This is a genomic window from Caloramator quimbayensis (assembly GCF_900167605.1).
Lineage (GTDB): Bacteria > Bacillota > Clostridia > Clostridiales > Caloramatoraceae > Caloramator_B > Caloramator_B quimbayensis.
This window is the reverse complement of sequence record NZ_FUYH01000020.1, coordinates 1-46,299: the sequence shown is the minus strand read 5'-3', so window position 1 is coordinate 46,299 and position 46,299 is coordinate 1. Positions and strand designations below refer to the sequence as shown.

Annotated in this window: 42 protein-coding genes, 2 tRNA genes, 1 rRNA gene and 1 other annotated feature; of the genes, 42 read left to right on the top strand and 3 right to left on the bottom strand. The window is 33.2% G+C overall.

Features of this window, described 5'->3' with window-relative positions; all coding sequences use genetic code 11:
• Window positions 1-2: 2 nt before the first annotated feature.
• Window positions 3-119 (top strand): 5S ribosomal RNA (gene rrf, locus B5D15_RS11610).
• 9 nt (window positions 120-128) lie between these two features.
• Window positions 129-203, top strand: a tRNA-Asn gene (locus B5D15_RS11605).
• Window positions 204-249: 46 nt separating this feature from the next.
• Here the strand turns inward: B5D15_RS11605 and B5D15_RS11600 are convergent.
• Window positions 250-1,389: an iron-containing alcohol dehydrogenase gene (locus B5D15_RS11600; RefSeq protein WP_078697290.1), complete on the bottom strand. Its 1,140-nt coding sequence runs from the start codon at window positions 1,387-1,389 to the stop codon at window positions 250-252.
• 220 nt (window positions 1,390-1,609) lie between these two features.
• Here B5D15_RS11600 and B5D15_RS11595 point away from each other — a divergent pair, with 220 nt between their 5' ends.
• Window positions 1,610-3,016, top strand: coding sequence for an aspartate aminotransferase family protein (locus B5D15_RS11595; RefSeq protein ID WP_078697289.1), 1,407 nt, complete (start codon window positions 1,610-1,612; stop codon window positions 3,014-3,016).
• A gap of 39 nt (window positions 3,017-3,055) precedes the next feature.
• Here the strand turns inward: B5D15_RS11595 and B5D15_RS11590 are convergent, their stop codons facing one another.
• On the bottom strand, window positions 3,056-3,670 hold the full coding sequence (locus B5D15_RS11590; RefSeq protein ID WP_078697288.1) for a DNA-3-methyladenine glycosylase: 615 nt from the start codon (window positions 3,668-3,670) through the stop codon (window positions 3,056-3,058).
• Window positions 3,671-3,975: 305 nt separating this feature from the next.
• Between B5D15_RS11590 and B5D15_RS11585 the strand changes: the two genes are divergently transcribed.
• The 23 genes from B5D15_RS11585 (at window position 3,976) to disA (ending at window position 31,743) form a co-directional block, all read left to right on the top strand.
• Window positions 3,976-7,356: a TSCPD domain-containing protein gene (locus B5D15_RS11585; RefSeq protein ID WP_078697287.1), complete on the top strand. Its 3,381-nt coding sequence runs from the start codon at window positions 3,976-3,978 to the stop codon at window positions 7,354-7,356.
• Window positions 7,357-7,614: 258 nt separating this feature from the next.
• The gene (locus tag B5D15_RS11575; protein ID WP_078697285.1) at window positions 7,615-8,490 is read left to right on the top strand and encodes a zinc-ribbon domain-containing protein; all 876 of its coding nucleotides are present in this window, start codon (window positions 7,615-7,617) and stop codon (window positions 8,488-8,490) included.
• 15 nt (window positions 8,491-8,505) lie between these two features.
• Entirely contained in the window at window positions 8,506-9,942 is a 1,437-nt protein-coding gene (locus tag B5D15_RS11570) for a zinc ribbon domain-containing protein (protein WP_078697283.1), read from the top strand.
• Between the two features lie 201 nt (window positions 9,943-10,143).
• Window positions 10,144-11,049 (top strand): PstS family phosphate ABC transporter substrate-binding protein, encoded by a 906-nt coding sequence (locus B5D15_RS11565; RefSeq protein WP_078697282.1) that lies wholly within the window; start codon window positions 10,144-10,146, stop codon window positions 11,047-11,049.
• 47 nt (window positions 11,050-11,096) lie between these two features.
• The gene (pstC, locus tag B5D15_RS11560; protein WP_078697281.1) at window positions 11,097-12,002 is read left to right on the top strand and encodes a phosphate ABC transporter permease subunit PstC; all 906 of its coding nucleotides are present in this window, start codon (window positions 11,097-11,099) and stop codon (window positions 12,000-12,002) included.
• Window positions 12,002-12,901: a phosphate ABC transporter permease PstA gene (gene pstA, locus B5D15_RS11555; protein WP_078697279.1), complete on the top strand. Its 900-nt coding sequence runs from the start codon at window positions 12,002-12,004 to the stop codon at window positions 12,899-12,901. The genes pstC and pstA overlap by 1 nt, the downstream gene beginning before the upstream one ends.
• 11 nt (window positions 12,902-12,912) lie before the next feature.
• Entirely contained in the window at window positions 12,913-13,668 is a 756-nt protein-coding gene (gene pstB / locus B5D15_RS11550) for a phosphate ABC transporter ATP-binding protein PstB (RefSeq protein WP_078697278.1), read from the top strand.
• Window positions 13,669-13,681: 13 nt separating this feature from the next.
• Window positions 13,682-14,332 carry a phosphate signaling complex protein PhoU gene (gene phoU / locus B5D15_RS11545; protein WP_078697277.1) on the top strand — a complete coding sequence of 217 codons (651 nt, stop codon included), beginning with the start codon at window positions 13,682-13,684 and terminating at the stop codon, window positions 14,330-14,332.
• 79 nt (window positions 14,333-14,411) lie between these two features.
• Entirely contained in the window at window positions 14,412-16,484 is a 2,073-nt protein-coding gene (locus B5D15_RS11540) for a hypothetical protein (protein WP_078697276.1), read from the top strand.
• 178 nt (window positions 16,485-16,662) lie between these two features.
• The gene (fusA, locus tag B5D15_RS11535; protein WP_078697274.1) at window positions 16,663-18,750 is read left to right on the top strand and encodes an elongation factor G; all 2,088 of its coding nucleotides are present in this window, start codon (window positions 16,663-16,665) and stop codon (window positions 18,748-18,750) included.
• Between the two features lie 180 nt (window positions 18,751-18,930).
• Complete coding sequence (locus B5D15_RS11530; protein ID WP_078697273.1) at window positions 18,931-19,959, top strand: Rpn family recombination-promoting nuclease/putative transposase; 1,029 nt, start codon at window positions 18,931-18,933, stop codon at window positions 19,957-19,959.
• A gap of 424 nt (window positions 19,960-20,383) precedes the next feature.
• Window positions 20,384-20,620 (top strand): hypothetical protein, encoded by a 237-nt coding sequence (locus tag B5D15_RS11525; RefSeq protein WP_078697272.1) that lies wholly within the window; start codon window positions 20,384-20,386, stop codon window positions 20,618-20,620.
• A gap of 2 nt (window positions 20,621-20,622) precedes the next feature.
• Window positions 20,623-20,760: a hypothetical protein gene (locus tag B5D15_RS15485; protein ID WP_179122286.1), complete on the top strand. Its 138-nt coding sequence runs from the start codon at window positions 20,623-20,625 to the stop codon at window positions 20,758-20,760.
• 113 nt (window positions 20,761-20,873) lie between these two features.
• The gene (gene accB, locus B5D15_RS11520) at window positions 20,874-21,320 is read left to right on the top strand and encodes an acetyl-CoA carboxylase biotin carboxyl carrier protein (protein ID WP_078697271.1); all 447 of its coding nucleotides are present in this window, start codon (window positions 20,874-20,876) and stop codon (window positions 21,318-21,320) included.
• 2 nt (window positions 21,321-21,322) lie between these two features.
• A complete protein-coding gene (locus B5D15_RS11515) occupies window positions 21,323-22,675 on the top strand; it encodes an acetyl-CoA carboxylase biotin carboxylase subunit (RefSeq protein WP_078697270.1) in 1,353 nt (450 codons plus the stop codon).
• A gap of 2 nt (window positions 22,676-22,677) precedes the next feature.
• A complete protein-coding gene (accD, locus tag B5D15_RS11510) occupies window positions 22,678-23,565 on the top strand; it encodes an acetyl-CoA carboxylase, carboxyltransferase subunit beta (RefSeq protein WP_078697269.1) in 888 nt (295 codons plus the stop codon).
• Entirely contained in the window at window positions 23,558-24,499 is a 942-nt protein-coding gene (locus B5D15_RS11505; protein ID WP_078697268.1) for an acetyl-CoA carboxylase carboxyltransferase subunit alpha, read from the top strand. The genes accD and B5D15_RS11505 overlap by 8 nt, the downstream gene beginning before the upstream one ends.
• 201 nt (window positions 24,500-24,700) lie before the next feature.
• On the top strand, window positions 24,701-25,159 hold the full coding sequence (locus tag B5D15_RS11500) for a CtsR family transcriptional regulator (RefSeq protein ID WP_078697267.1): 459 nt from the start codon (window positions 24,701-24,703) through the stop codon (window positions 25,157-25,159).
• Window positions 25,160-25,172: 13 nt separating this feature from the next.
• Window positions 25,173-25,706, top strand: coding sequence for a UvrB/UvrC motif-containing protein (locus tag B5D15_RS11495; RefSeq protein ID WP_078697266.1), 534 nt, complete (start codon window positions 25,173-25,175; stop codon window positions 25,704-25,706).
• Window positions 25,707-25,710: 4 nt separating this feature from the next.
• Window positions 25,711-26,730 (top strand): protein arginine kinase, encoded by a 1,020-nt coding sequence (locus B5D15_RS11490; RefSeq protein WP_078697265.1) that lies wholly within the window; start codon window positions 25,711-25,713, stop codon window positions 26,728-26,730.
• 12 nt (window positions 26,731-26,742) lie between these two features.
• Window positions 26,743-29,172: an ATP-dependent Clp protease ATP-binding subunit gene (locus B5D15_RS11485; RefSeq protein WP_078697264.1), complete on the top strand. Its 2,430-nt coding sequence runs from the start codon at window positions 26,743-26,745 to the stop codon at window positions 29,170-29,172.
• A 148-nt stretch (window positions 29,173-29,320) separates the two neighbouring features.
• Complete coding sequence (gene radA, locus B5D15_RS11480; protein WP_479722851.1) at window positions 29,321-30,679, top strand: DNA repair protein RadA; 1,359 nt, start codon at window positions 29,321-29,323, stop codon at window positions 30,677-30,679.
• Window positions 30,680-30,681: 2 nt separating this feature from the next.
• The gene (gene disA / locus B5D15_RS11475; protein WP_078697263.1) at window positions 30,682-31,743 is read left to right on the top strand and encodes a DNA integrity scanning diadenylate cyclase DisA; all 1,062 of its coding nucleotides are present in this window, start codon (window positions 30,682-30,684) and stop codon (window positions 31,741-31,743) included.
• A gap of 81 nt (window positions 31,744-31,824) precedes the next feature.
• Here the strand turns inward: disA and B5D15_RS11470 are convergent, their stop codons facing one another.
• Window positions 31,825-32,220 (bottom strand): nucleoside triphosphate pyrophosphohydrolase family protein, encoded by a 396-nt coding sequence (locus B5D15_RS11470; protein WP_078697262.1) that lies wholly within the window; start codon window positions 32,218-32,220, stop codon window positions 31,825-31,827.
• Window positions 32,221-32,539: 319 nt separating this feature from the next.
• Here B5D15_RS11470 and B5D15_RS11465 point away from each other — a divergent pair, with 319 nt between their 5' ends.
• The 16 genes from B5D15_RS11465 to B5D15_RS11390 all read left to right on the top strand — a co-directional run.
• Window positions 32,540-33,019, top strand: coding sequence for a CarD family transcriptional regulator (locus B5D15_RS11465; RefSeq protein WP_078697261.1), 480 nt, complete (start codon window positions 32,540-32,542; stop codon window positions 33,017-33,019).
• Window positions 33,020-33,167: 148 nt separating this feature from the next.
• Window positions 33,168-34,307, top strand: a complete 1,140-nt coding sequence (locus B5D15_RS11460; RefSeq protein ID WP_078697260.1) for a PIN/TRAM domain-containing protein — start codon at window positions 33,168-33,170, stop codon at window positions 34,305-34,307.
• Window positions 34,308-34,381: 74 nt separating this feature from the next.
• A complete protein-coding gene (ispD, locus tag B5D15_RS11455; RefSeq protein ID WP_078697259.1) occupies window positions 34,382-35,110 on the top strand; it encodes a 2-C-methyl-D-erythritol 4-phosphate cytidylyltransferase in 729 nt (242 codons plus the stop codon).
• Window positions 35,088-35,570 (top strand): 2-C-methyl-D-erythritol 2,4-cyclodiphosphate synthase, encoded by a 483-nt coding sequence (gene ispF, locus B5D15_RS11450; protein ID WP_078697258.1) that lies wholly within the window; start codon window positions 35,088-35,090, stop codon window positions 35,568-35,570. Before ispD ends, ispF begins: the two co-directional genes overlap by 23 nt.
• A gap of 4 nt (window positions 35,571-35,574) precedes the next feature.
• A complete protein-coding gene (locus B5D15_RS11445; RefSeq protein WP_078697257.1) occupies window positions 35,575-36,294 on the top strand; it encodes an ABC transporter ATP-binding protein in 720 nt (239 codons plus the stop codon).
• Entirely contained in the window at window positions 36,294-37,478 is a 1,185-nt protein-coding gene (locus B5D15_RS11440; protein WP_242948745.1) for an ABC transporter permease, read from the top strand. The genes B5D15_RS11445 and B5D15_RS11440 overlap by 1 nt, the downstream gene beginning before the upstream one ends.
• 97 nt (window positions 37,479-37,575) lie before the next feature.
• A complete protein-coding gene (gene proS / locus B5D15_RS11435; protein ID WP_078697256.1) occupies window positions 37,576-39,243 on the top strand; it encodes a proline--tRNA ligase in 1,668 nt (555 codons plus the stop codon).
• Window positions 39,244-39,298: 55 nt separating this feature from the next.
• Window positions 39,299-40,753 carry a glutamate--tRNA ligase gene (gene gltX / locus B5D15_RS11430; RefSeq protein ID WP_078697255.1) on the top strand — a complete coding sequence of 485 codons (1,455 nt, stop codon included), beginning with the start codon at window positions 39,299-39,301 and terminating at the stop codon, window positions 40,751-40,753.
• Window positions 40,754-40,763: 10 nt separating this feature from the next.
• Window positions 40,764-40,969 (top strand) — a binding site (T-box leader).
• Between the two features lie 67 nt (window positions 40,970-41,036).
• Entirely contained in the window at window positions 41,037-42,434 is a 1,398-nt protein-coding gene (gene cysS / locus B5D15_RS11425; RefSeq protein WP_078697292.1) for a cysteine--tRNA ligase, read from the top strand.
• Window positions 42,435-42,448: 14 nt separating this feature from the next.
• Window positions 42,449-42,859, top strand: a complete 411-nt coding sequence (locus tag B5D15_RS11420) for a Mini-ribonuclease 3 (RefSeq protein ID WP_078697254.1) — start codon at window positions 42,449-42,451, stop codon at window positions 42,857-42,859.
• A gap of 58 nt (window positions 42,860-42,917) precedes the next feature.
• On the top strand, window positions 42,918-43,685 hold the full coding sequence (gene thyX, locus B5D15_RS11415; protein ID WP_078697253.1) for an FAD-dependent thymidylate synthase: 768 nt from the start codon (window positions 42,918-42,920) through the stop codon (window positions 43,683-43,685).
• Between the two features lie 26 nt (window positions 43,686-43,711).
• On the top strand, window positions 43,712-44,491 hold the full coding sequence (gene rlmB, locus B5D15_RS11410; RefSeq protein ID WP_078697252.1) for a 23S rRNA (guanosine(2251)-2'-O)-methyltransferase RlmB: 780 nt from the start codon (window positions 43,712-43,714) through the stop codon (window positions 44,489-44,491).
• Window position 44,492: 1 nt separating this feature from the next.
• Window positions 44,493-45,005 carry an NYN domain-containing protein gene (locus B5D15_RS11405; protein WP_242948744.1) on the top strand — a complete coding sequence of 171 codons (513 nt, stop codon included), beginning with the start codon at window positions 44,493-44,495 and terminating at the stop codon, window positions 45,003-45,005.
• A gap of 69 nt (window positions 45,006-45,074) precedes the next feature.
• Entirely contained in the window at window positions 45,075-45,719 is a 645-nt protein-coding gene (gene sigH / locus B5D15_RS11400; protein WP_078697251.1) for an RNA polymerase sporulation sigma factor SigH, read from the top strand.
• A 76-nt stretch (window positions 45,720-45,795) separates the two neighbouring features.
• Window positions 45,796-45,871: transfer RNA gene (locus B5D15_RS11395), tRNA-Thr, on the top strand.
• A gap of 101 nt (window positions 45,872-45,972) precedes the next feature.
• Window positions 45,973-46,299 (top strand): GTP-binding protein (locus B5D15_RS11390; RefSeq protein WP_179122285.1); only part of this gene is annotated, 327 nt, incomplete at its 3' end.

The window sequence follows — 46,299 nt, the reverse complement described above, 5'->3', positions numbered from 1 at the left end:
TATCTGGTGGTTAGGCATCTATGGTAACACCCGTTCCCATTCCGAACACGAAGGTTAAGCATAGGTGCGCCGATGATACTGAGCTGGAGACGGCTTGGAAAAGTAGGTGGCTGCCAGTTAATAAATGTTCCATGGTAGCTCAATGGTGGAGCATCCGGCTGTTAACCGGAGGGTTGGAGGTTCGAGTCCTCTCCATGGAGCCATTTTTATTTTTTGATATTTTAAGCCTAAGACAAAGTCTTAGGCTTTTTAAATAATTTCACCATAATAAATTGCATATAGTAGTTTCTCCATTTCTTCCTTTGACATTTCAACAGGATTCACTTTTGTAGAACCTTTTAAGGAATTTTCTAAAAGTTCATCATAATTATTTTTAAACTCATCTTCTAAAAGTCCTATTTTTTTAAAGGAGGATGGAATGTTTAACTTTTTATTTAAATCTATAACCGCCTCAATAAAATCTGTTACTCCTATAAGCTTAGATAAGCGGTCTAACCTAATGTTTACTTCTTTATCCCTCGAATTGTATTTTAATACATATGGTAGAGCAATTGCATTTAAAAGTCCATGTGAAAAATCAAACTTACCGCCAAATGCATGGGATATTCCGTGAGCCATACCAAGACCAACGTTGGAAAATGCACTTCCTGCCATTGCACTGTATATATGAACTTTTTCTCTGCTTTCTAAATCACCCTTTTCGTAAGATGAGGGGAGAAAAGCAAATAATCCTTTAATAGCCCCTTCTGCCAAGGCTTCTGAATAGGGATTTATGTTTTTATTAATATAGCACTCAACAGCATGGGTGAGTGCATCCATTCCAGTTTCAGCAACTAACCATTTGGGCATAGAAAGGGTTAAATTAGAATCGAGTATAGCAATATCAGGAATAAAAGCATCACATTTTAAACCAATTTTTAAATTCATTTCATCATATGTTATAACAGAAGCTCTTGTAACTTCTGCTGCTGTTCCTGAAGTTGAGGGAATTGCAATAAGTTTTATATTTTTTCTTCTTTTTGGCAAATTAAGCGTATTAGGGTTTTTAATATCTAACTTATCGTATTCATAAAAAACTGATAGAGATTTTGCAACATCTATAGAGGAACCACCTCCTATTCCTATTACAGCATCAGGCTTAAATTCTCTCATAATCTCTAAGCCTTTTAATACGCATCTAAAGGAGGGATTCTTTTTAACATCGCTGAATATGTAAAATTCAGCATTTTTTGTTTTTAATATATTAGATAGCTTATCTATTGCACCATTTTTAAACATGGAGCTGCCGCCAGTTACAATAAATGCTTTTTTAATATCAACGTTTTCTATATAGTTTAATGAATCTTTGCCAATGACTATACATTCCCCATGAAGTTTTAATTCTTTCATAGCTTTAAGCCTCCTTTAAAGTATTTTATTTAATTATAACATAAAGAGAAAATTATATAGATATGAGAAATAATTATTAGAAAAAAATAGAAAATATTATTACATATAATTGAAATTAATAGAATAAATTGGTATAATATATTTGCACAGGTTGTGCACAAAACACTGATCTATTTTGTAATATTTCAAAATAACAGGGGATTAAGATAGGAGGGTTATTATGGAAGTTAAAGAAAACATTAAAGAATTTGTGACAGTAGATGATGCGTTAAATTACAAAAGAAAAAATGTTATAGAAAACTACAAAGAGTATATAAGCTCAAGTGCTGTACAGCTTTTAGGACTTTTAGATTTTGACAAAAACTTTGTAAGAGCAGAGGGTACAAAAGTATATGATGAAGACGGAAAGGAATACATAGACCTGCTTGGAGGATATGGTGCACTTAATGTTGGACATAATAATAAGTATATACTTGAAGAAATAAATAAAGCTGTTGGCTTACCTAATATACTTCAAGCTTCTATCTATAATTTTGCAGGAGCCTTGGCAAAGGATTTAGCCCTGATTACTCCAGGAAAATTGCAAAGAACATTCTATAGCAACAGCGGCGCTGAAGCAGTAGAAGGAGCTCTAAAGCTTGCTAAGATTTCAAGCGGTAAAAATAAATTAGTTTACTGTAAAAATTCTTTTCATGGGAAATCAATGGGAGCATTATCTGTTACAGGAAGAGAAAAATATCAAAAGCCTTTTAAGCCTTTAGTTCCAGAATGCTATGAAGTACCCTATGGAGATGCAGATGCTCTTGAAGAAATGCTTAAATCACTAAAAGATGTTGCAGCCTTTATAGTTGAACCCGTTCAGGGGGAAGGAGGAATCAACGTCCCACCAAAGGGGTATCTAAAAAGAGTAAGAGAAATTTGTACAAAGTATGATGTTTATTTTATAGCTGATGAAATTCAAACAGGCTTTGGAAGGACAGGTTATATGTTTGCCTGTGAGGCAGAGGATGTTGTGCCTGATATAATGTGCTTTGCAAAATCCATCGGTGGAGGAATAATTCCTATTGGAGGATATATAACAACGGATGAAATATGGAAAAAAGCCTATGGAAAAATTGAAAAGGCGTTTTTGCATACATCAACCTTTGGAGGAAATACAATCGCCTGTGCTGCGGGTATCGCTTCAATAAAATATATATTAGAAAATGACTTGCCTAATAAGGCAAAGGGAAAAGGAGAATATTTCTTAAATAAGTTAATTGGATTAAAAGAAAAATATCCAGAAGTTATAAAAGACGTTAGAGGAATGGGACTTATGATTGGAGTTGAATTTGTAGAGCCTAAGGGAGTTTTAAATGCAATCACGGCAGGAAAGCTTAGTGAGCTTTCAAATGAATATTTTGCATCCCTTGTTGCAGGAAAACTTATGAATGAATATGGAATAATTACAGCATATACTCTTAATAATCCTAATGTCATAAGGCTTGAACCACCACTAATTATTTCATATGAAGAAATAGATAAGGTAATTTCAGCATTTGAAAGTATATTTGAGAAAAACAAAAGCTTTTTAGGTATAGGTTTAGGCAGCAGTAAGCAGATTTTAAAATCTATGTTTAAAAAATAAAAGCTCGGGAAACCCCTATGAATTTAAAACATAGGGGTTTTATTCATGAGGTTTTGAAACAAACTTATTTCCTTTTATATAAAATCTCCATAAAAAATCCTTAGCTTCCTCTGCATAATTTATATTTATTCTTTTGGATTCCTTTATTTCAAAATCAGTTATCCCTTCTGCTATATAAAAGCTTTCACTGCAAATATCTTTTTTATTGTATGATTTATCGATTTTAAAAGCGCTGCAGAGCTTTGATGGGCCATTGGTAAGGTTAATGATTTCACCTTTACTAAGTTCATTAAAATTTTTATTGTATCTGTTTACTGCCATTTCATCAAGACCTGATACAGGCTCTAATGCCCTTATCAAGACTGCACAGGGCTTTTCTACTTCTTCAGTTACTATATTTAAACAGAAATTCTTGCCGTATATCATATAAACGTAGGCATGACCAGGAGGACCATACATAGCATCATTTCTCTCAGTTCTTCTATAATTATAAGAATGGGAAGCCTTATCAAAGGGACCTATATAAGCTTCAGTTTCAACAATCATTCCTATAAGATTTTTATGATATGTTTTCTTAACAATGTATTTTCCAAGGAGTTCTCTTGCTACGATAAGGGTATCTCTTTCATAGAAGCTTCTACATAGCATATTCATTAATATTACCTCCATATATTAGGAATAATAAGCAAAACTGCAAAATAAGCTGGAATAACTGCTATAAAAATTATAATTTAAGATAATTAAAATGAAAAGAAAGATTTTCATTGCATTATAAATAAAAATATCTTTCTTTAAATATGTATGACATTTTTTACTTTATAAATAAGAAATATAAAGAAAGAAAGAGAAAATATTCAATAAACATAAATTATACTCTTTGAAGTATTAAACTTAAAATGATACAATATATTGTATAGTGTAAAATGATATATACAAAATATTGATAAGGAGAGGTATGGATGGAGCTAACAGAAAATTCTTTAAAGGTTCTTAATAAGAGATATTTAGCTAAGGATGAGAATGGAAATGTTACAGAGACTCCCGAGGATATGTTTAAAAGAGTAGCAAGTGCGGTTGCTTGTGCAGATAAGATTTATGATAAAGATGCAGATATTGATGCTACAGAAAAAAAGTTCTATGATTTAATGACTTCATTAAGATTTATTCCTAATTCTCCAACCTTAATGAATGCAGGGCGTCCTTTAGGGCAGCTTTCTGCCTGCTTTGTTCTTCCAATTGAGGATTCGATGGAAGGTATATTTGATTCGGTTAAAAACGCAGCACTTATACATAAATCAGGAGGGGGAACGGGTTTTAGCTTTTCAAGGCTAAGGTCTAAAGGCTCGACTGTTAAAACAACAGGAGGAGTTGCATCAGGGCCTGTTAGCTTTTTAAAGGTATTTAACTCTGCAACGGAGGCTGTAAAGCAGGGGGGAACAAGAAGAGGGGCAAATATGGCAATACTTCGTGTTGACCACCCAGATATTATGGAGTTTATAAAATGTAAAGAGGATAATAGCGAAATAACAAACTTTAATATTAGCATAGGAATTACTGAAAAATTTATGGAAGCTGTTTTTAAAGATGAGGATTATGAACTTATAGATCCTCATACTAAAGCTTCAGCAGGTAAACTAAATGCTAAGGAAGTTTTTGATATAATAGTAAAAATGGCTTGGAGGAATGGTGAGCCTGGAATAGTCTTTTTAGACAGAATGAATAAAGATAATCCAACTCCAGCTTTAGGAGAGATTGAAAGCACTAATCCCTGTTTTCATCCTGATACTTTAATATCAACAGAGGAAGGCCTTGTAAGGATTGAAGACCTTTATAAAAAGTATGGCAATAATATGTTCAATATTATAACCGATAATAGGGTTATAAAAGATAAAATAAGTGAAAATGTAAAAGAGTATTATGAAAATGGTTTAACTTTAAGACCTGCAAAGGTTTATAAAACTGGAATAAAAAAGACTATAGAAATAAGGCTTCATAATGGTCAAACTTTAAAAGTAACGCCAGAACATAAGATTATGACAACCGTGGGCTGGAAAGAGGCTGATAAGCTCTCTATAGGTGATGAAGTTCTTATACAATCTTCAAAGGGATTTTTTAAATATGATGATAAAATAGGAGAGGAACTTGGGTTATTTTTAGGATGGCTCTCAGGAGATGGATGGCTTACATCTGATGGAAAAGTGCTTGGAATGGTTTTTGCTGGATATGAAGAATATATACTTAGAAAGATGCAAAGCATAGCATTAAAATATGGTGCTGGTGAGGGAATAATAAATAAGCGTGAGAATGGAACATGGCAGATTTTATTTAAACGAAAGGAATTTGTAAATAATTTAAAAAGCTTAGGATTCGAAGCAAAAAAAGCCTATGCAAAGAGAGTACCAAAATCAATATTTACAGCTTCAAAAAATACAGTTGCAGCATACATAAATGGACTATTCAGTTCCGATGGAACGGTTAATTTTGTTGACGATAATCATAGAGATATAAGGCTTAGCTCTGCTTCAATAGAGCTTTTAAAGGATGTACAGTTACTACTTTTAAATTTAGGTATTTATTCAAATATATATAATAGGACAAAATCTCATCCATCAAATTTTGAATATATAACAAAAGATGGAGAAAAGAGAGTTTATGAAAGTAAGGGATATTATGAGCTTATAATTACGGGCAACAATATATGCTCCTTTAATGAGGAAATTGGAGATTTAATACAGAAAGAAAAAAATCAGAAACTAATTAGTATAAACAGACCCTCAAGAAAAAATACTTACTATACTACACAAGTAGAAGAGATTAAAGAAGCTGAAACTACTGAGGTTTATGATATAAATGAGCCTGTCACTAATTCTCTTGTAGCAAATGGGGTTGTTGTTCATAATTGCGGTGAGCAGCCTCTGCTGCCCTATGAAAGCTGCAACCTTGGTTCCATAAACCTTGTTAAAATGCTTAAATTAAAAGATGGTAAATATGAGGTTGATTATGAACTTCTTGAAAAAACTATTCATGATGCGGTTCATTTTCTTGATAATGTTATTGATGTAAATAAATATCCTCTTTCTGAAATAGAAAAAAGAACAAAGCTTACAAGAAAGATTGGGCTTGGGGTTATGGGATTTGCTGATATGCTTATAATGCTTAAAATCCCTTATAATTCTCAGGAGGCTGTTGATTTTGCAGATAAATTGATGGGTTTTATAGATGAAAAATCAAAGGAGGCAAGCAGCAGACTGGCAGAAAAAAGAGGTGCCTTCCCAGCCTTTTATGATAGCATATATAAGGATGAAAAGCCCATAAGAAATGCTACAACAACAACTATAGCACCAACAGGTACCATCAGTATAATAGCAGGGGTTTCATCTGGCATTGAGCCTTTATTTGCAGTTGCTTTTGTAAGAAATGTTATGGATAATGATAAACTAACTGAGGTTCACCCATATTTTGAAAAGATAATAAAAGATAGAGGCATTTACTCAAAGGAACTTATGCTTAAGGTTGCACAGCAGGGTACTCCATCTCATATTAAAGAAATACCTGAGGATGTTAAGAAAGTTTTTGTAACAGCCCATGATGTAAGCCCTATGTGGCATATAAGGATGCAGGCGGCCTTTCAAAAGCATACTGATAATGCAGTTTCAAAGACAGTAAACTTTAAAAATGAAGCAACAGTGGAAGATGTAAGGCAGGTTTATATACTATCATATAAACTTGGATGCAAAGGGGTTACCATATATAGAGATGGAAGCAGGGAAGGTCAGGTTTTAAATGTTGGTACCAAGGATTTGAATAAAAAGGATGTGGAAAAGGAAAAATCAGCTCCAAGACAAAGGCCCAAGATAACAAGAGGCATTACAGAGAAGGTTAGGGTAGGCTGCGGCAATCTTTATATAACTGTTAACTATGATGACAATGGTATATGTGAGGTATTTACTAACGTTGGCAAAGCAGGGGGATGTCCTTCTCAATCGGAAGCTACGGCAAGGCTAATTTCTATAGCCCTTCGAAGCGGCATGAGCCCATCGGAGATAATAGAGCAGCTAAAGGGGATAAGATGTCATTCTACTTTAAGACAGAGAGCAAATAACAGCGATATAAAGGTTTTATCCTGTCCTGATGCAATTGCAAGGGCAATAGAGAATCTTATGAACTTAAATCAAACGGAAAAAGAAATAGATTTGGATGAAATAACAGATTTAGCTGAACTTATACCACGAAAGGATACAAAAATAGAAAAGATAAGCTGCCCTGAGTGTGGAAGCAGCATTACCCATCAGGATGGGTGCGTAATATGCCCAAATTGCGGTTATTCAAAATGCGGTTAATATATTATCTTATTAAATGGTTAATCTTTATAATTATAGGTGAAGGTAAAGAGAAATATATTTCTCTTTACCTTTTTTATGTGCTCTCGGCATGGGAGAAAACTTGGCTGAATAAAATAATTATTAAGCTCCTACTTTATTTAATAGAATTAAGAAAAAAAGTAAAAAAAGAAGGATTTTAAAAAATTATGTCGAATATAGAGATTTGCTAATTATACCTTAAAGACATAATAATTATCATTAAACGGGGGTGTATTTATGTTAAAATGTAAAAACTGTGGATTCAATTTGGAAGAGGGGGATGTGTTTTGTCCAAACTGCGGTAGTAAACAGCAGGAGGAAAGTTTTAAAGATTATTCTTCAAACCAGACACCAAAATCTTATAATCAATTGGATTTCCAACAGATAATTAATGTTTCTACTCAAATGTTTTTAAAACCAATTGATGGTGCAAAAAAGTTTATTGAGGAAGGAAGTAAACAAACTGCTTTAATACTTGGGGTAGTTATTTGCTTAATTCAAGGTTTTCTTGGCATTTGGAAAACAAACCAAATAATTAATAATATAAGCAAAACAATTATTGATTTTGCTAAATCTGTTAATAGTTTTATGTCACTTTTTAATGGAGAGTATTTAAGAGATTTAAATGATTTAGTTGATCTTACACAGGTGATTGATAAAATAAAATCTTTAATACAATTGCCCTATGGTAAGATATTCTTACAAAACGCAATTATAATGTTTGTAATTATTTTGGTTGTATTCATTGGAATGTTAATATTTACTAATATCCTATCAAAGGAAAAAAGCGACGTCTTAGCGATATTTAAAATATCAGTTGTAAGTTTATTGCCTTTTGTGTATTTTGAAATTCTTTCTATAATTGCATCGTATATAACATTTTATTTGGGTATTATAATTCTTTTATTTGGAATTTTTGCTTCAATAATCAGTTTAAACAGGCTAATAAATATTTATTTAATCAGCAATGAAAATCATTCTGTATTTATAACTGCTTTTATTTCAATTATAGCTTTAATCGTATTTACTACTATAACTGCTAAATATATGAGAACTAATTTTATGTGGCTTATAAATCATATTAAAAATATTTCAAATATGATTGATTTTTAATCAGGAGGTTATAATATGAAGTTTTGTCCTAAGTGTGGCTCTAATATAAATGAAAATCAGAAATTCTGTTCAAAATGTGGATATAACCTAAACAGGGATTTAAGTAGTGAACAAAACAATGACCAATCAAATAATACAGTTATTAATAAAATCATAGACAACAATTCAAAGGGTAAGTCTATTAATTATAAAACAATGCCTAAAAACACGAAATACGGAATAATCGCTTCATTGGTGGTTGTTATTCTATTTTCAGTATTTTTTGTATTAGGGAAATCACAATCTAAACCCTCAAAGGTAGTTGAAAACTTTGAGCAAGCAGTAAAAACTGGAGATAATAAAAAATTAGTAAAACTTTTATATGTTAGCGATAAAAATTTAAAATTAGATGATAAAAGTGTAGAACCACTATCGAAATATCTTAAAGATAATCCTACTTATACAAGGGATTTGATTAAAAAATTAGCAAAACAAGCTTTTCTTTCAGGTACAAATAATGCATTGTATAGTATAGCTCAGGATAATTCTTCTGAGATATTTACTATTAAAAAAGTAGGGAATAAATTTCTTTTCTTTCCAAACTATAAAATAGTTGTAAATCCTGTTTATATAAATATCTATACGAAAGTAAAAGATGTTGTGTTTACTATGGATGGCAAGGAAATGGGTAAAAGCGATACTGATAATTTTGAAAAACAATATGGTCCATTTTTGCCTGGAATACACAAAATTACTGCCACATATAATGGTAAATATGCAAATTTAAATGAGAGCTATGATGTAAATACAATCGATTCAAATCAAATAGACGAAAAGGGAAGGATAAGAGTATATTTGCTTAATAATATTAAATATATTGATTTTGACAGCGATTTTCAGGATGCAGAAATATATGTGAATGATAAGGCTACTAAAGTTAAGGTTCAAGATGCAAAGATGTTTGGACCACTTAATGCAGGCACAAAGGTTTATGCTAAAGTTAATAAAAATGGTAAAGATTTAATAAGCGCTGAATATATAGTGGATGATTCTGAAAATACACAGGTATATCTTAGCTTTGAAGATGCTCTTTATAATTTAGAGAGGATGGAAGAACAAATAACAGATTTAATGGAAAGCTATACAGCAGCATTGTGCGGCGCTGTGAATTATAATGATTTTTCTTATCTTGAGTCCTTTTTATATCCAGGCAGCCAAATATATGAAATGCAAAAAGAATACGTATCTAATGCTTATAATAAGGGCATTAGAGAGTATATTAAGTCCCTTGACATTTTATCCTATAATATGAGTGAAGATAATAAAACAGGTACTGTGACTACTGAAGAAAGGTATGAAATATATAATGCTAACAATGAACAGAGCATAAAAGCTTTTAAATATACTTATACATTTAGATATAACGATTTAAATCAAAGATATCAAATAGAAAGTATAAAGCAAGCTGATTAAATAAAAAATCTGGCCTCTTTTAAAGGGCCAGATTTTTTATTGTGTATCTATAATAATAAGGAATTTTTTAAAACATTAAAGGCAAAATAATAAATAGAAATGTTAAGTTATAATTAACATTGACTTAACCAAAACGTGCAGGAACATAACATTTATTGAAAATATAATAAAGATGTAAAGATAAATGAAAGGAGAAAAAATATGAATAAAATCAAAGGATTAATTCTTGTGTTATTAGTATCTATGCTTACATTATCAGCTGTAGCTTGTAGCAAAAAGCCAGCAGCTCTTTCAGGAACAGTAAAAGCGGATGGTTCAAGTACAGTAGGGCCTATAACTCAGGCAGTTGCAGAGGAATTTAAAAAAGTTAATAAGGATGTTGAAATAGCTGTTGGAATATCAGGTACTGGCGGTGGATTTAAAAAGTTTGTAGTTGGAGAAACAGATATTAACGATGCCTCAAGACCAGTAAAAAAGGAAGAAATAGATAAAGCAAAAGCAAATAATATAGAGATGACGGAATTTGAAGTTGCAAAGGACGGAATTGCAGTAGTTGTAAATAAGGAAAACACATGGGTTTCAGATATAACAGTTGAGCAGCTTAAAAAGATTTGGTCAAAGGATTCAACAGTAAAGACTTGGAAGGATGTTGACCCATCATGGCCAGATATTCCAATAAAGCTCTATGGACCAGGAACAGATTCAGGAACCTTTGAATATTTTACAGAAGAAATTAACGGAAAGGCTAAAGAGATAAGACCAGACTTTACAGCAAGTGAAGATGACAACGTTTTAGTTCAGGGTATAGAAGGCGATAAGGGAGCTTTGGGATACTTTGGACTTGCATACTATGAAGAAAATAAAGATAACCTTAAGATATTAAAAGTTAATGGAGTAGAGCCAACTCTTGATACAGTAATGAATGGAACTTATAAACCACTTTCAAGACCACTTTATATATATGTAAACAATAAGTCATTAGAAAGACCTGAGGTTAAGGAATTTGTAAAGTTCTATCTAACAAAGGCAAAGGACCTTGTAAAGGAAGTTGGCTATATTCCTCTTGAAGATTCAAAATATCAGGAGCAATTAAGCAAGATAAAGTAGGCACCTTTAAGGTGCCTTGTGCACTTTAAACTATAAGGGGGATTATGATGAAGAAAATCCTGTTTGAAAGCAAATCGAAGATGCAGAGAAATGAAAGAGTTATAAATAAAATACTTATAATGCTTGGTGTTATATCCATATTAACAACAATAGGTATAATATTGTCCTTAGCTGAAGAAACTGTACAATTTTTTAAAAGCGTTTCTATCGTTGAATTTTTTACAAGCACAAAATGGACTCCTATGTTTGAACCTGCAAACTATGGTGTGCTTCCTCTTGTTATGGGAACATTTTTAATAGTTATTTTTTCTTCTATTATTTCGATACCTATTGGACTTGGAAGTGCTATTTATTTAAGCGAATATGCACCAAAGAAAGTGAGGAAAATATTAAAACCTGTACTTGAAATACTTGCAGGTATACCTTCAATTGTCTATGGATATTTCGCATTGACATCAATAACTCCTCTTATAAGGAGTATATTTCCTAATGCAAGTGTATTTAATGCATTAAGTGCAGGTATAGCTGTTGGCATAATGACTATACCAATGGTTTCATCACTAAGCGAGGATGCTATGATGGCTGTACCAGACTCATTAAGGCTTGGGGCCTATGCTTTAGGTTCTACTAAATTTGAAGTTGCAACAAAAATAGTGGTTCCTGCTGCTTTTTCAGGTATTGCTGCATCCTTTATATTATCAATATCGAGGGCTATTGGGGAAACTATGATAGTTGCTATGGCAGCTGGTTCAACGCCAAAATTAACATTAAATCCTCTTGAAAGCATACAGACTATGACAGGGTATATTGTTCAAATAAGCCTTGGAGATGTTCCAGCAGGCTCTATAGGATATAAAACTATATTTGCAGTAGGCACATTGCTGTTTTTTATAACTTTTATATTAAACATATTATCAAGAAATATAGTAAGAAAATACAGGAGGGCATATTGATGAGCGTGTTAAAGGAAGATTTAGTAAGGCTTATTGATAATCCTGAAAGCCTTAGAAGGAGAAAAATAAAAAATAAATTTTTTCATGTAGTACTCTTTCTTTGTACAATATTTGGAGTTGTTGTACTTGCCTTCCTTTTATATGATATATTGAAAAAAGGTTTGCCTTGGCTGTCAGTAGATTTTATAAAGAATTTTCCATCAAGATTTCCTAAAAAATCAGGAATTTATCCAGCGCTTTTAGGGAGCCTTATGCTTATACTTTTAACTACGGTTATAGCTTTCCCTATAGGCGTCGGGACTGCTATTTATCTTGAAGAATATGCAGGAAACAATAGATTTACCGAGTTTATAAAGCTTAATATCGCAAACCTTGCAGGAGTTCCTTCAATTATTTATGGTATGCTTGGGCTTGCGGTTTTTGTAAGGGCACTTGGAATGGGGAGAAGTATTTTAGCCGGTTCGTTTACAATGGCACTTCTTATTCTACCAATAATAATTATATCATCTCAGGAAGCTATAAGAAGTGTTCCAGGGATTTTAAAGCAGGCATCCTATGCCCTTGGAACAACTAAATGGCAGACAGTTACTGGGGTTATTCTTCCCTATGCAATACCAGGTATTTTAACCGGTACGATTCTATCTGTATCAAGAGCCCTTGGAGAAGCGGCACCTTTAATAGTGGTTGGAGCATTATCCTATGTATCCTTTGCTCCAAGTTCAGTAATGGATGCCTTTACAACGCTTCCAATACAAATATTCAACTGGGCCAGCATGCCAAAGAAAGAATTCCAAAATGTAGCTGCTGCTGGTATTATCGTGCTTCTTATAATTCTGTTAGCTGTAAATGCTGTTGCTATAATACTTAGAGACAAATATCAGATAAGAATGAAGGATTAGGGGGGAGTTTAATGGAGACAAAAATTAAAGTAGAAAACCTGAACTTTTATTATGGTAATAACAGAGCACTTTCTAACATAAATATGGATATATATAAAAATAAAATAACTGCGTTTATAGGGCCTTCAGGATGTGGTAAATCGACGTTTTTAAGGACTATAAACAGAATGAATGAGTTTATAGAAAATACGAGGGTTGAAGGTAAAATATTAATAGATGGTGAAGATATATATTCTAAAAAAGTTGACCCTGTTGAGCTTAGAAGAAGAGTTGGAATGGTATTTCAAAGGCCTAACCCGTTTCCTAAAACTATATATGAAAATATAGTATACGGTCTTAAGAAGAATGGAGTTAAAAATAAAGAGATATTGAATGAGGTTGTTGATACTACTTTAAAATCTGTTGCTCTTTATGAAGAGGTAAAAGATAAGATACACAAATCAGCATTAGAGCTCTCCGGTGGTCAGCAGCAAAGGCTTTGTATTGCAAGGACAATTGCTATGCAGCCTGATGTAATACTTTTTGATGAGCCAACATCGGCCCTTGACCCTATATCAACTATGAAGATTGAAGAACTTCTTCTTGAATTAAAAAATGATTATACTATAATTATAGTAACACACTCAATGCAGCAGGCGGCGAGGATATCAGATTATACAGCTTTTTTCCTAAACGGTGAGGTTATAGAATTTGATGAAACTAATAAGATATTTTCAAATCCAAGGGATAAAAGAACTGAAGATTATATAACGGGCAGATTTGGTTAAGGTGGTGTTTTTAATGAGGGAACATTTTTTTCAAAAAATTGATGATATAAAACATGACATTTTAAGAATGGGGAATATGGTAGAAAGGATTATAAATGATTCTGTAAACGCATTGAAAAATCAGGATGTTGAAGCCTCTAAGAGAATATATATAGATGATGATAAAATAGATACGATGGAACATGAGATTGAAAATAAATGTGTAAGCCTTCTTGCACTTCAGCAGCCTTTAGCAAAGGACCTTAGAGTAATAACAACTGCTCTAAGAATAATCATTGATCTTGAAAGAATGGGAGACCATGCAGTAAATATTGCTAAAACTACTATAGAAATAGGCAATGAACCATTTATAAAACCTCTTGTTGATATACCAAAAATGGCAGATATAACGCAGGAGATGGTAAAGTTAAGCCTTGATGCCTTCGTTAAGGAAGATATAAACCTTGCTAAAAAGGTTGCTGAAATGGATGAAGAGGTAGACAAACTTTATGAACTTGTAATAAAGGATTTGTTAAGCATTATTGCAAAGGACAGCAGCAGTATGAATCAGGCAGCAAAGCTTATGTTTGTTGGAAGGTTTTTGGAGAGAATAGCAGACCATACCACAAATATATGCGAAAGAATTATATATATGGTAACAGGTGAATATGAAGAAATAAATTAAAGCGGCAGTTGCCGCTTTTTTTGTGTCAAAAATTAATACTTTGAATAATATGAAATAGAATAATTTTAAGGGGGATATTATGTTTCCAGCAAACGATGCCTTATGGACAGTTTATATTAAAACTGCACTTATTAGAAATGTCACCCCCTGCTGGGTAGACATAGTGGGCGATAATTCAAATCCTGCCTGTTACTATTATTTAAACGATGCAGCTGTAAGTCCTAGGGAAATTGCCTTTAGGATGAGGTTAAACGGAAATCCACTTAGCAATAATCCTAATAAATATGAGCTTAAGGAGTTTATATGGGGAGTACAAATAGTTGATATGAACAACTCAGTTTTATTCTCTGTTTATGTTAATGCAACAACTGATAATTATGCCCTTGAGGTTTGGGATTCAACAAATACTAAAATATATAGTACACCAATTGTATTAAACAGCCCAGAGACTGCAAACGATAATGTAAGAGTAAGAAGTGCAGGAACTGTTTTCCCATGCGGAGGGCCTACAATTCCTGATGAGGATTTTTTCCTCGATTTTAGAGTGCCTGTAAGTGCCTTTACAGGGTTTGACTTTGATACTGATACCTATAAGCTTTGCTATTTTACTTCAACACAGGAAAACGTAATAAATAAAGATTATGAATGCGGGGGATTAATAAATAAACCTGAAGGGGCAGCTTTATGCGTTAGTAAGCACATTGAAAGCGGTCCATCGATTATTTGCGCATGCAGCACAGCTATATGGGTACTCCATGTTGTAATAGAAAACTGCGGTGATGTAGATTTAACTAATGTTGTACTAACTGATACTATAAATTCTGAAATTGCATCTAATGCAACTATAGTTTTAATGCCTAATGTTGGCCCGATATTAGTAGGGAATCAGATAACATGGAATATAGGAACTTTAGAAGCAGGAGAAAAGCAGACTCTCGGAATAGAGATAACAGGATACTTTGATACTCCTGGTCATAAGATTTTTGATGAAGGAGAGGTCGACTGCGACGAGCTTGATCCTATACCATTTAAAGATGTTGGAATAGATGTAATAAAATCTACAGATAAACTTATAGTTCAAAAAAGCATAATAGAAGGACCAGATAAGGTAAGCCTTTGTGATATTGAAACATGGAAACTAAGAATATATTTAAAAAATACATGCGAGGCTGATTTAGCAGCATTTTCGGTTTTTGATGAAATAAACTGCAACTTTTCTCTTGAAGATTCAATTGAGCTTACTCCAAGTAAAGGTATAGCCTTTGCTGATGGTAAAAAGATATATTGGGATATTGAACTTTTAAGATCTAATGAGGAGGCAACTCTCGAGATAACCTTAAAAGGATTTTTTACAAAGGAAGGGCTTAATATATTTAATAAAGGATATGTATATTCAGACTGCATAGGAGAATTTCCTTTTGAAGATGAGGGGATAGAAGTTTTTGCTAAAGAAATTACTGATATTATAGATATAGACGGAAAGATACAGGATTTAAAGACGGGGCAGCTTTTAGATGATGTTTTGGCAACAATATACGATAATAAATGCAATAAGATAAGGGTTGAAACTTTTGATAAAAGATATAATATAAACCTTAAAGCAGGAACTTATATTATAAAATTTTCAAAGGAAGGCTATGTAGATAAAATATTAATAGTTGTACTTCAGTCAGATATGGATATTTACTTTGACATTAAAATGCTTAAAAGAGCAGCTGTAGTATGCAATGCTGATGTTGCAAATAAAGACCTTTATCTTAGCATAATAAAAGAAAGAATTGACGCTGATGTTGTATTCAGCAAATCTACTTGTATAAATACTAAGGCTCAAATTGAAAATCTTTGTGATGTTATTGAAAATATAGAAACTAATACGGTATGCAGCTCTAAACTTTTAATAAATTTTACTGTTGAAAAGAATATAGTATATAAACTAAATAGCGAGAAGAATTTAAAATATGAAGATTATGATTTCAATGTTTGTATTCCGATTGATGGGAATATAGATGGATGCAGCTTCGTATATAATTACAAGTCGAATGGAAATTATTACTGCAAGGATGGTAATATAGTATATAATATAGCATATATTAAATTCAATGGATACTTTGTTTGTGACAGCGATGTTTTAGTAAATGGAGCTGATGAGTAGAAGATAAGTTTAACTTATCTTCTTTTTTTATAGAAATTATGAATAAAATACCACAATTAGTATAAAATAATAAATGTGTCTATTCAAAAAATTTTTAATATTCTAAGAGGAAAAATGAATTTTTTATAGAATACATAATTAAGCTTGCAATTCAATTTGCACTAAAGGGGGAATTCATATGAAAGAATACAAAGTTGAAAATGTCCGAAACATTGGAATTATAGGTCATGGTGGAACGGGCAAAACAAGTCTTGTAGAAGCAATTCTTTATAATTGCAAGGAAACAGACAGAATAGGAAAAGTGGAAGATGGTACTACAGTATGTGATTATGATGCGGAAGAGAAGAAAAGACAGATATCAATATCAACAGCAGTGGCTCCCTGTGAATGTAGCGGCACACGAATTAATTTTGTAGATACTCCAGGTTATTTTGATTTTGTTGGTGAAGTTATTGAAGGATTAAGAGCTGTAGATACTGCACTTATTAACGTATGCGCTGTTTCCGGAGTTCAGGTTGGAACTGAAAAAGCATGGGATTTTGTAAATAAATTCAAGCTTCCGAGGGTATTCTTTATAAATAAACTCGATAGAGAAAATGCTAATTATGAAAAAACTCTAAGTGCTTTAAAGGATAAATTTGGAATAGGAGTTGCTCCAATACATATTCCAATAGGAAAAGAAAATGATTTTAAAGGAATAGTAAATATTGTTGAAAGAAAAGCAAAACTATATGATGCAAAGTCTAAGACTATGGTAGATGGTCAGATACCAAGCGATATTTTATCTCTTGTTGATGAGTATAGAAATAATCTTATGGAAACCGTAGCCGAAAACGATGAGGCTCTTCTTGATAAGTATCTCAGCGAAGGAGAATTATCCGATGAAGAGATTATGAAGGGACTTAAACTTGGTATAGCATCAGGAGAGATAGCACCTGTATTTTGCGGTTCAGCAATTACAGGAGTTGGGGTAACTACTCTTTTAGATTCCATAGTAAAATATCTTCCATCTCCAGCAGATAAGGGAGAGTATGAAGGGATAAATCCAAAAACAAAGCAGAAGGAAGTTAGAAAAATAGATGTAAATGAGCCATTCTCAGCCTTTGTATTTAAAACTATAGCCGACCCCTTTGTTGGAAGACTGTCTTTATTCAGGGTTATATCAGGAAGCATAAATTCAGATTCTTCTATATACAATGCAACTCAGGACAAAACTGAGAAGGTTGGAACTCTTTATGTTTTAAAAGGTAAAAACCAGACTGCAGTTACAAAGCTCCAGGCTGGAGATATAGGAGCAGTTGCTAAACTTCAGTTTACAGTAACAGGAGATACATTAAGCGATTCTTCAAAACCTATAGTTTATCAGGGTTTTGAATTCCCGCAGCCATGTATTTCGATGTCTGTTAAGCCGAAATCAAAGGGTGATGAGGATAAGATATCCTCAGGTCTTCACAAGCTTCTTGAGGAAGATCCTACATTTAAGATTTCGAGAGATGTTGAAAATGCAGAAACTTTAATAGCAGGTCTTGGAGAACTTCATATTGAGGTTATCGCAAGCAAGCTGAAAAATAAATTTGGTGCAGATGTAACTCTTGACATACCTAAGGTTCCCTATAGAGAAACAATTAGAAAGACTGCTGATGTACAGGGCAAGTATAAGAAACAGTCTGGAGGCCACGGCCAGTATGGAGATGTAGTTATAAAGTTTGAACCTCAGTATGAAAAAGAGGATTTGATGTTTGTTGATGAAATCGTTGGAGGAGTAGTTCCAAGACAATACATCCCAGCTGTTGAAAAGGGACTTAGAGAAGCGATTAAAAAGGGTGTTCTTGCTGGATATCCAGTAATTAACCTTAAGGCAACCCTTCATTACGGTTCTTATCATCCTGTTGATTCATCAGAAATGGCATTTAAGACAGCAGCATCCCTTGCATATAAAAAGGGTATGAAGGATGCAGACCCAGTTATATTAGAGCCTATAATGCATATGGAAGTAATAGTTCCTGATGAATATATGGGTGATATAATAGGCGATATTAACAAAAGAAGAGGAAGAGTTCTTGGAATGGAACCACAGGATGGAATGCAGGTTGTTGTTGCAGAAGTTCCAATGGCAGAGGTTTTCAAGTATGCAACAGACCTTCGCTCGATGACACAGGCAAGAGGATCCTTTACAATGAAGTTTGAAAGATACGAGGAAGTTCCTGCAAATATAAGCCAAAAGATTATAGAAAGCGCTCACAAGGAAGAAGAAGAGGAAGAATAATATTAAAACAGTATGTATAGTAATATCTTATTTTAAAGAAAAAATTGGCATAATCGTTTATATACGGTTATGCCTTTTTTCATTCTTAAAAAATAGTTAAAAAGTAATTGTATGTAAGTTGAAAATAAAAATAAATTATAATACTATAAATATATATAAGCATAAAAGTAGGTGAATCAATTGAAGCTACAAAATCCCCATGATAAATTTTTTAAGGAAACATTTTCAAATATAGAAGTAGCTAAGGATTTTATTAGAAACTATATACCAGCGAATATAATAAAAATAATAGATTTAGATACATTAGAATTACAAAAGGACAGTTTTATTAATGAGCAGCTGCAGGAAGTGTTTTCAGATATGCTATTTAAGGTAAATATAAATAATAATGATGGGTATATTTATTTTCTATTTGAACATAAAAGTTATATTAGTAAACAAACAGCACTTCAGCTTATAAAATATATGGTAGAAATATGGGAAATGAGCATTAAAAGTGAAGGTATAGGAAAACTGCCAGTAATAATACCACTTGTAATATATCATGGCAAAGAAAAATGGAGAGCTAAAAAAAGTTTGGGAGATATCATAGAAGGATATAATGAGTTAGAAGAAGACATAAAAAGATATATTCCAAATTTCGAATATCTTTTATATGACATATCAAGATATAAGGATGAAGATATAAAGGGACATGTACAGCTTAGGATAATGTTATCAATATTCAGAGATATATTTATAAAAGATGTTAGGGAGATGCAAGATACAATTTTAAAAGCAGCAAATTATCTATCAGAACTTGAGGATAAACAAACAGGAATACAATATTTTGAAACATATATGAGATACATATTTAGTTCATATAACGAAATGACAAGAAGTGATTTTGAAAATATAGCAAAAAAGATAGAAAAAACTTTTATTGAGGGGAGTGAGCATATTATGACATTAGCTGATATATTTAGAAAAGAAGGATTAGAAGAAGGCTTAGAAAAAGGATTAGAAGAGGGCTTAGAAAAGGGTAGAAAAGAAGGAAAAAAAGAAGTACTCACAAAGTCAGTAATAAAACTTCTAACCAAGAAGTTTGGGATATTACCTAATGAAATAAAAAATAAAATTGAAAATGTGGATATAGCAATATTAGAGATAATAGTTGAAGACATACTTGAAATTCAAAGTATAGATGAGATAATGAAATATTTTAAATGATATATATTAGTTTTTAATGGAATTTTTAGAGAAATAAATATAAAATAAAGCATCCTTTCTTTAATAGTTTTGGCAAGAAACAATAGAAAGGATGCTTTTAAATAACAGCAGATTTTATGTTAATATTATTTTGAATAAAGTTTTTATAATAAAAATAAATTTCTTAAATTGCAATAATAAATAAAAATATAAAGATTTCATTGATTGCATAAAAAAGTAAAATAAAAGCTATGGATAAAAGGTGTTAAAAACCCTACTCTGATTTGGAAAGGATTTTAATTTAAGTCAGAGCAGGGTTTTTTATTCTTATTACACCTTAATGAGGATTTTTACCTTACCTTCAATATAATAACTTTAATATTTAACTTTAAAATGTAAAAACTAATATTAAGGATAAAAGGTATGAAGGTAAGGAGGATGTTGTATGTCTGATTATAGAATAAATTTCGGCAGCGCAATAGGTCCTGCTGATATGAATAAATTATATGGCATGCTAAGCATATTAGGAGGAAACGATGAACTAAATATTATATTAGAGTCTGCAGATGCACATCAGACAGAAAGCATATTAAAAATGCTTGATGAGCATGATTTTGATGCAGCTACTAAAGGTTCTTCTGATGGACTTCACTATAATATAATCGCAAGGAGGAAGATGTGACTATGAATAATAAAAAACATTATAGATTAAAGCATTTAAAGCACATAAAAGTTGAACATATGGACTTTACAAATAATAAGTTTAACGATGGTAAAGCAAAGGATGTAGATGTTGGAATAAACAATTTAGGTCTTAAATAAGTCAGGGGTTAAAATGCCTTCTGGCTTTTTATTATTGCTGAATAATATTGTTATATGATATAATAATTTATAATTAGAACCAGGTATTAATATTAGGTTGTATGGAGGAATTTATGGAGATAAAGGATATAAAGGAAATAATAAAAGCTATAGATATGAGCAGCATTTCAGAGTTTGAATTTCAAAAAGGAGATATGAGGATTTTAATAAAGAAAAATGATGAAATAAAAAATATTAAGTTTATAAAAGAACCAGAAGTAGAAAGTACTGTTGTAATTGAAGAGAAGGCACAGGCAAAGGAAGAAATAAAAGAAGAAGAGCTTTATTTTATTAAATCTCCTATAGTTGGAACTTTTTACTCATCGCCAAATCCAGATTCAAAACCCTATGTAGAAGTAGGAAGCAAAGTTAAAAAGGGTGATGTTCTTTGTATTGTAGAGGCAATGAAGCTTATGAATGAAATAACATGTGATGTTGATGGTGAAATCGTTAAAATCATGGCTGATAATGGAAGTTTCGTAGAATATGGTCAGCCTCTGTTTGGCATAAGGAAGGTGTGAGAATGTTTAAAAGAATACTTATTGCAAATAGAGGAGAAATAGCTGTAAGAATAATAAGGGCCTGTATGGAAATGGGCATAGAAACTGTTGCTGTTTATTCCGAAGCTGATAAGGATGCTATGCACGTTTATCTTGCTGACAGGGCGGTATGCATTGGTCCTGCGCAGTCACAAAAGAGCTATCTTAACATTCCTGCAATAATAACAGCTGCAAAATTAACCGGGGCTGAGGCGATACACCCCGGATTTGGATTTTTATCTGAAAACTCAAAGTTTGCTTCTCTTTGCAGCTTAGCTGATATTAAATTTATAGGTCCATCAAGCAGCGCTATTGAGCTTATGGGTGATAAGGCAACTGCAAGAGAAACTATGAAAAAAGCTAACGTTCCTGTAGTTCCTGGCTCTGAAGGTAAACTATATACAGCAGAGGAAGCAAAAAAGGTTGCTGATAAAATAGGTTATCCTGTTATGATAAAAGCCTCAAGCGGAGGCGGGGGCAGAGGGATGAGAGTTGTAAATGATGAAAGAGAATTTATTAAGCTTTTTAACCTCTGTCAGCAGGAATCAAAGACTGCTTTTAACGATGATGCTATGTATGTTGAAAAATATATAGTAAACCCAAGACATATTGAATTTCAAATACTATCGGATAGTTTTGGGAAAATATTATATCTTGGAGAGAGGGATTGCACTCTTCAAAGGAGAAATCAAAAGGTTTTAGAGGAAGCTCCCTCAATAATACTCGATGATACTCTCAGGGAAAAGATGGGGCAGGCTGCAGTTAAGGCGGCAAAAGCCTGCAATTACGAAAATGCAGGAACTGTTGAGTTTTTGCTTGATAGGGATAAAAATTTTTATTTTATGGAAATGAACACGAGGGTTCAGGTAGAGCATCCTGTTACAGAGATGGTAACAGGCATTGATATAATAAAAGAACAGATAAAAATAGCAGCAGGCGAGCCATTGCAATACGAGCAAAAAGATATAAAAATTACTGGCCATGCAATAGAATGCAGGATAAATGCAGAAAATCCCAATATGAATTTTAGACCAAGCCCTGGGAAGGTTACAACCTTTCATACTCCAGGAGGATTTGGAGTGAGAGTAGACAGCGCTATATATCAGGATTATTCTATACCTCCTTTTTACGATTCTATGATTGCAAAACTTATAGTTCATGGAAAGGATAGAAATGAGGCTATAGATAAGATGAAGGTTGCTTTATCGCAATTTGTTATCGATGGAGTTGATAACAACATAGACTTTTTACTGAGGCTTTTGTGCAGTGATGATGTTATAAATAATAACTATGATACATCCTATATAGAGAAATGGTTAAAGAAATCGGGTGAATGATTATGTGGAAGGACTTGTTTGTACAAAGAAAATACGCAACATTAAAGGTAACGCAAAAGAGTGACTTGGCAAAAGATGAGAATGTTAATGCTGAAAACATTGATGTAGATATGTTTACAAAATGTCCATCCTGCGGTGAGATTCTTATTAATATGGATCTTGAGAGCAATTTGAAGGTTTGTTTAAAATGCAATCATCATTTTAGAATTGGAGGCAATGAAAGAATCGATATTACTTTTGATAAAGGCAGTATAGACTATTTCGATACAAATATGAAAAGCTTAAACCCCCTTAAATTTCCAAATTATAGTGAAAAATTAAAATCCTTAAGCAAATCCTTAGGTATTAATGAAGCGGTGATAACAGGAAGGGCAAAGATAGAAGGATTAGATGTATGTTTTGGAGTTATGGAGCCTAATTTTATAATGGGCTCTATGGGAAGCGTTGTGGGAGAGAAACTTTCAAGGATGTTTGAAAGAGCAATAGATATGAAACTTCCTGTAGTTGTTTTTTGTGCTTCAGGAGGAGCAAGAATGCAGGAGGGAATGTTATCTTTATCTCAGATGGCAAAGGTTTCAGCAGCGGTAAAAAAACACAGCAATGCAGGGCTTTTATATATAAGCGTTATAACTGATCCTACAACGGGAGGAGTTACTGCAAGCTTTGCATCTTTAGGAGATATAATAATAGCAGAGCCTAAAGCCACCATTGGCTTTGCTGGAAGAAGGGTAATAGAGCAGACTATTAAGCAAAAACTGCCCTTAGAGTTTCAAACATCAGAATTTATGCTTGAGCATGGTTTTATAGATATGATAGTAGAGAGAAATAAAATGAAGGAAACCCTCCATAATATACTTAAAATTCATTTGGGGGTGAAGGGAAATGAATGATATCGAGATAAGGATAAAAGAGATAGATGAAAAGATAAAGAAGATAAAGGATTTTATGGAATCAAGCGGGATAGATTTATCTGGAGAGATTGAATCTTTAAATCTAAAGAAAAATGAGCTTATAAAATCCCTGAACCCTAAAAGTCCCTGGGAAATAGTTCAAATAGCAAGGCAAAAGAGCAGGCCTAATTATGAGGATTATATAGACGGAATTATAGATGGTTTTATAGAATTTCATGGGGACAGGAATTTCAGGGATGATGCTGCTATTGTTGGAGGCATAGGCTTTATAGGTAAATTTCCTGTTACATTTATAAGCCACGCTAAGGGGAAAAACATAGAAGAAAATGTTAAACGAAACTTTGGGAGTCCCCATCCTGAAGGCTATAGAAAGGCTCTAAGGCTTATGAAACAGGCTGAAAAGTTTAAAAGACCTGTTGTGTGTTTTATAGATACCTCAGGAGCCTATTGCGGTGTTGGGGCAGAAGAGAGAGGACAGGGAGAAGCTATTGCAAGGAATCTTCTTGAGATGTCGGACCTTAAAACTCCTATAATATCCGTTGTTATAGGAGAAGGAGGAAGCGGAGGAGCTCTTGCTCTCGGAGTTGCAGACAGGGTTTTTATGCTTGAAAATGCAATTTACTCTGTTATATCCCCTGAAGGGTGTGCCTCAATACTTTTAAAGGATGCAGGAAGAGCAAGCGAGGCCGCAAATTATCTTAAACTTACATCAAGAGATCTTTTAGAGCTTAAAGTAATAGATGGAATAATAAAGGAACCATCAGGCGGTGCGCATAATGATGCAGCACTTACTGCTAAAAACGTTAAAAAGGTTTTAATTGATACTCTTAATGAGCTTACTAAAATAAGCGTCTATGATTTAGTTGAAAAAAGGTATGAAAAAATAAGAAGCATAGGAGTTTTTCTTGAGTAGAGGGCAGATTCTGCCCTCTTTTATTTAAGAAAAATGATGAAATATTTATATAATTTAAGTATTTTTTATATAAATTTTGATAATTGGGTATAATAAACAAATAAAAGAATATTTTATTTATTATATATATTGAATCTATTAAACAGGGTATTATAATAAAATTAAAGGTCAAAGAAAGTCAAAGTCAAAAGAGGTGGTGTGATGGCAAGATTATCCGATATAATTGAAAATTTTATTAAAGAAATGCTTGAGAGTAATGACAAAAATTATCTTGAAATTCAAAGAAATGAGCTTGCTAATCTTTTTAACTGTGCCCCATCTCAAATCAATTATGTGCTTACAACGAGGTTTACTGTCAATAGAGGATATTATATTGAAAGTAAAAGGGGCGGTGGAGGATGCATAAAGATTACGAGAATAAATATAGACAAGAATGATTATATAAGGGAAGCAATATGGAACAATATAGGTGATGAGGTAACGCAGCAGGATGCAGAAGGTTATATCGACATTTTTGAAGAAAGAGGCTTTATAACCGAAAGGGAAGCAAAGCTTATGAAGACAGTTGTAAACGACAAAACTTTAAATCTTCCATCAGAGATAAAGGATTTAATAAGATCCCAGATATTAAAAAGTATGCTTATAACTATGATTGAATAATGGAGGTGTTAATATGCTTTGTCAAAAATGCAATCAAAAAGAGGCTAATGTTCATATTACAAAAATAATAAACGGGGTAAAAACAGAACTTCATCTTTGTGATGAATGCGCAAGGGAGAGCAATGAGGCTAACATTTCTATACCTGTAACCTTTGGAATTCCAATGTCTTTTCAGAATATACTTGAAGGCTTTATGGAGATGATGGGAGGAATACCACAGCAATTAGTTGAAGAGATTTCATGCCCAACATGCCATATGACCTTTGAAAATTTCAAGCAGACTGGAAGGTTTGGCTGCGGAAATTGCTATAGTGCTTTTAATGATAATATACTTCCACTGATGAAAAGAATACATGGAAACATTCAGCACACAGGAAAGGTTCCAAAACGTTCTGGAGGAATTTTAAAAGTTAAAAGAGATATTGAAAAACTTAAAAATGAACTTAAAATGGCAGTTGCTAATGAGGAATATGAAAAGGCAGCAAGGCTTAGGGATGAGATAAAACGTTTGGAAGAAAGGTTAAATAATAAGCAGGATAAGGAGTGATAGAATGAGCTTTTTTGCTAAATCAAATGATTCGGGAATAGTTTTAACAAGCAGAATAAGATTTGCAAGAAATATAGATGGTATGCCTTTTCCACAGGCTCTTTCAGATTCAGCTTCAAGGAAGGTAATTGATGATGTATATTCTGCACTTTTAAAGAGCAGCATTAATGAGGTCAAAAATTTAAAGCTGTTTAACCTGAAAGATATGGATAAGCTTAATATGATGGCCATGGCTGAAAGGCATGTTATAAGCAGAGATCTTATTGAGAATTTTCAAAGGGCAGCAGTTATTTTAGATGATGATGAAAAAATTTCTATTATGCTTAATGAGGAAGATCATATAAGGCTTCAGGTTATGTATAAAGGGCTTATGCTGAAAGAAGCTTTTGAAGATGCAAACAGGATAGATGATGCTATAGAAGAGAATATAACCTATGCCTTTGATGCAAAATTTGGATATTTAACGAGCTGCCCTACAAACGTGGGAACAGGAATGAGGGCATCAGTAATGCTGCATCTTCCAGCATTAACCTATACTAAGAATATAAATAATATATTAAATACAGTATCCCAGGTTGGAATGACTATAAGAGGGCTTTATGGAGAAGGAAGCAATGCCCTTGGCAATATATATCAGGTATCTAATCAGGTTACCCTCGGTCTTTCAGAAGAAGAGATTATCAACAGCCTTATTGCAGTTACAAAGAAGATTGTAGATCAGGAAGAAAAAGCACGAGAGTTAATGGCTCAAAAAAGAAGCATAGCATTAGAGGATGATGTATATAGAAGCCTTGGACTTTTAAAGTTTGCAAGAACCCTCGATACAAATGAATGTTTAAATCTTATTTCAAAGGTAAGATTAGGAGTTGAAATGGGAATAATTAAGGAAGTAGATATTAAAAAACTAAATGAGCTTATTACTCTTATTCAGCCTGCAACATTACAGCTTGTTGATAAAAGAGAGCTTGAGAGTAAGGATAGGGATGTTGTTAGAGCTAAAATTGTAAGGGAATCTTTAAAATAGGAGGGATGATAAATGTTTGGAGGATTTACTGAAAGAAGCCAGAGAGTTTTTTATACAGCAGCAGAAGAAGCTCAAAAGCTTGGGCATAATTATATTGGTACAGAACATGTTCTTTTAGGGATTGCCAAGGAAGGTGGTCAGGCATCTAAAATTTTAAAAGAATTTGGAGCAGCAGAAAATAAGATAAGAGAACTTATAATTGAAATAGAGGGTGAAGGAGATATAGAGCTTCGCCTTCAGGAGATACCTTTAACTCCAAGAACAAAAAGGCTGATAGAAATGGCTCGAAATGAAGCAAGAAATCTTAATCAGAACTTTATAGCTCCAGAGCATATGCTGCTTGCCTTAACTTTAGAAAATGAGGGAGTTGCAGTTGCAATACTTCAAAGAATAGGAGTTGACCTCTCAAAATTAAGAAGCGAGATAATCAATAATATGGGAGCAGAATCTCAGCATAAAAAAGGATATGGCACAAAGAGTACAAATGCAAACACGCCTAACCTTGACCAATATGGAAGAGATTTAACCAGCATGGCAAGCGAAGGAAAACTTGACCCTGTTATTGGAAGGGATAAAGAAACGGAAAGGGTAGTTGAGATACTTTGCAGAAGAACAAAAAACAACCCCTGCCTTATAGGAGAACCTGGAGTAGGTAAAACAGCAATAGCTGAAGGACTTGCACAAAGAATTGTAGAAGGTAATGTACCGGAAATACTTAAAGATAAAAGAGTAATAACTCTCGACTTATCGGGAATGGTAGCAGGTTCTAAATACAGAGGAGAGTTTGAGGAAAGACTTAAAAAGGTTATGGAGGAAATAAGAAACTCCAAAGATGTAATACTTTTCATAGATGAGGTTCATACTATAATCGGGGCTGGAGCGGCTGAGGGTGCAATCGATGCTTCAAATATTCTAAAGCCTGCTCTTGCGAGAGGTGAGCTTCAGGCTATAGGAGCAACCACTATTGATGAATATAGGAAGTATATAGAAAAGGATCCTGCACTTGAGAGAAGATTCCAGCCTGTAATGGTTGGAGAGCCGTCCCTTGAGGAATCACTGCTTATTCTAAAAGGCTTAAGGGATAAATATGAAGCTCATCATAAAGTTAAAATAACCGATGAAGCTTTAGAGGCTGCTGTTAATCTTTCGGATAGATATATAACAGACAGATATCTTCCTGATAAGGCTATAGATCTTATGGATGAAGCATCATCAAAGGTAAAGCTTAAGAATTTGACAGCACCTCCTGACATTAAAAAGCTTGAAGAGGATTTGGAGAAAATAAAGAAGGAAAAAGAAGAAGCTGTAAATATGCAGGAGTTTGAAAAGGCTGCAAAGCTTAGAGATAAAGAGCTTCAGATTCAAACTGAGCTGAATAAAGTTAAAGAAAACTGGAAGACACAAATGAGCAACGATATGCCTGTTTTAACCACAGAGGATATAGCAAATGTAGTGTCGAGATGGACGAATATCCCTGTTACTAAGCTTACTGAAAGCGAGTCTGAAAGGCTTTTAAATCTTGAAAATATACTTCATAAGAGAGTTATAGGACAGGAAGAAGCAGTAAAGGCTGTTGCAAGGGCTGTAAGGCGTGCAAGAGTGGGATTAAAAGATCCTAAAAGACCTATTGGTTCATTTATATTCTTAGGCCCTACAGGAGTTGGAAAGACAGAGCTTTCAAAGGCTCTAGCTGAGGCTATGTTTGGAGATGAAAATTCTATTATAAGAATTGATATGTCGGAATACATGGAAAAGCATACTGTTTCAAGGCTTATAGGCTCACCTCCAGGATACGTGGGATATGATGAAGGAGGACAGCTGACAGAAAAGGTAAGAAGACACCCCTACTCAGTTGTTCTGTTTGATGAAATAGAGAAGGCACACCCTGATGTATTCAACATACTGCTTCAGATACTTGAAGATGGAAGACTTACCGATGGTAAAGGTAAAACTGTTGATTTTAAGAATACAATCGTTATAATGACATCAAATGTAGGAGCACAAACCATTAAAAAACAGCTGACATTAGGTTTTGCACAAAGTGTAAGGGAAAAAGAAGACTCCTATGACAGGATGAAGGAAAACGTTATGGAGGAGCTTAAAAAGACCTTTAGACCAGAGTTTTTGAATAGAATCGATGATATAATAGTTTTCCATCAGCTCGAAGAGGAGCATGTAGAAAAGATAGTTATGCTTATGCTTGATAACGTAATAAAAAGGCTTGCAACTCTCGATGTTAACATAGAATACGATGATGATGTAATAAAGCATCTTTCAAAGGGAGGGTTTGATCAGTCATATGGTGCAAGGCCTCTTAGAAGAGCTATAACAAAGGCAGTTGAAGATAAGCTGTCAGAAGAAATGCTAAAAGGAGATATAAAAAAAGGTGACAAAGTTTTAATGAAAGTAGAAAATGAAGATATAGTATTCACAAAACAATAACAAAAGTCCTGCTCATGCAGGGCTTTTTAAGCGTATATACTAAATTAAAATTGTTTTGGGATTTTTTTATAATTAATGTATAAATTTGTTGATAATGTTTAAATAATAAAATATAATTAATGTGCTATAATTTTTGTTGGATGTGATGATGGTGGGTAAGATAAAAACTTCTTTTATATGTCAGGAATGCGGCTATGAGTCACCAAAGTGGATGGGTAAATGCCCAGGCTGCGGAAGCTGGAATACTATGGTTGAAGAAGTACAGGAAAAGAATAATAATAAACTTATAGAAAGTACTTCAAGGCCATTGGCTATAAATCAAATAGAGTTATTGGAGGAGGAAAGGTATTCAACTTCCCTTGAGGAGCTTGACAGAGTTCTTGGAGGGGGAGTGGTTAGGGGCTCCCTTATACTTGTTGGAGGGGATCCTGGTATAGGCAAATCAACACTTCTTTTGCAGGTGGCTTCTAATATATCGTCAAAAGGAAGTCTTGTTCTTTATGCTTCAGGAGAAGAATCTTCAAAACAGATAAAACTAAGGGCAAAAAGGCTTGAGGTAAAAGAAGAAAACCTTTATGTTCTCTCGGAAACCAACCTTTCTGCGATAGAAAAATTTATTGAAGAGCTAAAGCCCAAAGTGGTTGTGATAGATTCAATACAAACTATTTACAGACCAGAACTTTTATCAGCCCCAGGAAGCGTAAGTCAGGTTAGAGAAGCAACATCGGTTCTTATGAGAATAGCTAAAACATTAAATATTTCTATTTTCATAGTTGGGCATGTTACTAAAGAAGGCTCCATTGCAGGGCCGAGGGTTCTTGAGCATATGGTTGATACTGTATTGTATTTTGAGGGAGAGAGGCATCATACATACAGGGTTTTAAGAGCTGTTAAAAATAGATTTGGCTCAACAAATGAGATAGGGGTTTTTGAAATGAGAGAAAAGGGGCTTGTGGAGATTAAAAACCCATCGGAGCTTCTTTTGTCAGGTAGACCTAATAATGTTTCGGGTTCTTGCGTAGTATGCAGTATGGAAGGGACAAGACCGGTTCTTGTTGAGATTCAGGCTCTAACCTGTGCAACGGCATTCGGCATGCCAAGGCGTATGGCTACAGGCGTTGACTATAATAGGGTAATACTTTTGATGGCAGTGCTTGAAAAAAGAGTTGGGATGCAGGTTCAAACCTTTGATGCCTATGTAAATGTAGCAGGAGGTTTAAAACTCGATGAGCCTGCCTGCGATCTTGGAATAATATGTTCTATAGCTTCAAGCTTTAGAAATCTTCCAATCCATCCGAAAACTATAGTAGTAGGTGAAGTTGGATTAACTGGTGAGATAAGAGGAGTTAACATGATTGAAAAAAGGATACTTGAGGCAAAAAAACTTGGCTTTTTAAAGTGCATAATACCAAAGGAAAACGTAAGGGGTATCGAAATTCCTAAAGGAATTTCTGTAATGCCTGTTGATAATATACATGAAGCATTAGATGTTATATTAGGGGGATAAAGATGTTAGATAGTCGCGAAATGGAACTTATAAATGTATTAAAAATAGTTGCACCTGGAACACCTCTGAGAGAAGGTCTTGAAAACGTCTTAAAGGCAAAGACTGGAGCACTTATAATGGTTGGAGATCAAAAGGAAGTTATGGGAATAATAGATGGAGGATTTTTTATAAACAGCGAATATAGTCCTTCCTATTTATATGAACTTGCTAAGATGGACGGCGCTATTGTTTTAAGTAGCGATTTAAAAAGAATACTATATGCTAATACTCAGCTTATACCTGATTCCTCAATAGCAACCTTTGAAACGGGAACGAGGCATAGAACTGCTGATAGAGTTGCGAAACAGACAGGAAATCTTGTTATTGCTATATCTCAAAGGAGAAACATAATTACTGTCTACAAAGGAAATTTAAAGTATATTTTAAAAGATACCAATATAATACTTACTAAAGCTAATCAAGCAATTCAAACTCTTGAAAGATACAAGGCTGTACTTGATGAAGCGATGACGAATCTATCGGTTCTCGAATTCGATGATTTAGTTACTGTATATGATGTCGTTACAGCGGTTCAAAGAAATGAAATGGTTATGAGGATAGTAAACGAAATACAAAAGTATATATACGAACTTGGAAATGAAGGAAGACTAATATCTATGCAGCTTGATGACCTTATCGATGAAGTAGAGAATGATGGAATAATGCTAATTAAGGATTACAGCTATCAGAAGGATTTTAACGATATAATGAAGGGAATTAAAAATCTTTCTTCTGATGAGCTTTTGGAATTATCTTTGGTTTGTAAGATTTTTGGATATAGTGCGGACTTGATGCTCGATACGATGATTTCATCAAAGGGTTACAGGCTTATGAGTAAAATCCCTAAGGTTCCTCCAATCGTTATTGAAAACCTCGTTAAAACCTTTGGACAGCTTAAGAATGTTATGCAGGCATCAATAGAAGAACTTGATAATGTCGAAGGAATTGGAGAAGCAAGGGCACGGGCAATAAAGGAAGGATTAAGAAAGCTGCAGGAAAAGGTTTTACTTAATAGACATCTATAATAAATAAAAGTCTGCTCATCATAAGTTTTTGATTTATAAAAAAGGCTGCCGTGTTAGCTTTAATACGGCAGCCATGTTGTATTATAACATTGAGAATTTTCCAAGGGTTTGAATTTTATCATTTTCTTTAATGATAACATCAAAAAGGTTTATTCCAAGTGCATTGCAAAGGGCTGTAAGATAGTAAATGTTATTTCCTATTTCTTCTTCGAGGACTTCTCTGCAATTATTGCAAAGCTCGCCTTCTATTTGATAGCTTAAGCTATTAACAATATCTTCAAGGGAAGCATCATCAGATATCCTTTGTTTATGAGCGGATACGCTGATACAACCACAATTGGTTACTGATTTTGCAACGGCACGATTAATTCTCGAATTGGATTCGGAAAGTTTTGTCATTATATCTATTATGCTTTTATGCCTTATCAATGATTCTGATACCGAATTTTGAAAATCGTCAACCAAGACGTCTTTCATTATGCTTCCACCCCTTAATACAAATTTTTATTTTTATATAGAATAATAGAACTTTTACATGAAATACCTGCACTTATTAAAGCGGCTGTTTGCTGTAGAAATAGATTGAATTTTTATATTATTATCTTAATCATATTATAAGTATATATTTGTTATAATGTCAAATACATTAATTTTAAATTTAGTTTATGTAAACAATATTTTGTCAGCAATAATATAATAATAGTAAAAGGGTCACTCATTCATCCTCATAAACATATAATCTAAGTCTTTCTTGAAATTATAAAAATTATATATTAATTTTTGGAGGGTGACCTGTATGTTTTCAATTGGTGAATGGATATTTTATCCTGTCTTTGGAGCAGGTTTAATTATAAATATAGAGGAGAAAAAAATATTTGGTGAAATAAGAAAATATTACGTTATAAAATTTATAAACGGCATAGATATGATGGTACCTGTTTATTCTAATGAATCCTTTAAATTGAGAAAAGCAATATCGGTTGATGAATGCAAAGAAATATATAATATTATATTAAAATCAACACCTGAAAATCTTCCTTCTAAATGGAGCGATAGATATAAGTATTATATGAGCTGTATTAACGAAGGAGATATTAAAAAACTTTCCAAGATAATAAGGGATATTGGAAATTTATCAAAAAATAAGAAACTGTCAAGAAGTGAGCTCAATATATTTAATGATATATTAAATCTTGTATCAGGAGAAATTTGTGCAGTTTTAAATAAAGATATTGATAGCATAAAGAGAGAGATTAATTCTTTAGCAAAAGATTAAATTCATAAAAAAATAACATAATGTTATAATATATGTTATTGCTTTTTATTAGAGCATAATGTATATTTAAATTAATCTAAATGGAAATATTTGATATATGAAGTTTATTTTTAATTATTTTGTTAATAATAATAATGGAGGTGTATGAATGTTAGACAAGATTTTTAGATGGTTATTGACAGTTATAGGTTTAGTTTTGGGGTATGCATTAACAGGTCTGTTTATTAAGCTTGAATTTTTTCATCAGCTAATTAATTTTAATCAGAATATGGTATCTTTGATTGCAGCCTATATTATTTGTACCTTGATATTCGGAATTATATTTTATATTATCTCCCCATTCATAATTAAAATTGTTTGGAATATTACCGGATTTTTCGAAGGAACGCTTCAGAAGATTCCTACAAATGATATTATTTTATCGGTTGCAGGGCTGATAATAGGTCTTATAGTTGCAAATCTTTTTATAAGCTCAGTCTCAAGATTTCTTTCAATCACCAATTCTACGGTTTTATCAGTAATTGGAAGTATTATATCGCTTATAATAAATATTATTTTTGCAACTCTCGGGGTAAATATAGCTATTAAAAAGAAGGATGATTTATACAATATTTTTACCTTTCTAAAGAAGTTTGGTAAGGAAAAGAAGAATAAAACTGATATAAAAACTTTTTCTTGTCAGCCTAAAATATTAGATACCAGTGTTATTATTGATGGAAGAATCCTTGACATTTTAAAAACTGGTTTCGTTGAAGGACCTATAGTAATTCCATCCTTTGTACTTGAGGAGCTTAGACATATTGCTGACTCTTCAGACTCTTTAAAAAGAACAAGGGGAAGAAGAGGACTTGATATATTAAATCTTATACAAAAAGAGCTTGAAATCAATGTAGAGATATGTGAGAAAAACTTTGAAAACATTCAAGAAGTGGACAGTAAGCTCTTAAAACTTGCTCAGGTTTTAGGAGGAAAGGTAATAACTAATGATTTTAATCTAAATAAGGTTGCTGAATTTCAAGGCGTTTCTGTTCTTAATATTAATGAACTGGCAAATGCTGTAAAACCGGTTGTAATACCAGGAGAAGATATGCATATACAGATTATAAAAGATGGAAAAGAATCAGGACAGGGAGTTGCATATCTTGATGATGGTACTATGATAGTTGTTGAAGGCGGTAAAAAGTATGTTGGCGATATAGTTGACGTTACTGTAACAAGCGTTCTTCAAACTGCAGCCGGAAGAATGATTTTTGCTAAGATTAAGAATTCACAGGATAAAGCAGTTTAATACTGATAAAATGCTTAAGGGATTGTAAAGTTTTTACAATCCCTTAATAAAATATTGCTCAAAGGAGAATAATCATGGTTTCTGCTGTTATTGTAGCCGGTGGAAAAGGCGAAAGAATGGGATATGATATACCAAAACAATATATAAATATTAAAGGACGAGAGATACTTGCGATTACTTTAGATGCTTTTGAAAGTTGTGAATCTATAGATGAAATAATACTCGTAGTTCCAGAAAGTTATATAGATTTTTGTTTGAAAAATATAGTAGAAAAATATTGCTTTAAAAAAGTTAAAAAGGTTGTAAAGGGAGGGTTAAGCAGGCAGGAATCAGTGTATAACGGTCTTTTGAATTGTAATCCTCACTGCGAAGTGGTAGTTATACACGATGGAGTAAGACCTTTTATTCAAGAAAATATTATACAAAAAAGTATTGAAGGTGCTAAAAAATTCGGAGCATGTGCTGTTGGAGTTTATGTTAAGGATACTATTAAAGTAGTAGATGATGAAAAATTTATAGTTTCAACTTTAAAGAGAGATGAACTTATTTCTATTCAAACTCCTCAAACATTTAAATATGATTTAATATTAAAATCCCATGAATATGCAAAGCAAAATAATATAACTGCAACTGACGATTGCGCTCTATCTGAAGGATATGGCTGCAAGGTAAAAATAATAGAAGGAGACTACTTTAATATAAAGATTACAACGAGAGAGGATATCATAATAGCAAGGGCTATATATGATTCTTTACTGAAAAACTTTAAGGAGGAGCAAAATGAGAATTGGTCACGGCTATGATGTACATAGGTTAGTTGAAGGAAGAGAGTTTATATTAGGCGGAGTTAAAATAGAATATGAAAAGGGACTTTTGGGGCATTCGGATGCAGACGTACTGCTTCATGCAATTATGGATGCTCTATTAGGTGCTGCTGCATTAGGAGATATAGGGAAACATTTTCCAGACACAGACCCCAAATATAAGGGAATAAGCAGCATAAAACTTCTTTATCATGTTGGAATTTTAATTAGAGAAAAGGGATATGAAATATCTAATATCGATGCAACTGTAATAGCTCAAAGGCCTAAAATCTCTCCTTACATTGAAAATATGAGAGAAAATATTTCAAAAACATTAAATACAAATAAGGAGAATATAAATATTAAAGCGACAACTGAGGAGGGCCTTGGTTTTACAGGATGTGGGGATGGAATTGCTGCCCATGCAGTGTGCATCATATATAAAAGAAATGAGGGGTAAATTTATGATTGAAGTGAAGGGGCTTTGCAAATACTTTAAGAATGTTAAAGCGGTGGATAACATTAACTTTACTGTAAGTGAAGGTGAGATTGTCGGGCTTTTAGGAGAAAACGGTGCAGGTAAAACTACAACTTTAAGAATGATTGCAACTATGTTAAAGCCAACTTCAGGTACCGCTTTAATAAATGGTTATGATTTGCTAAAAGAACCTGATAAAGTAAGAAGCAACATTGGAATTTTATTTGGAGGAGAAGCTGGACTTTATGACAGATTAACAGCAAGGGAGAATATTAAATACTTTGCAGACTTAAACAATATGAATGAGAATGAAAGCAGAGAAAATATAGACAGGCTTGTCAAAATGCTCGATATGGAGGAGTATGTGGATAGGAGAGTTGGGAAATTCTCAAGGGGTATGAAGCAGAAGGTGGCGATTGCACGTTCAATTGTTCATAATCCTAAAGTTATGCTTTTTGATGAACCGACTTTAGGGCTTGATGTAACTTCTTCTAAAATTGTTCAGGATTTTATATTAAGCTGCAAGAATGAAAATAAGGCTATTGTATTTTCAAGTCACAGTATGCAGGAGGTTGAAAAACTCTGCGATAGGATTGTGATAATACATAAGGGAAAGATAATTGAAGATATGAGAGTGGATGATTTTAAGGGAAAATATGGAGAAGATTTTGAAAAGGCCTTCGTTGGATTGGTAGGTGATAAATAATGAATATGAAAGCAATAATGATAGTATTTAAAAAAGAGCTTACGGATCTTTTAAGGGATAAGAAAACGGTTATTGTAGGAATATTGATTCCGCTTATTATATTTCCTATCATGTTTGGCCTTATAGGCAGGAGCGTTGAGGGAAACATAAAAAAGACATCTGAAAATTTAAAGATAGCCATTCAGTCTCAGGATAAAAGCCAATTAGCAGTTTTTTTAAAGTCTCAAAAAAATATAACTGTTGTTGATTCTAATGACATTAAAAAGGATGTTCAGGAAGGGAAAATATATGTAGGATTAATTATTCCTCAAAACATTGAAGAAAGCATAAAAGATGAGAAATCAGCAGAAATAAAAATAATATATGATGATACAAGTCAAAATTCCAATATGGCATGTAATATTATAAAATCCTTAATTGAAGAATACTCAAAGGAAATCGTAAAATCAAGGCTTATGTCTAAAGGAATAGACTATTCTATCCTGACTCCTATAAATATAAAAGAAGAAATTGCAGCAAAAGATGAAGGCGGATTTGGTAAATTTATGCTGTCCCTTCTGCTTCCCTTAATGCTTATAATCTATGGAATGACAGGCCCGATGGCAGCTGCAACTGACCTTGGTGCAGGTGAGAAGGAAAGAGGTACATTAGAGCCTCTTTTAACAACTCAGGCTGGGAGGATGAGCCTTTTATTTGGCAAACTACTTTCTATTACTGTAATGGGATTTATGGGGACTGTATCTTCAATAATAGGCCTTATGATTGGGGTTAAGGCAGGAGGAAGCGTCTTTGGAGGTGATATGCCTTTACTTTTATCTCCAATAACTGTAATTATGATAGGGATATTTGTTCTTCTAATAATAATGGTATTCGGCGCTTTAGAGCTCTCAATAAGTATATATGCAAGATCCTTTAAAGAAGCGCAGACATATTTATCTCCTTTAACTATAATAGGTATGGCAGGTGCCTATGGAACATATATGATTGATGTTAAAAATGTATCTACTATTCTTTTTAATGTGCCTCTTGCAAATGTGAGCCTTATAATAAAGGAGTTCATAATCGGTATATACAATCCTCTTCATATAGGTATGACCTTTGGCTGGAATCTTGTTTATATTTTTCTTGCTGTATTGTTTGCAAGATATATGTTCTCAAAGGAAGAAGTTATATTTAGAGCATAATGTTGACATATATAGTTGTTAAATATATAATTTCATTAAGAAAAGCCTCAGCCTTCGCCGTTAGGTGAAGGCTTTTAACATAGGTAGGAGGGATAAAATGAAATATAGTGAATATTTTATACCTACATTAAAGGAAGCAATAGGGAATGAAGAAAATGAAAGCGTAAAACTAATGATTAGAGCGGGACTAATTAGAAAGGTTGTTTCCGGTGTATATTTTTATATGCCTGCCGGCTACAAGATACTTAATAAAATAGAATCTCTCTTAAGAGAAGAAATGAAAAGTTTAAAAGCCAATGAAATACTTAATCCAAAGCTTATACCTTTAGAACTTTCATTAAAGGAAGAGGATGAGGATGAAAATATCTGCTTTAAGGACAGAAATGGGAGAGGATTTTCTCTTGGAACAAATTATGAAAAATTGATATTTGATATTCTAAAAAGCGAAATAAAATCCTACAAATCCCTGCCTTTAATGCTCTACAGCATTGATGATGAATTCAGGGATGAAAGAAGACCAAGGGCAGGTCTTTTAAGAGCGAGGGAATTTAAAACATTTAATATATACAGCTTTAACAAATTAGAAGAAGATTTTGATGAATCCTTTGGTAAAATGGATTTAGCTACTAAGTCCTTTTTAAAGAAAGTTAATCTTGAATCCATAAAGGTAAGATGCGATTATGACCCTTTAGATAAAATTTATTCCTATGATTATGTTGTTGAAAGTGAAAACGGAGACTATAACTATGTAAATTGTGAAAATTGCGGATATAAATCTGCCAAGGACTATACAGCCGTAAAAATTGATTGTATAAAAGATGAAGATAATCTGCTTGAAATGAAAAAAATTTCAACTCCAGATGTAAGAACGATAGATGAATTAGTTTCTTTTTTAAATACTTCAGCTAAAAAATTTGCTAAAACTCTTATTTATACGGCAGATGAAAAAACTGTTGCAGTTATGGTTAGAGGAGACAGAGAAGTTAATGAGAACAAGGTAAAAAAATATCTTAATGCAAAGGATATGAAACTTGCAGATGAAGAAACAATATTAAAGGTTACAAATGCACAGGTTGGTTTTGCTGGTCCTGTTGGAATAAAAGCCGATATACTTCTTGTTGATAATGAGATAACTTATATGAGAAATATTGTTGTTGGTGCAAACGATACAGGCTACCATCTTATAAATGTAAATTATGGAAGAGATTTTGAAGGAATAGTTGGAGATTTCAGGAATATAACACAGGATGATTTATGTCCTGTATGCGGCAGTAAAATATCAATTAAAAAGGGTATAAAAGTTGCAAGTTTAAATAAAAATGAATATGACTCAGGTATAAAATACAGGGACGAAAAGGGAGAAGAAAAGAGTGTTTTGACAGCTCTTTGCAGCATAGGAATAAGCAGGGTTATGTCTGCTGTATCGGAAATAAGTCATGATGACAGGGGTATATTGTGGCCCTTTGAAATTGCCCCATTTAAAGTTGATGTTATTATAGCTTCAGTTAAAGATGAACTTCAAGTTAAAGTTGCACATGAAATATACAATAACTTAAAAAATAAAGGCATCGATGTTTTGATGGATGACAGGGACGAAAGAGCGGGAGTTAAATTTAATGATGCTGACCTTTTAGGCATTCCTGTAAGAATAACTGTGGGCAAAAAGGTAAAAGATGGTTTTGTGGAAGTTAAGCTAAGAAGTGAAGAAATTTCAAAGGATGTAAAAATAGAAGATGTTTTAAGTGAACTTAATTATTTAGGTTGAAATAGATTTGTTTTCAATATACAATTTAAAGAGATAATATAAGCGGAGGTGCAGTATGGAAAGAGTAAGATTTGCTCCAAGTCCTACAGGACATTTACATATAGGAGGAGCCAGAACAGCGTTATTTAACTATCTTTATGCAAAGCGTACGGGAGGAAAGTTTATAGTTAGAATAGAGGATACCGATTTAAACCGTTCGACAACTGAATCAGAAAAGGTTATAATAGACAGCTTAAAGTGGTTTGGGATCAATTGGGATGAAGGAATTGAAGTTGGAGGGCCTGATGAGCCTTACCGCTCAACAGAAAGAAATTTTATTTATGAGCCCTATGTTAAAAAACTCATAGATGAAGGAAAGGCATATTACTGCTATTGCAGCGAAGAAGAAATAGAAAAAGAAAGGCAGGAAAGTCTTTCAAAGGGTGAAACCTATAAATATTCAGGAAAGTGCAGAAACCTTACAGAAGAAGAGAGGAAAAAGCTTGAAGAAAAAGGAATTAAGCCTGTTGTAAGATTCAGGGTTCCAGATAATGAGCCAATTATAATCGATGATGCTGTAAGGGGAAGAGTAGAATTTAATACAAATGATATAGGGGACTTTATCATAGTAAAATCCGATGGAATTCCAGTATATAATTTTGCTGTTGTTGTTGATGATCATCTTATGAAAATTACTACAGTAATAAGAGGAGAAGAACATCTTTCAAATACTCCAAGGCAGATACTTATATATAAAGCTCTCGGTTTTGACATTCCAAAATTTGCTCATGTTTCATTGATACTTGGAAAAGATAGAACGAAGATGAGTAAAAGGCATGGTTCAACATGGGTTGAACAGTATGAGCAGGCAGGGTATCTTCCAGAAGCTCTTATTAATTTTCTTGCTCTTTTGGGCTGGTCACCAGAAGGCGATGAGGAGATTTTTACTCTTGAGGAGCTCTGCGAGAAATTTTCGTTAGAGAGAGTTGCAAAAAATCCAGCTGTATTTGATATAGATAAATTAAATCACATTAATGGTATATATATAAGAAAGAGCCCTATAGAAAGAATAGTTGACCTTTCAATTCCTCATCTTATAAAGGCAGGCTATATTACAGAGGAATTTGCAAAGGATAACAGACAGTATGTTACACTTCTTGTTTCAACCTTTAGAGAAAAGATTTCGCATATATCTGAAATAGTAAATCATGCTGCGGTTTTATTTGGTGATGAAGTTAAAATTGAAAATGAGGAAGCTGCAGAGGTTTTAAAACAAGAGCATGTTGTAAGTCTTTTAGATGAACTATATGCTATTGTAAATGAAGCAGAAAAGCTTGATAATGAATTTATTCAAAATATGTTTAAAGAGCTTAAAAACCGTACCGGCGCAAAGGGTAAAGCTCTCTTTATGCCTGTTAGAGTGGCACTTACAGGACAGGTTCACGGTGCAGAACTTGTAAACATAATAGAGCTTCTTGGGAAAGATAATGTTCTTAAAAGAATTGAATATACAAAGAAGAATTTGTTATAATAATTAAAAAGATGATGCAATGAAAGAAAGAAGTAGAGGGGACTTTATTTCAGAGAGAAGCTGCCTTGGCTGAAAGCGGCTTTAATAAATATCCTTGAAGATGCGTTCTGGAGCATTTCCATGGGTTACTGTGGAGACGGGTTTACCGTTATATAATTTAAAGTGAGGCTTTAGCCTAAGTAGGGTGGAACCGCGGATTAACCTTTCGTCCCTTTTGGATGGAAGGTTTTTGTTTTATGAATATTATATATTGAAGTTAAAAGAAAGGAGAATAGTAATGGCGATAAAGGTTTTTAATTCGCTTACAAGGCAGAAGGAAGAATTCATACCTATTACACCTAATGAAGTAAAAATGTATGTGTGCGGACCAACGGTTTATAATTTTTTCCACATAGGGAATGCAAGAACTTTTTTAGTATTCGATACTATAAGAAGATATTTTGAATACAGAGGATATAAGGTAACATTTATACAAAACTTTACGGATATCGATGATAAAATGATAAAAAGAGCCAATGAAGAAGGGACAACGGTCAAAGAAATAGCACAGAGGTATATTGCTGAATATTATAAGGATGCGGATGCCCTTAATATTAAAAGAGCAACGGTCAATCCAAGAGCAACTGAATTCATGGATGAGATAATAAAGTTTGTAAAGGATTTAGTTGATAAGGGATATGCTTATGAAGTAAATGGTGATGTATACTTTGAAACTAAAAAATTCAAAGAATATGGCAAACTTTCCCATCAAAATCTTGAGGAACTTGAAGCTGGAGCCAGAATAGATGTAGATGAAAGGAAAAAGGATCCTATGGATTTTGCACTGTGGAAGGCGCAAAAGGAAGGAGAACCAGCCTGGGAAAGTCCCTTTGGATTAGGACGCCCAGGATGGCATATAGAATGTTCTACTATGGCATCTTCTCTTCTTGGAGAGACTATAGATATACATGGAGGTGGAGTTGACCTTACATTCCCTCATCATGAAAACGAAATAGCTCAAAGTGAAGCAAGAAATGGGAAAACCTTTGCGAGATATTGGATGCACAGTGCATTTTTGAATGTTAACAATCAAAAAATGTCAAAATCCCTTAATAATTTCTTTACAGCAAGGGAGATACTACAAAAGTATGACAGCGAAGTTTTAAGATTGTTTATGCTTTCAGCTCATTATAGGAATCCAATTAACTTCAGTATAGAGCTTTTAGAACAATCTAAGGCTGCATTAGATAGATTATACAATACTATAGGAAATCTCGAACATATTATAGAAGTTTCAAATGAAAGAGAACCTTCAGAAGAAGAAAAAGAATTTTTAAATAAGCTTTTAGAATATAAAAACAGATATATTGAAGTTATGGATGATGATTTTAATACTGCTGATGGCATATCTGTAATATTTGATATGGTAAGGGACATAAACAGCAGCATAAATGAAAATAGTGCAAAAAAAGTTGCTGAAAGTTCCTTGAATTTAATAAGGGAGCTTGGAGAACCTCTTGGAATACTTCAAAAAAGTGTAAGAGGAAACATTGAAGATGAAATTCAAAGGCTTATTGAAGAAAGGCAGGCAGCAAGAAAGGCTAAAAACTACGCTCTTGCAGATAAAATCAGAGATGAGCTTAAAGATAGGGGCATAGTTCTTGAAGATACACCTTCAGGGGTTAGATGGAAGAGAATTTAGAAAGAGGTTTTTAAATGTTTGAATTCCTTGAAAAAATATCAATAGACGAGAAAGATGTAAAGATGATGAATCCTCTCCTTTGGGCCTATATCGGGGATTCAATATACGAAATTTATGTTAGAAGCTATATAATCAGCAAAGGAGGAAAGACTTCCTTTGACCTTCACAGGGAATCAATAAAATATGTTAAGGCTTCTGCCCAGTCAGACATTCTTGAGGTTATTATGGATAAGCTGAGTGAGGAAGAACAAAACATAATAAGACGTGGAAGAAATACGAAAACCTATCATATACCTAAAAATGCCAAGGTTATAGATTATAAAAGAGCAACTGCTTTTGAAGCGTTGATTGGCTATTTATACCTTCTAAAGAGATATGATAGGCTTGATGAGATTATGAGTTTTATTTTTGAAGGGGTTAAATGATAATTTAACCCTTTTTTATGTTATAATATTTCATATCAATAATTGAGGAGATGATTTAATGCAGAGCAACTTGAAAGTAAAAATAATAGCCCACACTCCACAGCCGGAAAAGATTGTAGCTTCAGCTGCTAAACTTTGTTATAGCAGTGTAGGCGTTGATGATATAATGGAAAATCTTAATGAGGAGAATATAAATAGATTTTTGAAGATGCTAATGGATTTAGGCCATGAGTCTCCAATAGAGCATATAAGCTTCACCTTTGCAGCAGAGGGAGTTTCAAGAACTTTAACTCATCAGCTTGTAAGACACAGGATTGCATCTTACTCACAGCAGAGCCAAAGATATGTTAAACTTGAACAATTTGAATACATAATTCCTCCTTCAATTGAAAACATACCTGAAGCTAAAAAGCTGTTTATTGAAACTATGGAGAAAGACCAAGAAATATATAATGAGCTCTCAAATATTCTTTTTAATAATCATTATGAAAGGCTGATAAAAGAAGGCTTAGATGAAAAAAAGGCAAAGAAAACTGCGGAAAAGATGGCAATTGAAGATGCAAGATACGTGTTTCCTAATGCCTGTGAAACAAAAATAGTATTTACAATGAATGCAAGAACTCTTTTAAATTTTTTCAGCCACAGATGCTGTAATAGGGCTCAATGGGAGATTAGAGCTCTAGCAGATGAGATGCTGAAAGAAGTTAAAAAAATTGCTCCTGTTATTTTTAAGAATGCCGGACCTCCCTGTCTTAAAGGTTCATGTCCTGAAGGGGCTATGTCCTGTGGTAAAATGATTAAAATGAGGGAAAAATACAGTAGGTAAAATATTATAAAGAAGGAGTTAATGAAATGAAAAATTTTAAGCAAAAGAATAAAAATTTTATAAAAGAAAATGAAGAAAATGAGAATATTGTTTTTGGAAGAAACCCTGTAATCGAAACTATAAAATCAGGAAGAAATATAGAGAAGCTTTTTGTATTAAAGGAACCTGAGGGCTCATTGAAGATGATTATTTCAATGGCAAGGGAAAAAGGCTTTGTAATAAGCGAAGTAGATAGAAAAAAACTTGATGAACTCTCCTCAGGTCAGAATAATCAAGGTGTAGTTGCAATCGTTTCACCCTATGAGTATGCATCAATTGATGATATTTTAAATTACGCAAAACAAAAAGGTGAAGACCCCTTTGTAATAATACTTGATGAAATTGAAGATCCCCATAATATGGGCTCTATTATAAGAAGCGCAAATGTCTGTGGTGCCCATGGGGTTATTGTACCTAAAAGAAGAACAGCTCTAATTACAGCGACTGTTGCAAAAGCTTCAGCTGGAGCAATAGAGCATACAAAAATAGCTAAGGTTACAAATATAAATCAAACCCTAAGAGAATTAAAAGAAAAGGGTCTTTGGATTATAGGAACGGATATGAATGGAGATACATGTTATAAAACCAATCTTAAAGGTCCTGTTGGTATAGTTGTGGGAAGCGAAGGTAAAGGGATATCGAGGCTTGTAAAGGATAACTGTGATATTGTTGTAAGTATTCCCGTTAAGGGAGAAATAAATTCTCTTAATGCTTCTGTTGCAGCTGGAATAATAATGTATGAGGTTTTAAGACAAAGGAGCATTTAAAGTGATTAAGTATATTTTCATAGACGGGTATAATGTTATTAATGCATGGAATGACTTGAAGGAATTAAAAGATGAGAATCTTGAGGAGGCAAGATTGAAACTCATTGAAATGATTCATGATTATGCGGCCTTTAAGGGTATAAATGTTATTGTTGTGTTTGATGCACATTTTGTTAAAGGAAGCTTTGAAAAACATGAAATGCATAAGAATGTTGAAGTTGTTTATACGAAGGAATTAGAATCAGCGGATTGTTATATAGAGAGAAATGTGGCTATTTTATCAAAGAAAGGTGAAGTTGCAGTTGTATCCTCCGATTATCTTGAGCAAAGGATTGTCCTTCAGATGGGGGGTATTAGAATAACTCCAAAGGAATTTCTAATAGAGATACAGAATATAAAGAAAGTGATAAAAGAGAGAACAGAGATATCCTATGTAGAGAAAAGCAACAGATTAGAAAATAATATAAAAAAAGATGTTTTAGAAAAACTGGAAAAAATGCGAAGAAACCTTTAAAACTATTGACTTTAAAGGGCTTTAAGATATATAATTACAAATACGGGGTTAAACTTTGGGGGGGATTGCATGAAAGCCGATGGTGATGTTGACAAAGTATATTGCGAATATGACGGTATGCTTGATGAAGAAGTTGTAATGTATGCAAGAAATGGAGATGCAAAAGCTGAAGAGTATCTGATAAACAAATATAAGAATTATGTTAAGGCAAAGGCAAAATCCTATTTTTTAATAGGAGCCGATAAGGATGATATATATCAGGAAGGGATGATAGGACTTTATAAGGCTATTAGAGACTTCAGAACTGATAAATTGTCTTCCTTTAGAGCTTTTGCAGAGCTGTGTATAACAAGACAGATAATTACAGCGATTAAAACAGCAACTCGTCAAAAGCATATACCTTTAAACAGCTACATATCCTTAAATAAGCCTATATATGATGAGGAATCTGACAGGACTTTAATGGATATCCTATCCGCTGTTAAAATTTCAGACCCTGAGGAGCTTATAATAAGCAGGGAAGAGAGAATAAAAATAGAAAAAAAGATAACAGAAATATTAAGCGATTTAGAAATGGAAGTACTATCTTATTATTTGGATGGTAAGTCCTATCAAGAAATTGCCTGCGATCTTGATAGACATGCAAAATCTATTGACAATGCTCTTCAAAGAGTAAAAAGAAAGCTCGAAAAATACTTAAAAGAAAACGAATAGATTACAATAAATTGGATATTGACAACTAACTTTAAGCAGTGTAGAATAGATAATCGATAGTACTTAAATATTTTTTGCCCACGTAGCTCAGTAGGCAGAGCGTCACCTTGGTAAGGTGGAGGTCACCGGTTCAATCCCGGTCATGGGCTCCATTATTTATATGAAACACCGGGATAAGTTTATTAAGTGGTGCAGTGCCGCTTAAATAATATCAGTACTTTAAGATAAAGGTAAGATAAAGGAGGAATATAAAATGGCAAAAGAACATTTTACCAGGACGAAGCCACACGTAAACATAGGAACAATAGGACACGTAGACCATGGTAAGACAACATTAACAGCAGCAATAACATTGGTATTATCAACATATGGAAGAGCACAAGTAATGAAATATGACGAAATAGACAAGGCACCAGAAGAAAGAGAAAGAGGAATCACAATAAACACAGCACACGTAGAATACGAAACAGATACAAGACACTATGCACACGTTGACTGCCCTGGACACGCAGACTATGTAAAGAACATGATAACAGGAGCAGCACAGATGGACGGAGCGATACTTGTAGTAAGTGCAGCA

Coding starts and splice junctions, on each gene's coding strand:
- B5D15_RS11600 (WP_078697290.1), bottom strand. CDS start 1,389: ATGAAAGAATTAAAACTTCATGGGGAATGTATAGTCATTGGCAAAGAT.
- B5D15_RS11595 (WP_078697289.1), top strand. CDS start 1,610: ATGGAAGTTAAAGAAAACATTAAAGAATTTGTGACAGTAGATGATGCG.
- B5D15_RS11590 (WP_078697288.1), bottom strand. CDS start 3,670: ATGAATATGCTATGTAGAAGCTTCTATGAAAGAGATACCCTTATCGTA.
- B5D15_RS11585 (WP_078697287.1), top strand. CDS start 3,976: ATGGAGCTAACAGAAAATTCTTTAAAGGTTCTTAATAAGAGATATTTA.
- B5D15_RS11575 (WP_078697285.1), top strand. CDS start 7,615: ATGTTAAAATGTAAAAACTGTGGATTCAATTTGGAAGAGGGGGATGTG.
- B5D15_RS11570 (WP_078697283.1), top strand. CDS start 8,506: ATGAAGTTTTGTCCTAAGTGTGGCTCTAATATAAATGAAAATCAGAAA.
- B5D15_RS11565 (WP_078697282.1), top strand. CDS start 10,144: ATGAATAAAATCAAAGGATTAATTCTTGTGTTATTAGTATCTATGCTT.
- pstC (WP_078697281.1), top strand. CDS start 11,097: ATGAAGAAAATCCTGTTTGAAAGCAAATCGAAGATGCAGAGAAATGAA.
- pstA (WP_078697279.1), top strand. CDS start 12,002: ATGAGCGTGTTAAAGGAAGATTTAGTAAGGCTTATTGATAATCCTGAA.
- pstB (WP_078697278.1), top strand. CDS start 12,913: ATGGAGACAAAAATTAAAGTAGAAAACCTGAACTTTTATTATGGTAAT.
- phoU (WP_078697277.1), top strand. CDS start 13,682: ATGAGGGAACATTTTTTTCAAAAAATTGATGATATAAAACATGACATT.
- B5D15_RS11540 (WP_078697276.1), top strand. CDS start 14,412: ATGTTTCCAGCAAACGATGCCTTATGGACAGTTTATATTAAAACTGCA.
- fusA (WP_078697274.1), top strand. CDS start 16,663: ATGAAAGAATACAAAGTTGAAAATGTCCGAAACATTGGAATTATAGGT.
- B5D15_RS11525 (WP_078697272.1), top strand. CDS start 20,384: ATGTCTGATTATAGAATAAATTTCGGCAGCGCAATAGGTCCTGCTGAT.
- B5D15_RS15485 (WP_179122286.1), top strand. CDS start 20,623: ATGAATAATAAAAAACATTATAGATTAAAGCATTTAAAGCACATAAAA.
- accB (WP_078697271.1), top strand. CDS start 20,874: ATGGAGATAAAGGATATAAAGGAAATAATAAAAGCTATAGATATGAGC.
- B5D15_RS11515 (WP_078697270.1), top strand. CDS start 21,323: ATGTTTAAAAGAATACTTATTGCAAATAGAGGAGAAATAGCTGTAAGA.
- accD (WP_078697269.1), top strand. CDS start 22,678: ATGTGGAAGGACTTGTTTGTACAAAGAAAATACGCAACATTAAAGGTA.
- B5D15_RS11505 (WP_078697268.1), top strand. CDS start 23,558: ATGAATGATATCGAGATAAGGATAAAAGAGATAGATGAAAAGATAAAG.
- B5D15_RS11500 (WP_078697267.1), top strand. CDS start 24,701: ATGGCAAGATTATCCGATATAATTGAAAATTTTATTAAAGAAATGCTT.
- B5D15_RS11495 (WP_078697266.1), top strand. CDS start 25,173: ATGCTTTGTCAAAAATGCAATCAAAAAGAGGCTAATGTTCATATTACA.
- B5D15_RS11490 (WP_078697265.1), top strand. CDS start 25,711: ATGAGCTTTTTTGCTAAATCAAATGATTCGGGAATAGTTTTAACAAGC.
- B5D15_RS11485 (WP_078697264.1), top strand. CDS start 26,743: ATGTTTGGAGGATTTACTGAAAGAAGCCAGAGAGTTTTTTATACAGCA.
- radA (WP_479722851.1), top strand. CDS start 29,321: ATGGTGGGTAAGATAAAAACTTCTTTTATATGTCAGGAATGCGGCTAT.
- disA (WP_078697263.1), top strand. CDS start 30,682: ATGTTAGATAGTCGCGAAATGGAACTTATAAATGTATTAAAAATAGTT.
- B5D15_RS11470 (WP_078697262.1), bottom strand. CDS start 32,220: ATGAAAGACGTCTTGGTTGACGATTTTCAAAATTCGGTATCAGAATCA.
- B5D15_RS11465 (WP_078697261.1), top strand. CDS start 32,540: ATGTTTTCAATTGGTGAATGGATATTTTATCCTGTCTTTGGAGCAGGT.
- B5D15_RS11460 (WP_078697260.1), top strand. CDS start 33,168: ATGTTAGACAAGATTTTTAGATGGTTATTGACAGTTATAGGTTTAGTT.
- ispD (WP_078697259.1), top strand. CDS start 34,382: ATGGTTTCTGCTGTTATTGTAGCCGGTGGAAAAGGCGAAAGAATGGGA.
- ispF (WP_078697258.1), top strand. CDS start 35,088: ATGAGAATTGGTCACGGCTATGATGTACATAGGTTAGTTGAAGGAAGA.
- B5D15_RS11445 (WP_078697257.1), top strand. CDS start 35,575: ATGATTGAAGTGAAGGGGCTTTGCAAATACTTTAAGAATGTTAAAGCG.
- B5D15_RS11440 (WP_242948745.1), top strand. CDS start 36,294: ATGAATATGAAAGCAATAATGATAGTATTTAAAAAAGAGCTTACGGAT.
- proS (WP_078697256.1), top strand. CDS start 37,576: ATGAAATATAGTGAATATTTTATACCTACATTAAAGGAAGCAATAGGG.
- gltX (WP_078697255.1), top strand. CDS start 39,299: ATGGAAAGAGTAAGATTTGCTCCAAGTCCTACAGGACATTTACATATA.
- B5D15_RS11420 (WP_078697254.1), top strand. CDS start 42,449: ATGTTTGAATTCCTTGAAAAAATATCAATAGACGAGAAAGATGTAAAG.
- thyX (WP_078697253.1), top strand. CDS start 42,918: ATGCAGAGCAACTTGAAAGTAAAAATAATAGCCCACACTCCACAGCCG.
- rlmB (WP_078697252.1), top strand. CDS start 43,712: ATGAAAAATTTTAAGCAAAAGAATAAAAATTTTATAAAAGAAAATGAA.
- sigH (WP_078697251.1), top strand. CDS start 45,075: ATGAAAGCCGATGGTGATGTTGACAAAGTATATTGCGAATATGACGGT.